This window comes from Rhizobium sp. NXC24 (assembly GCF_002944315.1).
Taxonomy (GTDB): Bacteria; Pseudomonadota; Alphaproteobacteria; order Rhizobiales; family Rhizobiaceae; genus Rhizobium.
Genome location: NZ_CP024313.1, coordinates 230,687 through 287,728, shown reverse-complemented (window position 1 = coordinate 287,728; position 57,042 = coordinate 230,687). Strand labels below are relative to the sequence as shown.

At 55.9% G+C, this 57,042-nt stretch carries 51 protein-coding genes and 12 pseudogenes (2 of these 63 only partly in view); 18 read left to right on the top strand and 45 right to left on the bottom strand.

The genetic code is table 11. The annotated features are described in order from the left end of the window. From NXC24_RS23170 to NXC24_RS23145, 6 genes are all read right to left on the bottom strand, one after another. Positions 1–1,075, bottom strand: partial view of a Glu/Leu/Phe/Val dehydrogenase gene (locus NXC24_RS23170; protein WP_104825941.1) — the 5' portion only. Its footprint begins 281 nt before the window's first position; 1,075 of the gene's 1,356 nt are visible here — the first part of the coding sequence; its start codon is at positions 1,073–1,075; its stop codon lies beyond the left edge, outside the window. A gap of 133 nt (positions 1,076–1,208) precedes the next feature. Then, a complete protein-coding gene (locus tag NXC24_RS23165) occupies positions 1,209–1,706 on the bottom strand; it encodes a UPF0262 family protein (RefSeq protein ID WP_104825777.1) in 498 nt (165 codons plus the stop codon). A gap of 10 nt (positions 1,707–1,716) precedes the next feature. Next, the gene (locus NXC24_RS23160; protein ID WP_104825776.1) at positions 1,717–2,892 is read right to left on the bottom strand and encodes an acetyl-CoA C-acetyltransferase; all 1,176 of its coding nucleotides are present in this window, start codon (positions 2,890–2,892) and stop codon (positions 1,717–1,719) included. Between the two features lie 71 nt (positions 2,893–2,963). Beyond that, complete coding sequence (locus NXC24_RS23155; RefSeq protein ID WP_104825775.1) at positions 2,964–3,593, bottom strand: 3-oxoacid CoA-transferase subunit B; 630 nt, start codon at positions 3,591–3,593, stop codon at positions 2,964–2,966. Positions 3,594–3,608: 15 nt separating this feature from the next. After that, positions 3,609–4,304, bottom strand: coding sequence for a CoA transferase subunit A (locus NXC24_RS23150; protein WP_104825774.1), 696 nt, complete (start codon positions 4,302–4,304; stop codon positions 3,609–3,611). Positions 4,305–4,427: 123 nt separating this feature from the next. Then, positions 4,428–5,453, bottom strand: a complete 1,026-nt coding sequence (locus tag NXC24_RS23145; protein ID WP_104825773.1) for an NAD(P)-dependent oxidoreductase — start codon at positions 5,451–5,453, stop codon at positions 4,428–4,430. A 340-nt stretch (positions 5,454–5,793) separates the two neighbouring features. On the opposite strand from NXC24_RS23145, the gene NXC24_RS23140 reads away from it, so the two are divergent. Beyond that, complete coding sequence (locus NXC24_RS23140) at positions 5,794–6,855, top strand: C45 family peptidase (RefSeq protein ID WP_104825772.1); 1,062 nt, start codon at positions 5,794–5,796, stop codon at positions 6,853–6,855. 254 nt (positions 6,856–7,109) lie between these two features. Here the strand turns inward: NXC24_RS23140 and NXC24_RS23135 are convergent, their stop codons facing one another. The 4 genes from NXC24_RS23135 to pcaB all read right to left on the bottom strand — a co-directional run bounded on the left by NXC24_RS23135 (position 7,110) and on the right by pcaB (position 13,212). Continuing rightward, a complete protein-coding gene (locus tag NXC24_RS23135; protein WP_104825771.1) occupies positions 7,110–8,150 on the bottom strand; it encodes an aryldialkylphosphatase in 1,041 nt (346 codons plus the stop codon). Positions 8,151–8,573: 423 nt separating this feature from the next. Beyond that, positions 8,574–10,052: an aldehyde dehydrogenase gene (locus tag NXC24_RS23130; protein ID WP_104825770.1), complete on the bottom strand. Its 1,479-nt coding sequence runs from the start codon at positions 10,050–10,052 to the stop codon at positions 8,574–8,576. Between the two features lie 25 nt (positions 10,053–10,077). Continuing rightward, positions 10,078–11,466 carry an aspartate aminotransferase family protein gene (locus tag NXC24_RS23125; RefSeq protein WP_104825769.1) on the bottom strand — a complete coding sequence of 463 codons (1,389 nt, stop codon included), beginning with the start codon at positions 11,464–11,466 and terminating at the stop codon, positions 10,078–10,080. Positions 11,467–11,838: 372 nt separating this feature from the next. Continuing rightward, a complete protein-coding gene (gene pcaB, locus NXC24_RS23120; protein ID WP_104825940.1) occupies positions 11,839–13,212 on the bottom strand; it encodes a 3-carboxy-cis,cis-muconate cycloisomerase in 1,374 nt (457 codons plus the stop codon). A gap of 193 nt (positions 13,213–13,405) precedes the next feature. Here pcaB and NXC24_RS23115 point away from each other — a divergent pair, with 193 nt between their 5' ends. Both NXC24_RS23115 and NXC24_RS23110 read left to right on the top strand, forming a co-directional pair. Further along, positions 13,406–14,161 carry an ABC transporter substrate-binding protein gene (locus NXC24_RS23115; RefSeq protein ID WP_104825768.1) on the top strand — a complete coding sequence of 252 codons (756 nt, stop codon included), beginning with the start codon at positions 13,406–13,408 and terminating at the stop codon, positions 14,159–14,161. Between the two features lie 16 nt (positions 14,162–14,177). Next, positions 14,178–14,938 (top strand): IS5 family transposase gene (locus NXC24_RS23110; RefSeq protein WP_104825767.1). Its coding sequence is split into 2 segments (ribosomal slippage): positions 14,178–14,517 and positions 14,517–14,938, totalling 762 coding nucleotides; the frame shifts between segments, so codons are not numbered across the junction. A 31-nt stretch (positions 14,939–14,969) separates the two neighbouring features. On the opposite strand, the pseudogene NXC24_RS23105 reads toward NXC24_RS23110, so the two are convergent. Next, positions 14,970–15,272 (bottom strand): annotated as a pseudogene (locus NXC24_RS23105) (transposase); the annotation flags it as partial. Positions 15,273–15,279: 7 nt separating this feature from the next. Between NXC24_RS23105 and NXC24_RS23100 the strand changes: the two are divergent. The 3 genes from NXC24_RS23100 (at position 15,280) to NXC24_RS23090 (ending at position 17,319) form a co-directional block, all read left to right on the top strand. Next, on the top strand, positions 15,280–15,765 hold the full coding sequence (locus NXC24_RS23100; protein ID WP_104825766.1) for an ATP-binding cassette domain-containing protein: 486 nt from the start codon (positions 15,280–15,282) through the stop codon (positions 15,763–15,765). Positions 15,766–15,775: 10 nt separating this feature from the next. Then, positions 15,776–16,429, top strand: coding sequence for an amino acid ABC transporter permease (locus NXC24_RS23095; RefSeq protein ID WP_104825765.1), 654 nt, complete (start codon positions 15,776–15,778; stop codon positions 16,427–16,429). A gap of 155 nt (positions 16,430–16,584) precedes the next feature. Continuing rightward, positions 16,585–17,319: a GntR family transcriptional regulator gene (locus NXC24_RS23090; RefSeq protein WP_104825764.1), complete on the top strand. Its 735-nt coding sequence runs from the start codon at positions 16,585–16,587 to the stop codon at positions 17,317–17,319. A 183-nt stretch (positions 17,320–17,502) separates the two neighbouring features. Here the strand turns inward: NXC24_RS23090 and NXC24_RS23085 are convergent, their stop codons facing one another. The 12 genes from NXC24_RS23085 to NXC24_RS23030 all read right to left on the bottom strand — a co-directional run bounded on the left by NXC24_RS23085 (position 17,503) and on the right by NXC24_RS23030 (position 29,648). Further along, the gene (locus NXC24_RS23085) at positions 17,503–17,808 is read right to left on the bottom strand and encodes a hypothetical protein (protein ID WP_104825763.1); all 306 of its coding nucleotides are present in this window, start codon (positions 17,806–17,808) and stop codon (positions 17,503–17,505) included. Next, a complete protein-coding gene (locus NXC24_RS23080) occupies positions 17,808–19,373 on the bottom strand; it encodes an IS66 family transposase (RefSeq protein ID WP_104825762.1) in 1,566 nt (521 codons plus the stop codon). The genes NXC24_RS23085 and NXC24_RS23080 overlap by 1 nt, the downstream gene beginning before the upstream one ends. A gap of 70 nt (positions 19,374–19,443) precedes the next feature. Beyond that, positions 19,444–19,791, bottom strand: a complete 348-nt coding sequence (tnpB, locus tag NXC24_RS23075) for an IS66 family insertion sequence element accessory protein TnpB (RefSeq protein WP_104825761.1) — start codon at positions 19,789–19,791, stop codon at positions 19,444–19,446. Further along, entirely contained in the window at positions 19,788–20,150 is a 363-nt protein-coding gene (locus tag NXC24_RS23070; RefSeq protein ID WP_104825760.1) for a transposase, read from the bottom strand. Before NXC24_RS23070 ends, tnpB (NXC24_RS23075) begins: the two co-directional genes overlap by 4 nt. Before the next feature lie 324 nt (positions 20,151–20,474). After that, on the bottom strand, positions 20,475–21,617 hold the full coding sequence (locus NXC24_RS23065; protein ID WP_158704536.1) for an alpha-hydroxy acid oxidase: 1,143 nt from the start codon (positions 21,615–21,617) through the stop codon (positions 20,475–20,477). 147 nt (positions 21,618–21,764) lie between these two features. Then, positions 21,765–22,991 carry a hypothetical protein gene (locus tag NXC24_RS23060; RefSeq protein ID WP_104825758.1) on the bottom strand — a complete coding sequence of 409 codons (1,227 nt, stop codon included), beginning with the start codon at positions 22,989–22,991 and terminating at the stop codon, positions 21,765–21,767. A gap of 318 nt (positions 22,992–23,309) precedes the next feature. Next, positions 23,310–24,146 carry a transporter substrate-binding domain-containing protein gene (locus NXC24_RS23055; protein ID WP_104825757.1) on the bottom strand — a complete coding sequence of 279 codons (837 nt, stop codon included), beginning with the start codon at positions 24,144–24,146 and terminating at the stop codon, positions 23,310–23,312. Positions 24,147–24,848: 702 nt separating this feature from the next. After that, positions 24,849–25,592 (bottom strand): amino acid ABC transporter ATP-binding protein, encoded by a 744-nt coding sequence (locus tag NXC24_RS23050; RefSeq protein ID WP_104825939.1) that lies wholly within the window; start codon positions 25,590–25,592, stop codon positions 24,849–24,851. Between the two features lie 116 nt (positions 25,593–25,708). After that, on the bottom strand, positions 25,709–26,683 hold the full coding sequence (locus NXC24_RS23045) for an amino acid ABC transporter permease (RefSeq protein WP_104825756.1): 975 nt from the start codon (positions 26,681–26,683) through the stop codon (positions 25,709–25,711). 56 nt (positions 26,684–26,739) lie between these two features. Further along, a complete protein-coding gene (locus tag NXC24_RS23040; protein WP_104825755.1) occupies positions 26,740–27,573 on the bottom strand; it encodes a transporter substrate-binding domain-containing protein in 834 nt (277 codons plus the stop codon). A 187-nt stretch (positions 27,574–27,760) separates the two neighbouring features. Then, positions 27,761–28,312 (bottom strand): carboxymuconolactone decarboxylase family protein, encoded by a 552-nt coding sequence (locus tag NXC24_RS23035; RefSeq protein ID WP_245464028.1) that lies wholly within the window; start codon positions 28,310–28,312, stop codon positions 27,761–27,763. Positions 28,313–28,322: 10 nt separating this feature from the next. Continuing rightward, positions 28,323–29,648, bottom strand: coding sequence for an aspartate aminotransferase family protein (locus tag NXC24_RS23030; protein ID WP_104825937.1), 1,326 nt, complete (start codon positions 29,646–29,648; stop codon positions 28,323–28,325). A 228-nt stretch (positions 29,649–29,876) separates the two neighbouring features. On the opposite strand from NXC24_RS23030, the gene NXC24_RS23025 reads away from it, so the two are divergent. Further along, positions 29,877–30,761 carry a MurR/RpiR family transcriptional regulator gene (locus tag NXC24_RS23025; protein WP_104825936.1) on the top strand — a complete coding sequence of 295 codons (885 nt, stop codon included), beginning with the start codon at positions 29,877–29,879 and terminating at the stop codon, positions 30,759–30,761. A gap of 112 nt (positions 30,762–30,873) precedes the next feature. On the opposite strand, the pseudogene NXC24_RS35870 reads toward NXC24_RS23025, so the two are convergent. The 7 genes and pseudogenes from NXC24_RS35870 to NXC24_RS22985 form a co-directional block, all read right to left on the bottom strand. Next, positions 30,874–31,167: pseudogene (locus tag NXC24_RS35870) on the bottom strand (ATP-binding protein); the annotation flags it as partial. A gap of 89 nt (positions 31,168–31,256) precedes the next feature. Then, on the bottom strand, positions 31,257–32,123 hold the full coding sequence (locus NXC24_RS23015; protein WP_158704535.1) for an IS3 family transposase: 867 nt from the start codon (positions 32,121–32,123) through the stop codon (positions 31,257–31,259). After that, positions 32,123–32,545 carry a helix-turn-helix domain-containing protein gene (locus NXC24_RS23010; RefSeq protein WP_104825753.1) on the bottom strand — a complete coding sequence of 141 codons (423 nt, stop codon included), beginning with the start codon at positions 32,543–32,545 and terminating at the stop codon, positions 32,123–32,125. Before NXC24_RS23010 ends, NXC24_RS23015 begins: the two co-directional genes overlap by 1 nt. A gap of 97 nt (positions 32,546–32,642) precedes the next feature. Beyond that, positions 32,643–32,890 (bottom strand): annotated as a pseudogene (locus NXC24_RS23005) (ATP-binding protein); the annotation flags it as partial. Between the two features lie 235 nt (positions 32,891–33,125). Next, positions 33,126–34,466, bottom strand: a complete 1,341-nt coding sequence (locus NXC24_RS22995; RefSeq protein WP_104825935.1) for an LLM class flavin-dependent oxidoreductase — start codon at positions 34,464–34,466, stop codon at positions 33,126–33,128. A 247-nt stretch (positions 34,467–34,713) separates the two neighbouring features. Then, positions 34,714–35,410 (bottom strand): annotated as a pseudogene (locus tag NXC24_RS35865) (transposase); the annotation flags it as partial. A gap of 491 nt (positions 35,411–35,901) precedes the next feature. Further along, positions 35,902–36,669, bottom strand: a complete 768-nt coding sequence (locus NXC24_RS22985) for a CmcI family methyltransferase (RefSeq protein WP_104825750.1) — start codon at positions 36,667–36,669, stop codon at positions 35,902–35,904. A 272-nt stretch (positions 36,670–36,941) separates the two neighbouring features. Here NXC24_RS22985 and NXC24_RS35860 point away from each other — a divergent pair. The 4 genes and pseudogenes from NXC24_RS35860 to NXC24_RS22970 form a co-directional block, all read left to right on the top strand. Further along, positions 36,942–37,122 (top strand): annotated as a pseudogene (locus tag NXC24_RS35860) (IS66 family transposase); the annotation flags it as partial. A 62-nt stretch (positions 37,123–37,184) separates the two neighbouring features. Then, positions 37,185–37,798: pseudogene (locus tag NXC24_RS35855) on the top strand (transposase); the annotation flags it as partial. Positions 37,799–38,505: 707 nt separating this feature from the next. Further along, on the top strand, positions 38,506–39,609 hold the full coding sequence (locus tag NXC24_RS22975) for an Ldh family oxidoreductase (protein ID WP_104825748.1): 1,104 nt from the start codon (positions 38,506–38,508) through the stop codon (positions 39,607–39,609). Positions 39,610–39,797: 188 nt separating this feature from the next. Then, positions 39,798–40,262: pseudogene (locus tag NXC24_RS22970) on the top strand (transposase); the annotation flags it as partial. Between the two features lie 118 nt (positions 40,263–40,380). Here the strand turns inward: NXC24_RS22970 and NXC24_RS35850 are convergent. From NXC24_RS35850 to tnpB (NXC24_RS35845), 3 genes and pseudogenes are all read right to left on the bottom strand, one after another. Beyond that, positions 40,381–40,702: pseudogene (locus tag NXC24_RS35850) on the bottom strand (serine recombinase); the annotation flags it as partial. 59 nt (positions 40,703–40,761) lie between these two features. Further along, positions 40,762–41,304: pseudogene (locus tag NXC24_RS22965) on the bottom strand (IS66 family transposase zinc-finger binding domain-containing protein); the annotation flags it as partial. Positions 41,305–41,351: 47 nt separating this feature from the next. Next, entirely contained in the window at positions 41,352–41,528 is a 177-nt protein-coding gene (tnpB, locus tag NXC24_RS35845; protein WP_281060697.1) for an IS66 family insertion sequence element accessory protein TnpB, read from the bottom strand. A 465-nt stretch (positions 41,529–41,993) separates the two neighbouring features. Between tnpB (NXC24_RS35845) and NXC24_RS22955 the strand changes: the two genes are divergently transcribed. Continuing rightward, a complete protein-coding gene (locus tag NXC24_RS22955) occupies positions 41,994–42,455 on the top strand; it encodes a helix-turn-helix domain-containing protein (protein ID WP_104825746.1) in 462 nt (153 codons plus the stop codon). A gap of 145 nt (positions 42,456–42,600) precedes the next feature. Next, the gene (locus tag NXC24_RS22950) at positions 42,601–44,865 is read left to right on the top strand and encodes a recombinase family protein (RefSeq protein ID WP_245464061.1); all 2,265 of its coding nucleotides are present in this window, start codon (positions 42,601–42,603) and stop codon (positions 44,863–44,865) included. On the opposite strand, the gene tnpB (NXC24_RS22945) is transcribed toward NXC24_RS22950, so the two are convergent. Both tnpB (NXC24_RS22945) and NXC24_RS22940 read right to left on the bottom strand, forming a co-directional pair. Continuing rightward, entirely contained in the window at positions 44,836–45,072 is a 237-nt protein-coding gene (gene tnpB / locus NXC24_RS22945; protein ID WP_281060696.1) for an IS66 family insertion sequence element accessory protein TnpB, read from the bottom strand. The genes NXC24_RS22950 and tnpB (NXC24_RS22945) overlap by 30 nt on opposite strands. Before the next feature lie 11 nt (positions 45,073–45,083). Next, a complete protein-coding gene (locus NXC24_RS22940) occupies positions 45,084–45,512 on the bottom strand; it encodes a transposase (protein ID WP_104825743.1) in 429 nt (142 codons plus the stop codon). A gap of 236 nt (positions 45,513–45,748) precedes the next feature. On the opposite strand from NXC24_RS22940, the gene NXC24_RS22935 reads away from it, so the two are divergent. The 3 genes from NXC24_RS22935 (at position 45,749) to NXC24_RS22925 (ending at position 49,336) form a co-directional block, all read left to right on the top strand. After that, complete coding sequence (locus NXC24_RS22935; protein WP_104825742.1) at positions 45,749–47,023, top strand: acetyl-CoA carboxylase biotin carboxylase subunit family protein; 1,275 nt, start codon at positions 45,749–45,751, stop codon at positions 47,021–47,023. Between the two features lie 157 nt (positions 47,024–47,180). Continuing rightward, positions 47,181–48,029, top strand: coding sequence for a glutamate 5-kinase (proB, locus tag NXC24_RS22930; protein ID WP_104825741.1), 849 nt, complete (start codon positions 47,181–47,183; stop codon positions 48,027–48,029). A gap of 65 nt (positions 48,030–48,094) precedes the next feature. Then, entirely contained in the window at positions 48,095–49,336 is a 1,242-nt protein-coding gene (locus NXC24_RS22925) for an acetyl-CoA carboxylase biotin carboxylase subunit family protein (protein WP_104825934.1), read from the top strand. A 220-nt stretch (positions 49,337–49,556) separates the two neighbouring features. Here NXC24_RS22925 and NXC24_RS22920 read toward each other — a convergent pair whose 3' ends face one another. The 3 genes and pseudogenes from NXC24_RS22920 to NXC24_RS35205 form a co-directional block, all read right to left on the bottom strand. Further along, a complete protein-coding gene (locus NXC24_RS22920; protein WP_104825740.1) occupies positions 49,557–49,898 on the bottom strand; it encodes a hypothetical protein in 342 nt (113 codons plus the stop codon). Further along, positions 49,898–50,125 (bottom strand): annotated as a pseudogene (locus NXC24_RS22915) (transposase domain-containing protein); the annotation flags it as partial. The gene NXC24_RS22920 and the pseudogene NXC24_RS22915, both read right to left, overlap by 1 nt. Beyond that, positions 50,053–50,436: a hypothetical protein gene (locus NXC24_RS35205; RefSeq protein WP_158704530.1), complete on the bottom strand. Its 384-nt coding sequence runs from the start codon at positions 50,434–50,436 to the stop codon at positions 50,053–50,055. The pseudogene NXC24_RS22915 and the gene NXC24_RS35205, both read right to left, overlap by 73 nt. 1 nt (position 50,437) lies before the next feature. Between NXC24_RS35205 and NXC24_RS22905 the strand changes: the two genes are divergently transcribed. Together NXC24_RS22905 and NXC24_RS22900 are read left to right on the top strand one after the other, a co-directional pair. Further along, complete coding sequence (locus NXC24_RS22905) at positions 50,438–50,617, top strand: hypothetical protein (RefSeq protein WP_104825739.1); 180 nt, start codon at positions 50,438–50,440, stop codon at positions 50,615–50,617. Further along, positions 50,604–52,673: a recombinase family protein gene (locus NXC24_RS22900; protein ID WP_104825738.1), complete on the top strand. Its 2,070-nt coding sequence runs from the start codon at positions 50,604–50,606 to the stop codon at positions 52,671–52,673. Before NXC24_RS22905 ends, NXC24_RS22900 begins: the two co-directional genes overlap by 14 nt. A 27-nt stretch (positions 52,674–52,700) precedes the next feature. On the opposite strand, the pseudogene NXC24_RS22895 reads toward NXC24_RS22900, so the two are convergent. From NXC24_RS22895 to NXC24_RS22865, 7 genes and pseudogenes are all read right to left on the bottom strand, one after another. Then, positions 52,701–53,254, bottom strand: a pseudogene (locus NXC24_RS22895) (IS66 family transposase); the annotation flags it as partial. 152 nt (positions 53,255–53,406) lie between these two features. Then, on the bottom strand, positions 53,407–53,937 hold the full coding sequence (locus NXC24_RS22890; protein WP_245464060.1) for a hypothetical protein: 531 nt from the start codon (positions 53,935–53,937) through the stop codon (positions 53,407–53,409). Positions 53,938–54,059: 122 nt separating this feature from the next. Next, positions 54,060–54,919: pseudogene (locus NXC24_RS22885) on the bottom strand (transposase); the annotation flags it as partial. Between the two features lie 63 nt (positions 54,920–54,982). After that, positions 54,983–55,330, bottom strand: coding sequence for an IS66 family insertion sequence element accessory protein TnpB (gene tnpB / locus NXC24_RS22880; RefSeq protein ID WP_104825737.1), 348 nt, complete (start codon positions 55,328–55,330; stop codon positions 54,983–54,985). Beyond that, positions 55,327–55,695, bottom strand: a complete 369-nt coding sequence (locus tag NXC24_RS22875) for a transposase (protein ID WP_104825933.1) — start codon at positions 55,693–55,695, stop codon at positions 55,327–55,329. The genes tnpB (NXC24_RS22880) and NXC24_RS22875 overlap by 4 nt, the downstream gene beginning before the upstream one ends. A 58-nt stretch (positions 55,696–55,753) precedes the next feature. Then, on the bottom strand, positions 55,754–55,984 hold the full coding sequence (locus tag NXC24_RS22870) for a hypothetical protein (protein WP_199773610.1): 231 nt from the start codon (positions 55,982–55,984) through the stop codon (positions 55,754–55,756). A gap of 331 nt (positions 55,985–56,315) precedes the next feature. Continuing rightward, positions 56,316–57,042, bottom strand: partial view of a lysine 2,3-aminomutase gene (locus tag NXC24_RS22865; protein ID WP_104825736.1) — the 3' portion only. The gene runs 425 nt beyond the window's last position; the window shows 727 of its 1,152 coding nt (coding positions 426–1,152); its start codon lies beyond the right edge, outside the window — the gene reads right to left on this strand; it ends in the stop codon at positions 56,316–56,318.

Sequence of the window (57,042 nt, the reverse complement as noted above, 5' to 3'; positions counted from 1 at the left end):
GACCGAAGGGAATATGCGTCAGGTTCTTCACCCACTCGAAGTAACTGACGACGACACCGCCGGCATTGACGTAAAGATCGGGAAGGACGGTAACGCCACGGGTGCGAAGCACCTTGTCAGCCTCGAAGGTGATCGGGCCGTTGGCCGCTTCGACGACCAGGTTCGCTTTGACGCGCTCCGCATTCCCCGCATGGATGGCATTTTCCATCGCCGCCGGAATGAGAATGTCGCACGGCTGCTCGATGCCCGTCATATCACCCGGATACGAGGTGGCGCCTTCAAAGCCAAGGATGCTGCCGGTCTTGATCTGATGCTGCTTCAGCGCCTCAATCGCCAGACCATCGGCATTGGCGACATAGCCGTCGCGTTCGGCGACGAGGGTAACCCGGGCGCCGTCTTCTTCGGAGACGAACTTTGCCGCATGATAGCCGACATTGCCGAAGCCCTGAACGATGACCGCAGCACCCTTCAGATCACGCTTGCCGTTCAACCCGGCGGTTCGCGGATCGCGGAGATAGCTCTGAATCGCGAACTGAACGCCTCGGCCGGTTGCTTCGGTGCGGCCGGCAATACCGCCCTTCGACAGCGGCTTGCCGGTCACGCAGGCCCGCGCATTGATGACATCAGTCGGGTTGGCGCGGCGGAACTCGTCCATCATCCAGGCCATTTCTCGCTCGCCCGTGCCAATGTCGGGCGCCGGAACGTTGACGCCCGGGCCGATCAGGCCACGTTTGTTGAGCTCCTGGGTGAAGCGGCGGGTGATGCGCTCGAGCTCCTGCGGCGTCCATTCGCGCGGGTCGATCTTCAGGGCGCCCTTCGAGCCGCCGAACGGCACATCGACCAGCGAACATTTGAGCGTCATCAGCGCCGCCAGCGCCTCCACCTCTTCGGCGTCGGCATTCGACGCATAGCGAATGCCGCCCTTTACCGGCTCGCAGTGCTCGCTATGGACCGATCGCCAGCCGATGAAGCTATACATGCGGCCGCGCAGGCGAACGCCGAACCGAACCGTATAGGTTGAATTGCACTGCATGATCCGTTCCGACAGGCCATCCGGCAAATCGAGGAATGTCATGGCATGACGGAAGTTTTGGTCAACGCTATCCAGGAAGCCTGCGGAGCTGGTTTCTCCGGCTTGCACGTTGCGTTGTGGTATTGCGTTCACTTAGGGTTCCTCCTTGATGGGAAAGTCTCGGGCCGAAGCTATCTCAGCTCAGCAGAACGCGATGGTCGGCATTGCGCACGAGCAGGGCGTAGATCAGCGTGAACAGCCGGCGCGCGGTGTCGTTGTCGATGTTCACTTTCGCTGACAACCGGCTTTTCAGCAGTTCGGCGGCCTCGTTATGGACGCCGCGCCGACCCATATCGATCGCCTCAAGCCGCTCAGGACCTGGGTGACGGATGGCGTCGTAGTAGCTCTCGCAGATGCGGGTGTAATCCTTGAGCAGTCGGCGGAACGGTGTGAGCGACAGGTAGTGACTGACGACATGCTCGCCCTGATCATCGGCGACATGCAGGGCCAGGCGCCCGTCGGCCGCCGCAATCGTGAGGCGATAAGGCCCGCCATTGTGACCGACCGGAATGAACGTGTTGGATTCCAAGAGGTCGATGACCGCGAGCGCTTGCTCCCGCTCAATTCTCGCGTCCCGGCCAGCGAACGACCGGTCGAGCGATACGTCGCAGAGACGATACTCGGCGGAGGCCATGCTTGCCTCCTCAGAACGTTTCCACGCACATGGCGACACCCATGCCGCCGCCGATGCAGAGGGTTGCCAGACCCTTCTTGGCGCCGCGGCGCTTCATTTCGAACAGAAGCGTATTGAGCACACGGGCGCCGGAGGCACCGATCGGGTGGCCGATGGCGATCGCGCCGCCGTTGACGTTGACGATGCCAGGATCCCAGCCGAGGTCCTTGTTGACCGCGCAGGCCTGGGCCGCGAAAGCCTCGTTGGCCTCGACCAGGTCGACATCGCCGATCGCCCAGCCGGCCTTGGCAAGCGCCTTGCGCGAAGCCGGGATCGGGCCGGTACCCTGCGGATCGACGCCGGCGGTCGCCCAGGAAACGATGCGCGCAAGCGGCTGGATGCCGCGCTTGGATGCCTGTGCTTCAGTCATCAGCAGGGTGGCGGCAGCGCCGTCATTGAGGCCGGAGGCGTTGCCGGGGGTGACGGTGCCTTCCTTGTCGAAGGCCGGACGCAGCTTCGTCATCTGGTCGAGCGTTGCGCCATGGCGGATATATTCGTCCTGGTCGACGGTAACGTCGCCCTTGCGGGACTGGATGACGAAAGGAATGATTTCATCGGCGAAGCGGCCGGCTTTTTGCGCGGCTTCCGCCTTGTTCTGCGACGCGACGGCAAAGCGGTCCTGCTCCTCGCGGGAGAGCTGCCACTGGCGGGCAATGTTCTCGGCGGTGATGCCCATGTGATAACCGTAGAAGGCATCGGTCAGGCCGTCCTTGATCATCGTGTCGATCATCTTGAAGTCGCCCATCTTCACGCCGCCGCGAAGATGCGCGCAATGCGGCGCCATCGACATGGATTCCATGCCGCCGGCGACGATGATATCCGCATCACCGGTTGCAATCTGCTGCATGCCGAGCGCGACGGCACGAAGGCCCGAGCCACAGAGCTGGTTCATGCCCCAGGCGGTCTTTTCCTGTGGGACACCCGCCTTCATCGCTGCCTGGCGCGCCGGATTCTGGCCCTCGCCGGCCTGCAGCACCTGGCCGAGGATCACCTCGTCGACCTCACCCGCTTCGACGCCAGCGCGCTCAAGCACACCCTTGATAACGGCGGCGCCAAGTTCATGCGCCGGCGTGTTGCCGAAGGCGCCGTTGAAGGATCCGACCGCGGTGCGGGCGGCGCTGGCGATGACGATCGATGGGGTGCTCATGCTGGTCTCCTCTATGGTCCTCGCGAAGCCGGTCAAAACCGGCTCCAACTTCTCGGCAAAAGGCTGCAGGCCTAGTTGACGATGGTCGCCTCGGTGGCGCTGCGGATCTCGCCGTCGGTGACGCCCTCGGCAAGCTCGACCAGCTTCAGTCCGCCATCGACGACGTCGAGCACACCGAGATTGGTGATGATCCGATCGACGACGCTTTGTCCGGTCAGCGGCAGGGTGCAGGCCTTCAGCACCTTGGATTCACCGGCTTTGTTGGTGTGGTCCATGACGACCACCACCCGCTTGACGCCGGCGACCAGATCCATAGCCCCGCCCATGCCCTTGACGAGCTTGCCGGGGATCATCCAGTTGGCGAGGTCGCCGTTCTCTGACACTTCCATGGCGCCGAGGATTGCCATGGCGATCTTGCCCCCGCGGATCATCGCGAAGCTCTGCGCTGAATCGAAGAAGGCCGAATGCGGCAACGCCGTCACCGTCTGCTTGCCGGCATTGATCAGATCGGCGTCGATCTCACCCTCGGTCGGAAACGGACCGATGCCGAGCAGGCCGTTTTCCGACTGCAGCGTCACGTGGACGCCGTCAGGGATGTAGTTGGCAACCAGCGTGGGAATACCGATGCCGAGATTGACGTAGGTACCGTCTTGAAGTTCGCGGGCAGCACGCGCCGCCATCTGGTTTCTGTCCCAGGCCATGTGTTTCTCCTGCCCTCAAGCCGCGCGCGTCGTGCGCTGTTCAATGCGTTTCTCGTGTTGGCCCTGGATCAGGCGATGCACATAGATGCCCGGCACGTGGATGTGGTCGGGATCGAGACTGCCGACAGGCACGATCTCCTCGACTTCTGCGACACAGATCTTGCCGCACGTGGCGGCCGGCGGATTGAAGTTGCGGGCCGTCTTGCGGAAGACGAGATTGCCCGATGTGTCCGCCTTCCAGGCCTTGACGATCGACAGGTCCGCGACAATGCCGGTCTCGAGAACATAGGTCTCGCCGTTGAACGACATCGTCTCCTTGCCCTCGGCAACGACGGTACCGACCCCGGTCTTCGTATAGAACCCGGCAATGCCGGCGCCGCCGGCGCGCATCCGCTCTGCCAGCGTTCCTTGCGGATTGAACTCGAGCTCGAGTTCGCCGCTCAGGTACTGACGCATGAACTCGGCGTTCTCGCCAACGTAAGACGAGATCATCTTCCTGATTTGCTTCGTCTTCAGCAGCACGCCGAGGCCGAAGTCGTCGACACCGCAATTGTTCGATGCGATTGTCAGGTCCTTGGTGCCAGCTTTGCGGATCGCATCGATCAGCAGCTCCGGAATGCCGCAGAGGCCAAAACCACCCGCCGCTATGAACATTCCGTCGAACAGCAAACCTTCAAGTGCTGCGCGCGAGTCCTCATAAATCTTCTTCATAATCTCCTCATGAGCGGCTTTGCGCGTTGACGGATCAAGGCATACGCGACTGAACGGCACCATGTTGAGGTGACCACCCCTTTGGGAGGTGGTTACCGGCTTGGAATTCGAAAGCGACTTGGCTTAGTAACCGAGATCGAGGTCCACTTCGCGAGCAATTGGCGCGCCCGCGGCGAATTCGATGATGCTTTCAGTTCCCCATGTGATATCTCTATCCAGGACGTCGTCGGCATTTGCGGCCTGGTCAATGGAGCAAAGTACATTGGGAAGTTTGTGGACTTCCAACCGCGGCAAGAAGCTAATCGGGAATGCTCGACCGTATTCGTACCGGTGCCAGGCATCCGCCGCGTAACCCCGCAAGCGGCCGGAGGTAAGCGCGTCGTGCAACGCCCGTTCCTGGACCAGACTTCCACGCGAAACGTTGATCAAAAAAGCCGTCTGTTTCATTGCCGCCAACTCCGGCTCCCCAAAGAAGTGGCTAGTTTCCCTAGTGCTCGGGGCCGCTAAAACGACGTAATCACATCGGCCAAGCACGGAATGCAGTTCCTCAATTCCATGCATCGAATCCACGTGCTCGACCGGAAGAGATTTGTTTCGTCGCACTCCGAGAACCTGCATATCGAAGCCCTTCGCGTGCTTCGCGATCCGACTCCCAATGCTTCCAACCCCAATTATCCCGATCGTTCGACCATCCAGCATAGCGGATCGATATTCATCGGCGAAAACCGGAAACAATCGACGGCCTTCCTGGCCCGCTTCGTGTTTGAAAATCGTTTTCTTAGCCAACCCCAACACGAACATCATCGCCTGCTCGGCAACTGCCACAGCATTGGCGCCGCGGATATTTGCCAGCTTGATACCGCGGCGCTTGAAATGCGAAAGGGCACCGATATGATCCAGATCGTCGCAGCCTGAGTGCAACCAGCAGAACAGCTTTAGCTTTTCTGCGATTTCCAGAATCCCTTTAGGTAGAGCGAAGCCAATGATAACGTCCGCGTCAACGGCATGAGGCGCCAGATCTGCGTAGGTAGACTCGAACCGTGAGAAGTATTCTCCTTTCGGAGCAACAACCTCTGTTCCAGGCGGAAGTGCTGCCCGCATACGAGCCAGTTCCTCTTCCGTTGCGTACCAGATACATAAAACTTTCATGCTTGCGATCCCCTCATCTGTCGCTCCAAGTTTAGCATTAGCGCCATCCGCCGACCGTCAACGCTAGTTCAGTCCGATGCGTAAACACCTACGATTCAAAGCTTGATTGCTCCTACAGACAGCCAAACATAGCGAAGCCTTCCTGCGTTCACTGCGAGCGCAGTTCAAAGGAGCTTGGGTCCTACGTCAGCGGTCTGGCGGACTGAATCAGCCACGTCTTCGCAAATTTCGAGGTGAAGGATAAACATACTTTAGCTCTTGAGGGAAGAGACGATTGACTCTTTTTCTAATGTTTGAAACAATCGTTGCATCATAGTAGGTTTGAGGCTGAGGTCATACGATGAGAAATTCAATCTCCCGCGTCTACGCCCAAGGTGACGCCTTCTCAATGGGGTTCGCTCTTGGGAAAGCTAGCGGGATTCATTTTGAAGAGCGGACAATGCGAACAGAAGAATTCCAGGCTCTGCAGAGAAGATGGCGCAACTCCGACTATGTGCAGAATTTGGAGTCGGCGGCGCGGGCAGCTTATCCACGCTTCGTACGCGAGATTGAAGGCATCGCCGAAGGTGCAGGTCAGGATTTCCAAACTGTGTTCCTATGGAACTGCCGGGGAGACTTGCAGCTTCCCGATAATGTCTCGACCATTACGAAGAATGTTGCGGCAACGGGCTGCACTTCCATTCTCATTCCCGCCAATGGCAATGAGCCCGCTGCGATCGCTCACAATGAAGACGGTGGTGTAGAGCTGCTCGGCGCTTGCTCTTGGGTTGAAGCCAGGCCCGATGCGGGCCTTGCCTGGAGCAGCTTCATGTACCCCTGTATGCTTCCCGGGCACACCTTCGGCGTAAATGAGGCCGGGGTGGTTCAGACAATCAATAATATCAGAGCCCGGGACCTTAAGCCTGGGGTTCCACGGCAAATAATCTGCCGCGCCGTCCTAGAGGCTGCGGATTTGGATGACGCAGTTAACGTCCTGAAGCGGAAGGATCGTGCTAGCGGGTTCCATCACAATCTTGGTGAGGCAAAAACTGGACGCCTTCTCTCCGTTGAAGCACCGGCCTCTGGCTGCGCCGTCCGCGAACCGACCTCACCCCAAGCTCATGCCAACCATCTGCTTTATTCAGAATTTGACACTCTGGAACAAACGATCAGCCTGTCCTCCCGTAATCGGCAAGAGGCGGCGGCGCGAATGATAACAGAAGGTCTGCTTACTTCCGGTGCCGAGACCGTGCTGTTCGAGGACACTACTCCCATCCATTGTGATAGGGATAGGAGGGATGATTATGCACAGACACTCGCCACATCCGTATTCACGCTCTTCCCTGATAGGGTTGAGTGGCGCATTCACGCGAGCCCGGAACAGCGCAACGCTATCGTCGGGGAAATGCGTCTAACTGGTTAAGTGCCAGATGGCAATGTGACTAAGTCGGTTCGCCTTTACTGAGTGTGTCGCGGTCTCATTTCGGGTTTTCCACGTCACGCTTGCAATTCCACATACTCACCGAATACGGTCGTTTTCTTGTTTTCTTATAGGGCTGGAAACCGCAAGCCGGACTGCGGTTCAGTCACGCGCCGTTTCCAATCGCAATGAACGATGAGCGCTCGCCGGAGAGACGGACCAAAAATGCGATCCGCTTGAGAGCGGTCGACAGAAGCCTAGACGAACGTAAGGAGTCGCTTAGGGTTATCGACAAGAATCGCGTCGATCTCTGATTCGGAAAAGCCGCGTTCTTTCATCAGGGGTACGACATTCTCATAAATATGCCCATAACCGTGGCCGCCGTAACGCGTCAGTCGCGTAAGCTGGCATATGTCATGGCTGATGACGACTCTATTGAGATGCCCGTGGCTGATTAGCGCTCGTATCAACCTCAAGCGTCCAGCATCGTTCGGCGGCTCGATATTGGACCAAGGATAGTAGCCCTGTTCCTGCCCAAAGAGATCGAACTCGATAACGCAACCGGTGTCAGCCAACCGTAGTAACCGGTCCACGTCAAAGATTGTTCGGTCGATATGGCTTAAGATGGTCCGCTCGATGCAGCCACCGTTGGCAACAACGAACTCCGCAATTTCCTGGGGTTGATCTTCTTGCCTACCCGGGTGGATGTTCACCGAAATACCAGTCTCAGCTTGCGCGATTATCGCTCCCTGCAACACTCTACGCTCCAACTGTGTCCATGGCACCTGGCAGCCGATCTCACCGATAATACCTGCCCGTGCCTCAGTGCCCCACGCACCCTCGAGAATTTGCGAGGTTATTTCTTTGGCAAAGCTTTCAACAGATCGATATTCGTTGGTTTGATCTTGGAATGAACCGAGGTAATAGCCGCAGCCCATTACGATTTGGGCGCCGGTCCTCTTGGCGATTTGTATCAACCCGTCCGGGTCAGGTGCTAAACCACCGCAACTCAGTTCGACCACCGTGCGTCCCCCGGCCGCGATCATCTCCTGTACTTCCTGCGACACGATGTCGGCGCTGCGGCAAACGAAGTTTCTAGGCACCTTCAATCGCGTATAGTTGATCTTGAAGCAGTTGCAGAGTTCGATCTCCGGGCCGGGCTCCGCCGCTTTCCAATCACGTGGCCGAGCATCCCAAATTAGGTGCTCGTGCATTAGCGTTCGGCCAAGTTCAATTGGATCTACAAGGCCCGTCACCGTTTGGGCTCGTCCGCGAAGTTGTTCTCGTGTCAGTCGCATCCGGTTTCCTTCGTGGTTCTTTGGCACATGTATCCCTGTTCCGATTTCGATCTGGCTCCAACAAGAGTTGCTTTCTTGTTGCAACCGATTTCGAGACGTGGAATCGACGGTTGTCTTGACGAGGAACTAAGATAGCTCCAGTCAGCTCAGGCACAAATTATAGCAGTTTAAACCCATCTGCAACATATGTCCCCGTTTTTCGGAGGCGCTCCATATGATGCACACCCTGCGTAATGGACCGGCGATCCACTGGCGGAGCGATATTTTGGCGCCCTCCTGGAGGCCGTTGTTCCGGCAAAGCCGCGCGTCAAACGCGCACACAGATCCGGGCGAACCGGGAGGCTGCGTTGCCGCTTGCAAGTGACCAATGTCGCCGAGTTGGGTTTGCCTTCGGCACCCCGCCAGCTCATCACAGCCTGTACCCTAAGTCCGCAATACAAATGGGTCTTGGATCGCTTCGTCAAGTTCGCACCAGACGCTCTTTGTCTGGAGATATTGATCTATAGCCTCTATGCCATTCTGTCGCCCTATGCCGCTCGATTTCATTCCTCCGAACGGTGAATTGAAGGTCATTGCCCGATACATATTTATCCAGACAGTACCTGCCTGTAGACGGCGAGCCATCCTGTGTGCTCGCTGAAGATTGGTCGTCCACACACCCGCCGCTAGGCCGAACTGCGTCCCGTTGGCGATACTGATCGCCTCATCATCGTCGTCGAAGGGAATTATTGACAGAACCGGCCCGAAAACTTCGTTTTGTGCAATGAAGTCTTGGGGTCGCACGTTGGTCAAAATGGTCGGCGAGAAGAAAAACCCATTTGGAAATTCAGCGGGGTTGTTTCGGACGCCCCCGAACGCCAGCGCCGCGCCTTCCTCGACCGCCTTTGCCACCATTCCTTCATTCTTCTGCAACTGGTTCCTGGTCGCGACAGGGCCCATTTGCGTGGTCGGATCAAGTGGATCGCCGATTTTAATTTGCTTCGCCCTGCTCACAAGGATATCGACGACTTGATCGTGAAGGCTCCGATGCACGAGCGCTCTCGATCCAGCAACGCAGGTTTGACCCGCGGCTGCGAAAATTCCTGCCAAAAGACCCGCTTCGGCTTGCTTGAGGTTTGCATCGGGAAACACGATGTTCGCGCTCTTTCCGCCTAGCTCCAACGTGGCATGCGCGAAACGCTTCGCTGTTGCGATAGCAACAGCACGGCCGGCCTCGACCCCGCCTGTAAATGCAATCTTTGCGACACCGGGATGATCGGTGAGCGCCTCTGCAGCTGCCCTTGCGCCCAATACAACATTGATAACGCCGGAGGGTATTCCAGCTTGTTCAGCCAACTTTGCGGCTTCGATTGCCGATGCAGGGGTAACTTCAGACGGCTTCAAGATTACGGTGTTCCCCGCAGCGAGCGCCGGTGCCATCGCCATCATCGCTAGCATTAGCGGTGAATTCCACGGCATGATCACGCCCACAACACCAAGCGGTTCGCGCAGTGTGTAATTCAGGACAGAGGCGCGATCGAGAGGGATGACGCGTCCTTCGACCTTGTCAGCAAGCCCGCCATAGTAGTAAAGCCAATCCATAATACTGCGAGCTTGCAGTACCATTTCATTGGCGAGCTTGCCGTTTTGAGATGTCTCCAACTTGCCGATCCGTTCCGCATTTGCCGCGATCAGATCGCCCCAACGCATCAGCAAACGTCCCCGACGCGTGGGAGATAATGCGTTCCAAACCGAGAGCGCGGTTGTGGCAGCCGCAACTGCCGCATCGACGTCTGGCGCTTGCCCAAGAGCGAAATGGCCTTCGGGCCGCCCAAGGGTCGGGTTTTCGCATTCGAAGTAGTCGCTTGAGAGGCTGGCAACTTCCTGGCCTGCAATCCAATGACCGTTCATATCGTTTTTCATGGCTTCTTCCTCAGGTCCTACAACACTACGCTCGTTCACGACGCTCTGAGCGTACCCACTCACTGACGCGATCGATAACACGACCCATCCTCTCGACGATTAGATCGACCTCATCTGGCGAGATGATAAGGGGCGGGCAAAGCGCGAGGGTATCGCCAATCGCTCGAAAAATTAGGCCCTCTGAATGCGCAATCCGGAAGGCTTCCGCACCGACTTTACCGACGTCTGCGAAGGGGCGCCTGGTGACGGGATCAGCAACTAGTTCCACAGCGGCGATCAGACCCTCACCACGAACTTCGCCCACGAATGGCCGCTCATTGAGCCTGCTTAATCCTTCTTTTAGTTGTGCGCCGCGAGATCTGGCGTTCCCGACAAGGTCCCGCTCCTCGATGATTGCTATATTTTCGAGTGCAACGGCTGTCGCCACAGGATGTCCGGTTGCGGTGAAGCCGTGTCCAAAGGCGCCGATCTTGTGACTGTTGTCAGCTACTACATTATAAATTTCTTCCGACAGCATTACTGCCGCCAGCGGGATATAGGAGGAAGTCAGTTGCTTAGATGTGATTGCAATGTCTGGTTCGAAGTCATAGTGCTCGCATCCAAAACGCGCACCCAGACGGCCGAAACCATTGATCACTTCATCGGCGATCAGCAGAATATCATATTTTTTGCAAAGCTTTTCGACGCCATGCCAGTATCCCGAGGGCGGCGGCAACACACCGCCAGCACCCATTAGTGGCTCCCCAATAAAGGCCGCCACTGTCTCCGGCCCTTCCCGAAATATGACATCCTCTATTTCTCTGAGCAATCGCGCAGTGAAATCCTGTTCAGTCTCCTCCGGAAGCGCGAACCGATAGAAATGGGGGCAAGTGACGTGAATGACCGGAATGCTTGGAAGGTCAAAATCGCGATGGCTGACCGGCAGGCATGTTAAGCTTCCCGCTGCCAGCGTCGTACCGTGGTAAGCCTTGTTCCTCGCAATGATCTTCTTTTTTTCTGGGCGTTCCAAGGCGTTGTTGTAATAGCGAATCAAACGGATGACCGTGTCGGTCGCTTCGGAACCTGAGCTAGTAAAGAACACCCGCGTCAGCTTCGCGGGGGTCCATTCCACAAGCTTCTCAGCCAGCCGAATGGACGGCTCGTGGGACTTGTGAGCGAAGGTGTGATAATAGGGAAGCCGCTGCATTTGACGCATTGCAGCTTCCGAAAGCCGAGGCTCGCTAAATCCGACAGCAACCGACCAAAGGCCTGCTAGGCCCTCGATGTATTTGCGGCCTTCGGTATCGTAGACATAGATTCCCTCCCCTCTAGTTATGACGAGCGGCCCTACTTGCTCATGCGCTCGTGCATCAGTGAAGGGGTGCAACAGCGTCTTTACATCAATTTCTTTAAGTGAGTTCGATCGAGTATTCATCGAATAACCCCTGAAGGTTGGTATCGTGTGTAGATGGTTGTAGGCGCCATGGTCACTTGCGAGACGGGTTCAGCAACCCGAGACGGCGCTCCATGATCGGCGAATTGGCGCTCTTTGTTGGCGGCACGAGGGACGATCCCCGCGAGAGGCGTGGCCATCGTGGACTGAGGAGATACTTTGCTTTTGAGGTTGCTTGCTTGCGCGCCAGCCCGTTTGTAGTTTTGATCCAAACCAGCCTTCGGGCGCCCATTCAAAACCGATCCCGTTAGGAAATTTCTCATGCTGCACCGACGCCACGGTTCTCGGCCGCATCAATCGTTGATATTTCCCAAAATCCGGCGAGCCGACGTCTGTTAACGCCAATTGCCATCCTTAGCCGACCCTCCGCAGATTATCTGACGCAGTAACTGCATCGAGTAATCGGTCGACCATCTCCCCAGCCTGGCCGAGATAATTAACCGGATCACAAAGATCAGTCAGCCTCTCCCGACCTTCGGCCGCCGCAACAATTTCCTTGTTCTCCAAAAGGACATCGAGCAGCGCGCGGCGGCCAATAAATGCTTGGGTGCAAGCTTCATAAACGACGTCATGGGCGACTTGTCGGCCGAGCGCCGGCGCAATCGCCATCATGACAGCCTCTGCCACGATAAGCCCTCCGGACATATCAAGGTTGGACCGCATGCGTTGTTCATCCACGCAGAGGCCGGCGAGCATAAACTTTGCATTTGCAAGGCTTGACGAGGTCAAGAGAAACGACTCGGGAATGGAGAGCCATTCAAGATGCCATGGGCCAGTCGCTCTCTCAAAATCGTGGATCATTCCGTCTAAAATAGACGCGACATGCTGCCTTACACTTTTTGCTGCTGCCAGCATCAATTCGCTTGAAATTGGATTTCGTTTTTGCGGCATAGTGGATGACGCTCCGCGATGTGGCACAAACGGTTCGGCCACCTCGCCGAATTCCGTGGACGCCATAATCATCACGTCGGTCGCTATCTTTCCCAACGAACCGGTGACCAGGCCTAGGAATGATACCGCTTCAGCAATGCCATCTCGAGCCACGTGCCAGGTGATGTCCGGTTGGCCGAGTTGCAATTCTTCACAAAGCAGCTTCTGAACCGAAAGGCCATCCCGGCCAAGAGATGCAAGAGTGCCAGCGGCTCCGGAATACTGCCCGACAAGGACCCTAGGCAAAAGCTGTTCCAGCCGCTGTTCGTGACGATTGATCGAAGACAGCCAAACCGCCGCCTTGAAACCGAAAGTCACTGGCAGCGCGTGCTGAAGATGGGTGCGGCCCGCCAAAGGAACGTCGCGATAGCGGGCCGACATCCCCGCCAAAATTTTGCTAAGTTCGGAGAGATCCTTCTGAACGAGTGACAGAGCCTTCCGCAGTTGCAAGATTGTGGCGGTGTCCATTATGTCCTGGGTAGTGGCACCCCAGTGAACGTATTTACCTGCCTCTCCCGCCGCGGCGGAAAGCTGTCGGACAAGCGGAAGAATTGGATAACCTACGATATCGGTCTCCTTTTTTAGGCGCTCCCAATCGAGTTCAATGTTCTCCGCAGCAGCAGTAATTTGATCTGCAGCTTGTTTTGGAACAAGTCCGATGCGCGCCTGGGCGCGGGCGAGCGCCGCTTCTACAGCAATGTACGAAGCAACCAGCTCCTGGTCTGCGAAGATTTGCCTCATTTCTGATGTGCCAAACATGTCGCGGAACAGAAGTGAATCAAAAACGGTTGACGCCATATTAAACTCCATATGTTCGACTTTATTGATATCTTCGGTGAGGCGCAAAGTCAACCGCAACCGGGCCGATTTACGGCCTTATCCGTCGAGGATCGTAACGTCGCGCAGCATTGCTTGACAAATTTTATAGATCGTACATACCATTTGTTCGTACATAATAACGCAAATCGCTGCAACTAATTGATAGGGAACAATGGTATCCACTAATCAATCTCTTCGGGCGAAAATGATCGCCTGTGTTCTTGGCCTAGCTGTCGCTTCCCAAGCTTCTGCGGCAGAGACCTATCAGGCTGGCGTAGAAGCCTCCTTTCCTCCGTGGTCCTACGTGGAAGGTGGAGAATTCAAAAGCATCGCAGTCGACGCCGTACGGGAGATCGCCAAAGAAAAAGGTTTCAATGTCGAATTCAAGGACCTTCCGTGGACTTCGCTCGTACCCGCGCTGGCATCGAATAAGATCGATGTTCTGGTCACTGGTATGTTCGTTACCAAGGAAAGAAACGAGGTTATCGACTACACCGTGCCGTGGTGGGAAACGAACGACGTTGTTCTCATCAGCACAACCGACAAGAGGACGATTGCGAGCGCACTTTGTTGCGATGCCAAAGTCGGCACTCAATCTGGGTCAGGATGGGAGAGGTGGATTGACGATAACTTCGTAAATGGAGAATTCCCCACCAAAGTCACGATGCAAACATATGATGATCCAATTGCTGCAACTGAGGACCTCCGGACGGGCAGGATCAATTCGATCGTGTTCAGTGCCGACGTCGCGGCAGATCTCATTTCTAAAGGGCTGCCAGTGAAAGAGGTTGGATCGATAACGACGCGCCGCCCATGGGCCATCGCAGCTGGGAAGGACGACCCCAAAAGATTGCTTGCTGTTCTAGGCCGTGGTGACGATTTAACGGATCGGGATTCCCAAGAAGGAGCAAATCAGATTCAACACTGACTTTTGGAGGTCAGTGATGGATTGCGATAAGCTTCGGGACGATCAATGGGAACGGCTCAAGGGTTTCGTGCCGGGCGGCAGGCGAGGCAAGCGCGGTCCCCGGACAAATAACCGGTTGTTTCTCGATGCACTTTTGTGGATGGCCCGCTCCGGCGGCCGCTGGCGTGACCTGCCCGAGTATCTGGGCGACTACCGTTCGGTGAAGCGGCGCTATTATCGCTGGATCGAGATGGGCGTGCTGGACGACATGCTTGCCGCGCTCGCTCGTGAAGCAGATCTCGAATGGCTGATGATCGATTCGACCATCGTCCGTGCTCATCAGCACGCCGCCGGCGCACGCAAAGTCAAAGGGGGGCGGATGCCCAGGGCCTGGGTCGGTCTCGGGGTGGGCTGAGCACCAAGATCCATGCCGCCGGCGATGCGCTCGGTCTGCCGCTTCGCCTGATCGGCACGCCAGGACAGCGCAACGACATCACAGCCGCCCATGATCTCGTCAACGGTCTCGACGCCGCTGCCCTCCTGGCCGACAAGGGCTACGATGCCGGGCACCTCATTGAGAAACTGGAGAAGACGGGAACCGAAATCGTCATCCCGCCCAAACGGGATCGCAAAACGCAGCGAGCTTACGACACCGCACTTTACAAGGAGCGCAACCGCATTGAGCGCTTCTTCAACAAGCTCAAACAGTTCCGTCGCGTGGCAACCCGCTACGACAAATTGCTCGCAAACTTCATGGGGTTCGTCAAACTCGCCGCTATCGCCATATGGCTCAAATAGTTAAATCGTCACCACGCCCTAGGGCCTGTCGTCAGTTGAGCGAAATGAAAGCGGCGACGAGCTGAACGGCTCCGAGAAAGGTGGCGGCGAGCTTGTCGTATCGCGTGGCTATAGCTCTGAACTGTTTGAGATTATTAAAGAAACGTTCGATGAGATTGCGCTCGCAATAAAGCGCGAAGTCTGTTGGTCTGGGCGTCGTACGATTGGCTTTTGGCGGAATCACCGGAGTAATGTGACGTGCTTTGAGATGGTCGATGAGCGCGTCGGCATCATAAGCTTTGTCAGCCAGGAACGCCTGAGGATCAACTTCCTCAAGAAGAGGTTGAGCTCAAGTCGGTTTCGTGTTTCAGGATTTCGCCTTGTTTTCTCACCTCACCGCACTTGAGAACGTCATGCTGGGGCTGACGAAAGTCAAGAAGCTGTCGAGGGTTCATGCACGGGACAGAGCGCGTGAGGAACTTGCCAAAGTCGGCCTCCTGAACCGAGAGGGGCACTATCCGTCTCAACTGTCTGGCGGTCAGGAGCAACGCGCCGGAATTGCACGGGCACTAGCAATGGATCCCTCGGTCATCCTCTTCGATGAACCGACCTCCGCCTTGGATCCTGAGCTGACAAGTGAGGTTTTAGCTGCAATGCGGAACATCGCAATGCAGGGGATTACTATGGTTGTCGTGACCCATGAGATGAAATTTGCAAAAGAGGTCGCGTCGGAGGTCATCTTTATGGATCGAGGGACAGTACTAGAGACAGCGCCCCCGGCTGAATTTTTCGACCCCCCCCGAACGGAACGGTCTCGCCGCTTCCTTCAGCTAAATCCTCTAAGATAAGGGGATTTTCATGGTTGATTTTATCGAAGCATATGCGCCTTCGTTGGTGAAGGCGCTTCCAGCTACACTCGTGATTTGGATACTAGCAGTCGCAGTGGGGGCCGCGGTGGGACTTCTCTTAGCCCTCATACGTGTCTATGCGGCGACGCCGCTTGCGAAAGCAAGTGCCGTGTACGTCGACGTCGTCCGCGGCACACCGATGTTGGTCCAAATGTTCATTCTCTATTTCGGCCTTCCCGAAATTGGAATCGTCTTTTCTCCGTTCGTTGCGGCCACTTTGGCAATAGGCTTGAATTCGGCTGCATATCAGGCCGAATATTTCCGAGCAGGCTTCCTTGCTATACCGTCGAACCAGGTCGCGGCCGCGAGGGCGTTGGGCATGAAAAAGTGGTGTTACGTTCGCCATGTCTCGATCCCGCAGGCAATGCGAATTGCCCTTCCTGCCTGGTCCAATGAATTTGTTGTAGAACTGCAATATTCTTCTCTCGCCTTTACGATCGGTGTGACCGAACTCACGGGCGCTGCGCAGAAGATTTGCTCGACGACGTACCGCTGCGTCGATGCTTATCTACTCGCTGGAGCTTTCTATTTGGTTCTCACAGGTGTGGTGGTGACAGCTTTCAGTGCGATCTCGAAGCGTTTCGCGATAACGCCCGCGCAATAGGATGCCGAAGAGGTAGGGCTTAAGAGACCTCTCGGTAGAGTTTAATGGCCGAGCACGTCCCCCAGTCGTCGCTTTCCAATTCTTCATTATTGACGAGGATGTTGATCCTGCGCCAATAGGAACATACGTGACGGAAATGGGATCGAAAGAAAAGTATGGCGCCTAAGTACGCAGCGGTCGCTCAGGTCCTGGTTAAAGGCATTCAGGAAGGTCGATATCCTGTTGGGTCTGTCCTGCCTAATGAACTAGATCTTGCCAATCAATTTGGCGTGGGCCGCTCGACGGTGCGCGCTGCAATGCGGGAGCTGCAAAGTTCGGGGCTAATCAGTCGCAAAAGAAATGTGGGTACGCGGGTTGAATCCGCGGGACTGGAATCGTTAGAACTTACGTTTTCTCAAGCGATGACCTCCATCCAATCGATTCAACAGTTCGGAGTTGATACGAAACGGCGCATCAAAGACATTCGCGAAGTTGTGGTTGATGAAGCGCTGTCGAGGGAACTCGACTGTAGACCCGGAAGCCGCTGGCTTAAGGTCTCAAGTTTACGTGTCATTTCGCAGCAGAACAAAGATGAGCCCTTTTGCTGGACCGATGTTTATATCAGTTCGGAGGTCAGCCAGGCCGTCGAACCGCGGCTCCGCAACTATGATGAAATCTTCAGTAATTTGATTGAGGAGGTGTCAGGGAGGCGAATAGTGGAAATCCGCCAAGATATATTCGCCACAATTATTTCCCGCGAGGTCGGTGTTGCACTTCATTCAGAGCACGCCCCGGTGGGACTGAAAATACGGCGGAAGTATTTTCTCAGCCCAATGAACCTTGTTCAGATCAGTCTAACTTACCATCCATCCGATCGGTTTCACTACGCCAGTATTCTAAAAAGGACGTGACTCGCAAATTAAACGCTACGGGGCACGAGTGCTACCTAGACTTCCTGACCAGCGCTTTCCGTTGAGTATTTTCGCCCATAATGTCTGAAACCCCGGGTTATCACGAAGTTTGCATAGTGCTTGTATTGGTTCTTGAGCGGTGAGCGTCCGGCGAAGGCATTTCGCTTGGTTGAGAGGCCGATATTATAGGCCGCGCGTCACCTCGTCAGCCATGACGCGCTCGATCATCTGGGGATCGCATCGTTCATCGACGAGGAACTGGCGGATCCCACCGCTCCATGTTCGTATGTCGGCGAGGAGACTTTGGAGCTCATCCACGCCGTTCTCGGTCAGGCCCTTTGTGCCGTATTCGCTGCCGTCGCGGACATAAAGCAATTCGCCCTCGCTGATATTGTCCGAGTTGGCGGTCACCTCCTCGATCAATTCGAGGTTCTCGCCGATCATCTCAGCGACCTGTTTGAGCGTATAAATGAACCTCGAGCGTGCCATCACGCAGCCTCGTACCGGTTTTTCGCCAGCGCCCACTGCCACGGCAGCAATTCCTGGAGCCGATCCTTTGGATGGCTCTGGATCCTGGTCAGGACGTCTGTGAGATAGACCTCCGGATTGTGGCCATGGAGTTTGGCAGTCTCGATGATGGTCAGGATATTGGCGATGCGCTCACCGCCCTTGTCTGACCCGGCGAAGAGCCAATTTTTTCTTCCGATTCCAAGCGGACGCATGGCTCGTTCAGCTATGTTGTTATCGATTTCGACACGGCCATCGTCGATGTAAACGCTCAATGCTGCCCATCGCGACAGCGCGTATCGCATTGCCTCGGCCAGCTTCTGCTTCTGCGGCAACGTCGAAAGCGTCTCTTCTATCCAGCTCTTGAGGTCCGCCAGAATGGGCCTGGCGTGTTGCCGACGCAGTGTACGCCGTTCGTCAGCCGGCATGCCGCGGATACGATCCTCGATATCGTAGAGAGCGCCTATGCGAGACAGCGCCTCCTCGGCTATCGGGGATGGTTTCAGCTTGATGACGTCATGGAATTTGCGGCGCACATGCGCCATGCACGCAGCCTCGACGATCTGATTGCCGTAAAACTTCTTATAGCCTCCATAGCCATCGGCATGCATCACGCCGCTGAAGTTGGCGAGATGGTCGGCCGGATGCGCACCCTTACGGTCAGGGCTATAGTAATAGGCGATGGCGCCGGGAGTGGGATCCTGATAGCCGCTTCCATCGAAGACATTGACCCAGACCCTGCCGGTTTTCGTCTTTCCCCGCCCAGGGTCGAGAACATCAACCGGGGTATCGTCAGTATGTATTCGGTCGACCGCGGCGATATGGGCCCTGATCAGCAAGATAAGCGGGGCAAGCAGGACCGACACGCGGCCTACCCAGTCCGCCATGACGGACCGGGATATATCTATTCCCAGCCGATCATACATCTCGGACAGACGGTAGAGCGGGATATGATCGTCGAACTTGGCGACCATGATGTGAGCGAGCAATCCCGGTCCAGGCTTGCCTCGCTCGATCGGCAAGGTCGGCATTTCGCCAGACACCGTTGTATCGCAGTCCCTGCAGATCATGCGCTTTTCGACATGGCGGACAATTTTCACAGACGCCGGCACATGCTCCATCACCTGGACCACCTTGTCGGCCGCCTTCAAGAAGGACATGCCACCACAGGTCGGACAACTGCAGGGCGCTGCATAGATCAGCTCTTCTGTGGGAAGATCATCCGGCAGCGGCCTGCGTTTGGGTTTACCTGGTGCGTCGTCCAACTCCGGCAAAGGTGTTTTCCCGGAGCGAATTTCCGCTTCCGCTCGCGACGCCTCGATCTCCTCCAGCATCAGCTCGAATTGCTCGATCTTCCGGTCTATCTTTTCCGAAGAAGGACCGTGCTGCCGATGTCGGAGCAGTTCCAACTGCGCGCGCAGAAGACCGATAATGGAGTCGCGCTTGGTGACTTCGGCTTCTTGCTCGCTGAGTTTCGCCGCCTGTTCAGCGACGAGCGCTCGCAATGCAGATAGCTCGTCCTGACTGTCCAACGGCGTTGTTTCCATGCCGGCAAACTAGCCGATTTGCGCCTGGAGCGCTAGCATTTTTCCCAGATTTTCGAGCAGAATAAGGCTCTTAGCCGGTCCGCGCTGGAGCGGAAGTCCACGCAGGTCGGCGCCAATCGATCCCTTCGACAAGCATGGAAAGCTGAGCCTGTGTCAGATGCGCAACGCCTTCTTTCGCCGTCGGCCAGGGAAAATATCCGCGCTCGAGAATTTTGTAGAAAAGGCAAAACCCCTGGCCATCCCACCATAAAAGCTTAATCCGATCCGCGCGTTTGCCGCGGAATCCGAAGATTGCGCCAGAACCCGGCGCTTCCTTTATGACAGCCTCGACCAACGCTGACAGGCCATCAATGCCGCGCCGCATATCCGTCACCCCGCAGGCCAAATAGACCCGCACATTTCCCGAAGGCCCAATCATGCCGCCTCCACGCAGGCGATCAAAGATGCCAACGTCTTTCGTTCAAGGTCGGCTGGAACTTTCAATCCGCGACCGTTTCGTAGCAAGATCTTGATGAACATTGGCGCGGGCGGAGCAGCAGGCTTTTGCTCCAGACCTACTTCGTCCACGAGCTGTACCGGAAGGAACGATGGCAACGCACTAAAGGGGCTGAATGTCTTTCGCCATAAACGGATCTGACCTGGATGGATGTCATGACGGCGAGCCACATCGCCAATGCGGACGCCGGGCCGATCTGCTTCTGCCAATATCTCCAACTTAGCGTCTTTCGACCATCGCCGCCTACGCTCAACGCCGGAAATAATTTCCATGCGAGCCATGCCAACCTCTCAGATCTGGTATTAATGTCAGCACTAATGCTGGTTCTAATGCCAGAACATCGCCTAACTGGCTCGTTCAGCAAAATCCGCTCACCGGACGCTCACCTTGAGCGGTCGGAGAGACAGCGAACAATGCTGCCGAGGAATGAGCCGAATCCGTTTTTATTTTCCTACCATCGCGTCGCCACATCTAGCCGATGGCGGAAGTTTCTGGCCAAAACCTCTTCCCCGAACGGCGTCAGCGCGGCCTATTTTCGTCAGTCCGCGGCAAAACAACGTCCAGGCTCTATTTAGATATCTCCCCGGTAACGAAGGCTAAACAAGCTACGGCATTTCAAGTAGGCCTCTGTCTAATTTACATATGTCCTCGCAACCGCTGAGCGCCATTGCGATGTCCAATTCCCGACGCAATACCCCGATCATTTGACTAGCACCCGACATGCCTCCGACCGCCGTACCATATAGGGACGCGCGACCAATCATGACGGCTTTGGCTCCAACCGCCAGCAGTTTAAGGATATCGCTGCCACGTTGGATGCCGCTATCGGCTAAAACCGTCATTTGCTCGCCAACGGCATCAACAATTCGCGCAAGGACCTCGATCGGCGCTACAGCCGCATCCAGTTGCCGAGCACCATGATTTGACACGACGATCCCGTCCGCGCCGACATTTACCGCCTGAAGAGCGTCGTCGGCACGAAGTATTCCCTTCAGAATTAATCTGCCTTTCCATACTTCGCGCAATTTGCGCACATGATGCCAGTTTAGCCCGGGTTGAAGCCTCAGGCTTTTGGTTGCGGCAAAAAGATTGTTTCTATACGCTTCAGGATAATTTTCAAAACTTGGAATCCGACCAGAGACGAAATAACGCGCGGGCACACCTAGAGCCCAGCGAGGATGGCAGATGACATCCGCGATATTGCGCATGCCAAACCGGAATGGCATGCCAAAACCGTTCCGGACATTGTACTCTCGATTGGCGTTGACGACGGTATCTACCGTCGCAACGAGAACCTTCACACCGCTGTTCCAAGCCCGCTCAAGGAGTTGCCGCCAGAGGTACTCGTCCTCCCACATATACAGTTGAAACCAAGTTTCCCCATCGCTTGCTCCCGCGATTTCTTGGACGGCGTCGATTGCTTCGGTCGCCGCGCAGAATGGGATACCATTGGCGGCAGCAGCTTTCGCTAGTTGTACCTCACCGCGATACCATACGAGCCCAGCGAACGCCGTAGGGGCGATGATGATCGGAGCATCGTATGTCGTGCCGAAAAGCGAAACTTTTTGGTTGCGAGTTGTGCCGCCTCCCAAGACGCGAGGTTTAACCCTTACCGTATCCAGCGCAATTCGGTTATGCCGAAGCCCGACCTCATCCTCTGAACCCCTATCGATGTATTCGAAAATGCCGCGGGGAAGACGGCGCATAGCGAGTTGCCTCGCCTCCCGATAGTTCAGAAAATTCCTCACCTTGACCCCCTGAATAGCATTCGCGACAGGTGCCTCTTGAACAATCCAGTTGATTGGCGGGCGCTTTTCGGCCCCGCCACAATCAAGGGCGGCGGCCGGTGTTTCACCGCCCGCCACCTAAGCGAACATGCAAGATCGAAAAGGCCATTAGCCCTGCGCTACGCAGAAAATCTCAACTGTGTTGACATCCCGCATGCAGGAATGAGGCACCAATGTCAGAGGCGGAAGGACACCGCCGACGCACTCCGTTAGCGTTCTGACAAAATTGATCGTCTCTGCTTCGGTTCCGGTAGAGCTGAAGTAGCACACCATAAGCTTTAGATCAGCAAGTGTGCGGCCGAAAGGCTGCAGGAGGTCCTTGACATAACCCATCGTGAAACGCGTTTGAGGCGCAAGTTGACCCTTGAAGACGCGAATCCCCGTGTTCGTGTGCGGATGGAAAGGTACCTGGCCTCCTAACCAAATAACATCGCGTAGTCTAATCGCCTGCCGGTAGGGTGCGGGTATTGGCCAATCCCATACTCGCTCGGGCCAATGGTCTTCACGCGGAATGTATTTATCGTAACCGTTCCGCCGCTCACGCATGGCGAGAACCTCGATTTTCGTCATCGCACCTTCGGGGTGCACATCCCTAAAGGGAACGGTTGTGGCAACAGGACCGGGATCTCTGAAGTAGCCGAGCCTGGCCTTTGCGAGCGGAACCCAATCTTCTCGCGTGGTCCCAATATGGTAGCCCTCCATCTTGATACAATCCTGGAATGACGCACCAAGCGCTGCCAAGGTCTCCTCATGCTTCTGCATGATAAAGTGAGTTTGCGGTAGCGGTTCGTCGGGGTGGTATGCCCGCCCATCCGGCTCTTCTGCGGCTAGATTTGCCACCGCGATAAACTCACCTGCTCTCAGGCCAGCCGTCACCTCTTTTCCTCCGAAAAGCTCTTTTCGCCCAGAGGGGATGGGTCTCGCTACCGATCGCACATCCGGCCCTGACCGCCAGCCACGCTGCGCGATCGCCTGCAGCTGAATCATCTGACCGTCGAATGGCTGTAAGGGCTCCGCAACAGTGCTGATAGCCGGCATTGGATTGGTATTGAAGAAGCGAGAGAGTGCGGCGATTACATCCCAGTCGTCGCAATCTGCTGTGTAGTGCGCCTTGATCCGAACCACATCGTCCAGAGTACAGGATTCAGCATCGAGCGCGGCAGCTAGGTTTTCCACCGCACCGGCGACTTGCTTTGGTAAGTCGCTCGGATTGCGAATTCGCCCCCCGCTATCGAAATCTCCTGCTCCACCGACAAAGCTCAAAGCCCCCGCGCTGGCGGACAATTGGTGAGCCGACTCGATCGGTAGCTTCCATTCGACACCGTCAATATTCATGTTGCCTCCAATACAATCATATCTGCCTGGCTACGCCAGCCTCACATTGACATGTAGCGCACCCCGTACACCTATGCAACATCCGTTTCAATTTTGTTTTGTTGGTCCATTTGACGCACAATTCGCGGAACGCGCCACGCAAAATCCAGTGAGAAAATGGCTTCGGGAAGAGCGAGTGTGGGAGCGGACAACAACAGTGTGACTTTTTGAAACGTGGAGCGACAACGTGATTCAACCCGGACGTTTCTCAAATCCAAGCTACGAACAGCCGTAGATTACAATCTGCGGCTGTTGAGTAATTGCGAGCGACAGTATGCGCTACTTTTCAATCGATATATCCATCCCAAACCACTTGACTGCGGCCTGCGAAAGCGAGCCGTCTTCCCGCATTTTTTCCACGGCAGCGGCGACTTTCTCGCTGAACTCTTTATCACCTTTCTCAACGACCAGTGATGAAGGCGAATAAAAAGCTGGAGCGTCCAACAGCTTAATTGGATATCCATGATCAATCGCATCTTTAAGATTATTGGTTGTGCTCATGACGGCATCAACACGAGCGCCATCACCAAGCCGCAGGTCATCCAATGCTAGGCTTGTGTTCTCATAAACATTTACCTTTCCTGGGGTGAACTTGAATTCAATTGGTTTTGCATCAAGCCAGTCCGGAACGAGCTTGTGGGCAAGATACTGTTCCTCCTGCGTTCCCGCGGTAACGCCCACAGTCTTTCCTTCGAGGTCCGACAATTTTGTAAGCTTGCTATCTTTATGGACCGCCGCACCGGTCCCCCCGTACTGGTAATATGCAGGGAACTCAAATTTGTCCGTCCGTGACATTCTCGGGGACATGTACGTCGCCAGATCCCACCGATTGCCCCACTTGCCTCCGACGATAAGATCCCATCCAGGGGTGACAAACTTAGCCTGTACGTTCAAGAATTTCGCAACTCCATTTGCAACGTCGATGTCGTATCCCACCAACTCGTGCTTTTCGTTGAGAAACGAATTCTTTCCCCAATTCGTCCCGACTGCGACCGTCAGAGTTTTCGTCGCGAGTATTCGGTCAAGGACGGCGCCGGCGTTGGCGGTGGTCGTTGCCGCAATTGCGGTCAGTATTAGTGACCCTACAAACAATGCTAAATTCACAGGCTTTTTCATGGAACTGTTCCCTTCTTTGGAGGCCTGGATACAACCGGGCCCCAATCGAATGGCCCTATGCCTCGCGGCCACGGTTTATCCAAGCTCAGAGTACATGTTAGCAGGCGCTGATGCAACGTTTGTCTCAGTATCTATATTTTATGTCATTCGCTGCAAAGAAGCAGCGGGTGCTAGCGGTCGCTACATGGACGCAGAATACACTGACGGCGTCACAGCACCGGCGCTGGCTTCGTCGGCCTTAACCAGATATCTCTGAAGTCGCATCCGCGTGTGCCAGCGCGACTTTCACCGCACGAGCTCAATAAAGCCGCCTAGATGACGTAGTGCTGCGGGGACCGGACTTATGCCGCGTCAACGCGCTACCTGGACGTTGGGCTGACGTCTGAGCGAGAATATGAGCCTTGCCGCTCAACCTGGGTGTCGGCCACTGCTGGTCAAACCTCGAATCCGCGCACCAACTCCTCATCTGAGGGTAGGCTCTAAGATCGACCAACGTCCAAGCCCGCATCGCACTCCAGCGTAAAATAGATATCGACCGGAGATTGGAGCAAGGCAACGCTTGGTTGCCCCCGTAGGATTTCTTGAGAAGATAATGCATGCATTCCCTGCTGATAAAGGCCATGAATGCACCTCAAGGTATCGCTCCTCCGGTCCCGGAAATCGGCACCGAAGTTTTATGTCGTTGCCAACAACCGCCATTTCTTAGTGCGATAGGATCTGGCTCAAGAAAAGTTTCGTTCTGGGATGCTGTGGGTTGGTGAAGAACTCATGTGGCGGGCCCTCTTCAACTATCTGACCTGCGTCCATAAAAATGACTCGATCGGCGACGGCGCGAGCAAAACCCATTTCATGCGTGACGCAAACCATCGTCATGCCATCGCGGGCAAGAGCTGTCATCGTCTCAAGGACTTCGGACACCATTTCAGGATCGAGCGCTGAGGTGGGCTCATCGAAAAGCATAACTGCTGGTTCCATGCACAGAGAGCGCGCGATTGCCACGCGCTGTTGCTGCCCCCCCGACAGTTGAGCAGGATACTTGTTTGCCTGCTCAGGAATGCGGACTCGTTCCAGGAACTTCATTGCGGTATTCCGTGCGTCGGCCTCCGGGACACCCTTAATCCACATCGGAGCCGCCATACAGTTCATAAGCACGGTCATGTGCGGGAAAAGATTGAAGTGCTGAAACACCATGCCGACGTTCTTACGGACGTCAGTGACGTTCCGCATTTTGTCGTGCAGTCTGATCCCGTTGACAGTTATGTCTCCCTGCTGATGAGCCTCCAGACGATTGAAGCAGCGGATTAACGTTGATTTCCCAGACCCTGAGGGGCCACAGATTACGATTCGCTCTCCTTTGCGGACGGTAAGATCAATGTCCGTCAATACTCGAAAGGTGCCGTACCACTTGGACACGTTCGTTGCTTCAATGATATTTTCGGCACTCATATCAGCTTGCTTCTGACCTGGTGGTTCTGAGTTCGAGATGGGCTGCGGGTGCAAAACGCCTACTGCCTGTGGCGGAGATGCCCCAACACTGCCAAGCTGTGTCACGTGTTTAACGGTCATCGAAGTTTGCTCCTCGCAAAGTGGCGCTCGAGTCTTGATTGAGCTACCTCAAGGCAGGCAGACATCATCCAGTAGATGACAGCGGCTGTAATGAGCATTTCCATGTGATGAAAAGTCGGCTGGCCAACTGTCCGAGCAAGGAATGTCAATTCCCACACGCCGAGGACCGAAACGAGCGAACTGTCTTTCAGCATCGAAATAAACATGTTCCCCATCGGAGGTATGATGACCGGAAGCGCCTGAGGCAGGATGATCCGGCGCATGGTAAGTGCAAAGCCAAACCCCATGGATCGGGATGCCTCCCATTGGCCCCGATCGATGCTCTGAATACCCGCGCGGAATATTTCAGTCATGTAGGCACCGACGCAAAGCGAAAGCGCCAATATGCCAGAGGGCACAGCGTTCATCACAACGCCCAACTGCGGGAGGCCAAGATAGATCAGATAGATCTGCATCAATAGCGGCAAACCGCGGAAAAATGACGTGTAGAAGCTCGCAATAGCGTAGGCAAAGCCGTTGCTTGAGAGCTTCGCAACCGCGGCGACTATTGCGATAATCGACGCGAAGACCAGTGAAATCGCAGAGACATAAAGCGTAGTCACCACCCCTTGAGTGATCAGGAAGGGTAGGTTCTGCCAGATGAAGGGCATGCTCAAATCAAATGATCTAAAGAAGCCAAGGAAGAGGAGCAGCAGTTCAACCCACACAATACCGATCTGTACACGCAACGGGGCGAGACCGATGAGTACGAGATTCAAGCAAAATCCCACCGCGATAAGGAAAGCGATTGCGAATCGACCGTAGAGGCCACTTTCGAGTGGCTCTCCTATAACCGGGCGCATCAGTTCGCCCATAGAAGTGCCTGTCACATTGACTATCATAAACGCTGCGAGCACGACAAAAAAGATGAAAGCCAAGAAACGCGGATTGTGAACGAGGACTTCGGATTCAACCGTATCTGAATAGAGCATGGCGATTTCCCGAACGACGCGGCTAAGGTCGCCCCCGCCGCGTCGACCTTTCATCCTTAGTTAGCGACAGAGAAGTCCTTGCCATACCATTTGATGGAGAGCTTCGACAGCGTGCCGTCTTCTCTCATGCTCTGTACGGCCGCCGCCACCTGCTCACTGAATTCTTTGTCCCCCTTTTCGATGGCAATCACAGCGGGTGACGAGAATAGAGTACCGACAGCCTTGATCGGATAACCGGATTTAATAGCGTTTGCGGTGTAGGATTCGTCAGTGATCACGCCATCGAGGCGCACGCCGTCGCCGAGGCGAAGGTCGTCCAGAGCGACAGAGGCAGTCTCATATGATTTCACTTCGCCAGGCGTGAATTCATACACGATGGGTTTCGCGCCGACCCAGCCTGGCGTAAACTTATGATTAGCATAATCTAAATCAACGGAACCGCTAGTCGCGCCGATTCGCTTGCCGTCGAGGTCCGAAGGTTTAGTCGCCTTGCTATCCTTGTGAACGACGGCTGCTGATCGCTGATAGAAGTAAGTGACCGAAAGATCGAACTTCTCCGTCCGGGCTGGCGTTGGAGTCATCTGCCCCATGCCGATGTCCCATCGACCTCCCCATTTCCCCGCCGCGATAAGGTCCCAGCCCGGGGTCACCAACTTTAGCTCGGCACCGAGGTGCTTCGCGATTTGCCGGGCAACATCGATGTCGTAACCGACAATCTCCCCCTTATCAAGGAAGTAGGCTGGCGCCCAATCTGTGCCAACCGCAGCCGTCAGTGTCTTCGTTTTGAGCACCCTGTCAAGCACTTCGCCGGCATGAACCGACGTGGCGAACGCGGCTGAAACTGCTGCGAACGAGGCGGCCGCTGCTACCATGATCGTGATCTTGTTCATTTATATTCCCCATTGTTAGCGATCTTTGTTGCAGTCGGCGTCCGGCGGTTCCGCAGGATGCGATCTGCCTCATATTTGTACCCCACTATGCGAAATAGTGCAACATTTGTTTTATAAATGATAATGATGGTGCATTTGTGCCAGCGCACACGTGTGGAAATTTTTCAAGGCCTGCAAAATGGGAGATTTATAGCGGCCGTTTCGCGATTTCCGCTGCAACCTCATCATCCAACGGAGTGTCGAACGTCATCAAGATAAAGCCCAAGACCGTGTAAAACCCCACCGTCGCCATGAGATCAAATACTGCTGATCGCCCGATCGTGGCGCACAATTCACGCTCGATCCCAGGTGGTAATCGGGCTTCATCAAAAAGCGCGTCGACGGCCATGGCAATGAGTGCGTCCTCTCCCTGAGGACATCCACTCATTGCTTGAATTCGCTCATCCCCTATACCCAGCGCACGAGAGCGGCTGACGTGATGAGCCCACTCGTACGAAGATCGCATCCGATGGGCCGTGCGCAAGATGACAAGTTCTGATCGAACGGGACCTAAAGCGCTATCCTTCACGATGTGTTGGCGGAGCGGAGCCCATGCCTTCAGCAAATTGGGATGGTGGGCCATCGTGCGATAGACATTCAGTGCGCCGGCAAAGCCAGCACGCATATCCGCGATCTCGGCTGGCCAGTTCTCATCGCTCACGGGTTGGCAAGAAGATCTTGCCTTGGGAGTAACCTTCATGCGCTAAACCTCAGCTATTAACGGCAGCAACGATTGCAGACGAGAGCCGATCTACGATGAGGTCAATCTGCTCAGACTCAATGATATACGGGGGCGCAAGTAACACGTGGTCACCATTAACACCATCGATGGTACCACCCATCGGATAGCACATCAGTCCCCGTTCCATCGCCTCCCTTTTTACTTTCGAATGGATCTTGCGAGCAGGATCGAAAGGTTGCTTACTGTCCTTGTCCGAGACAAGTTCTATGCCACGAAATAAGCCGCGGCCGCGGATGTCTCCGACGAAGGGAGATTGGCCGAGCGCTGCATCAAGTCCCGCCTGGAGGCGATCGCCCATCTTAATGACGTTTTGCATGACCTCAGGTCGTGTGATGATTTCTACGACTTTGCTCGCTGCCGCAGCTGCAATTGGATGTCCGATATAAGTATGGCCATGCTGAAACAGGCCTGAGCCCTCCGCAAATGCCCGATAGATTTTCTCTGAGAGCATCACTGCGCCAATCGGCTGAAAGCCACCGCCCAAGCTCTTTGCAATCGTCAGCAGATCAGGAATAACCATCTCCTGTTCCAGCGCAAATATCGTTCCAGTGCGACCCATCCCGCACATTACTTCGTCGAGGATGAGGAGAACACCGAATTTATCACAAACGTGCCGCACGCGCTTAAAGTAATCGGCGACCGCTCCCACGGCACCGAGAGTCGCACCGACCACAGGTTCAGCCACGAAGGCCATGACTTTGTCGGCTCCAAGGTCGACAATCTTAGCCTCCAGCTCGGCAGCGAGCCGCTCGGCATAGGCTTCCGGCGTTTCGGTCGGATACATGTCGCGATAGGCATAGCACGGCGAAATATGGTGGGTTTCTGGTAAGATCGGCTTGAACTGTGCGCGGCGCCATTGATTTCCACCCGTCGCCAACGCCCCAATTGTATTTCCATGGTAGCTCTGGCGGCGCGCAATAATATGTCGACGTTGAGGTTGGCCAATTTCGACAAAATACTGACGAGCCATCTTTAGCGCCGCTTCTACAGCTTCGGACCCCCCAGAAACCAAGTACACGTAGTCCAGACCCTTGGGCGCCAACCGAACGAGCTGCTCGGCGAGCTGTTCCGCCACGTCGGTCGTAAAGAACGATGTATGGGCAAAGCTAATGCGGCCCATCTGTTCTTTCATTGCGTCTAACACTTCCGGATGATTGTGTCCGAGGCAGCTTACGGCGGCTCCGCCCGATCCATCGAGGTAGCTGCGCCCTTCGCTGTCCGTGATGTACATTCCTTGTCCTGCTACAGCTGTGGGCAGTTTTGTACCGATTGTTCGATGAAGGATTTTGGTCATATCAATCTCGGCTGGCTGTGGCCGGAAGTCCGGCGTTCTGTTCAATGATTTGCAGATTTTCCGCACCATTGCAACAATTGTTTTAGTATTTCATATGTGATGCATTTGTCTTTATATAATCGGGTAAAATCTCGAGGGGAAACAGGTGCCGACGCCTATGAACGATTTGACATTTCGCAAACCGAGGGCGATGGTTTGGTTGAATTTAGTTAGCTTGTTATGGAGCAAATGTTGCAAAAGGGACCACTGCACACTCAAATAATTGAGCAATTCGACGACATGTCCGAGCAACTGCAGCAGGCGGCGCGCCATATCTTGGAGCATCCTCAAGAAGTGGCACTCGTCTCAATGCGGGAGTTGGCTCGCAACGCCGGCGTGCAGCCCTCCACGATGACGCGGCTCGCAAAATTTCTAGGGTTTTCCGGATACGAAGACTTTCGGGGTCAGCACGCCGACGTCATTAGAGTGAGCGCAGACGGATTTGCTGCGCGCGCTATGCAGAGAGACGAGAGTGCAACTAATGGTGAGGGGCTGGCGCATCGAATGCTACAGAGCTTGTCGGCACAAATCGCTCGACTATGCGAACCTGATACACTGTCTGCCATACATGCCTTGGCCGACCGACTGAATCGGGCCCGGAGAATCTATGTTCTGGGTCTTCGCTCCTGCCATTCGGTGGCATGGCATTTCCACTATGTAATGACGTTGCTAGGTGAAAAAACCGTAAATTTGGATAGCCCAGCGGGAACAGCAGGCGATGCCCTTATCCGTGCCACCAAGGATGATGTTCTTCTTGCCATATCTATCAATCCATACTCGCTTTTTACCTTGGAAATGGCGGAGACAGCGCGTCAGAAAGGGATGGCGGTCTTTGCAATAACCGACAGCGAGGTTTCACCCCTGGTTACCATTGCGGAGCAGGTCATTCTTTGCCCGATTGAGAGCCAAACCTTCTTTCACACATTAGCACCTGCCCTAGCAATATCAGAGGTTTTGTGCGGCCTTTTGGCAAACCATGACCGCAAAGCCGCTGTTGAAGAGCTTAAGCGCGTTGATCGGCACCTTTCTTCGATGAATACGTACGCAATGTCCATTCCTCGACGTAAGATTTGATCTGGGGGTCGATGGTACCCGGTGTGCTGCCCTTGCGGACGGGTAAACGCACATGGTGAATGACACCTATCTTACCAGGGCGCAGCGTGGGGCACGCAACGAAATTACGTCGCTAATTCCATCGTTCCCGATGTAGCAAGGATGAATTTATGAGGCGGTTGATGCTCGCGGGCATCGAGGACCGCCATGTCGGGCGGACCAGCTGCTTTCGCAAGCTCTCGCCAAAGTTCGATGCGGCAGGCTTTGTGGACGAGGCGATCGAGGATACCAGTGATCGATGGGCACCTGACTGGTGACGATTGTGGAACGCTTCTCGTAGCGGTCGCCGATAATTTCGGGAGCATCGCGACGCTGCTCGTCGTGAGCTTCTCAGGCCCCAATCGTCGAGAATGCGGGTTTCGGAAAAGTCCGGACAGGATTTCCGGTAATCTCCGGACACAGTTGGAGTGCACCCCCAGGGTGAGACAAGGAAAATCGCGGACAGTTCGGTTTGTTCTATGCCGCCTTTTCGATGCCGTCGCGACAAGAATGCTTCAGTTCGTATTCCTCTGGAGTGAGATAGTCGAGCGCCGAATGTAGGCGCTGGGTATTGTAAACGGTGTCGATGAAGACGCCGATCCGCTTGCGAGCATCGTCTACGTCCCTATAGGCGAGACCTTGCACCTCTTCCTGCTTAAGGGTTTTCATGAAGCTCTCGGCTTTTGCGTTATCATATGGATTTCCGACGCGGCTCATGCTGGGCTGGATGCCGTAACGATGCAAAAGTTCGGAGTAGACCCCGCAAGCATACTGGACTCCGCGGTCCGAATGGTGAACCAGGCTGCCGGGCTCGGGTTGACGATCAGTGATTGCCATCTCGAGCGCCTCGATGGCAAGGCTTGCCCTGAGATGCGTGTCTAGAGCCCATCCGACCACTTTTCGGCTGAATGCGTCTAGCACCACGGCAAGGAAAGCAAATTCCTCAGCCAGATGCAGGAATGTTATGTCGGCAACCCACAGCTGATCGACGCCATTCAGGATCATGCCCCTGGCGAGGTTCGGCACAACTCTCCATCCATGCTTCGAATCGGTGGTTCTCGGAACGAACGGACGGGAGCGTAAACACAGCAGATTATCTTCGCGCATGATCCGCAAAACGCATTTGTGATTGACTTGCCATCCCTCCCGCCGCAGCAAGGCCGCGATCCGTCGATATCCATAATGAGCATTTCCGAGAACCAGCTTCTGTATGAGATCGCGCAATCCGGTCTCAGCCCGACGAGGGGCTGAATCCAGCCAATGTCGATAATAACTCGCGCGGCTGACGCCGGCGAGCCAGCACATTCTATCGATATTAAATTTGCCCTGCGACAGATCGGCCATCATTTTTTCGATGACTTGGAAGACTCCGTTTCGCCAGGAGCGCTGCTCCGACGATGAGCTTCCTCGAAGTGCTGCAAGGCTTCGCGAAAAAAATCGAGATCCAGCTGCTGCTGGCCGACTTTCTGCTCCAGCTCCCTGACCCGGCGCCTGGCTTTGGTCAGTGCCTTTTCTTGCGATGATGGCACGTTCACAGCACTCTGCAACTGCGGGACCTCGTCAATACTTGATGCCAATCGCGGCGGCCGGCCGCGCCGACGTGACGCCAGATTTCCATGAAGCCTCAGATAATCACGCCAATCATAAAGTCGTTGGCGACTGATACCAACCTCCTTCGCTAACTTACTGACGTTTTCGCCCGCCTCCATGCGTTGCAGAAGCGCGCGCTTTTCGTCCTCACCGATAGATTTTCGCCGTCCGGCCATGCCCAGTTTCCTCTCAATGTGGGGAAACTGTCCGCGATTTTCCTTGTCTCACCCTGGGGGTGCACTCCATAACTGTCCAGCTTTCGCGGAGCGCGCAGTCGAGAATGAGCAGACCGGTTCTTGCGAGCCCCTTGAGGACCTTGGCATATCGGCTGTCGCCGCGCGCGTGCGCAAGGGTGGCGAACAGCCTGGGCAGACGATGATAGGGGACGAAGAAGTTCTCGCGGCATGCATTGTGTCCGAGCGCTTAGGCAGCCAACTCTTGCCGACGCCGGCGGGTCCGATCAGCAGGAGACTATGATGTTGCCTGATTCAGTCACAGCCGAGCTTCACGAACAACGCTTGCCACGGTGGAATATCTCCATGATCCGGGCAGTGGCACGAATATCAACCTGCTGACTGACGAGGCCGTGTGGGACAGAATAGAAGAAGCTCTTGAACTCGACATGATAATCCGATGCTCGAGCGCGTCGTCGGTCAACTCGCCGGCCAATGGCCAGGGCTGCCCGCTTCAGCCTTTCCTGCTCGGTGCTGACGTGCAACGCCGAGCACCAGTTTGTCCCCGCAGATGATCTTCTATTCACGAGCTGATGAATTGATTGGGTGGCCGCTTAAGGCCGAGGTTCTCTCTTAAGGTATATCCCGAAAGATATCCCGACCTGAACTTTCCCCGTCGGCGTAATTCGGGCACTACGAGTTCAACAAAATCATTGAGTCCGCCAGGGACTGTTGATGGCAATACATTGAATCCGTCAGCCGCACGATTATTGAATACATCAACCATTGTATTGACAATTTCGCTCGGAGTTCCAACGACCATCAGATGCCCTCGGCTATCTGACACCGAGCGAATTAGCTGCTTCCAGGTGAATTTCTGGCGTGCGGCCAAGTCGAGAAGCAATTTCTGACGGCTCTGAATAAAATTAGTCTGCGGTAGGGTCTCAGGAACCAATGAGTCAAGATCCACCGAACGAAGATCGATAACAGACCCCAACCAGAGCTGAGCCTGTCCGATTAAAACATCAAGGTGGGTATAGGATTGCAACCTTCGAAGCTTCTCGGCCGCTTCTTGCTTGGTCGCCCCAACGATTGGGAGAATACCCGGCATGACAAGTGTTTGATCTTCATCTCGTCCAAAGCCCCGCGCCTGCTCCTTGAGAGTGGCATAATAGCGTTTACCGTTTTCTAAAGACGGTTCGGCTGTGAACACGACCTCGCCCACCTCTGCAGCAAATGAAATACCCGCCTCGGATGCGCCAGCCTGCACCAATACCGGATAGCCTTGGGGCGGCCTCGCAACGTTAAGTGGGCCTTTGACGCTGAAGTAGTGTCCTTGGTGGTCGAGCAAATGCATTTTTGTGGTGTCAGCATAGACGCCACTTTCTTTATCACGGATGAAAGCATCGTCCTCCCAGCTGTCCCAGAGGCCTTTCGCAACTTCTACGAATTCCCTTGCTCGAGCGTAGCGCACGTCGTGACCAAGAAGTTTTTCTTCACCAAAATTTTGAGCTTCGGAATCACTTGCAGAGGTGACAATGTTCCAAGCTGCGCGTCCTTCCGATAAGTGATCAAGTGAAGCGAACATGCGTGCAATATGGTACGGTTGATTATACGTCGTTGACGCTGTCGCGATTAATCCGATGTCCCGTGTTCTCGCTGAAAGCGCTGACAACAGCGAAATCGGCTCCGATTGATAGTTGCGGCTTATGCGAGCCGCGGCTGCGCGATCATTGATGACACCCTGGTGGTCAGCGAGAAATACAAAGTGAAACGCCGCACGTTCAGCGAGTGCTGCGAGGTGTGCATATCGGTCGATATCAGATCCGGCATTCGTTGGCACGCCGGGGTCGAGCCATGCACCTTCGTGATATCCCGAATGAGAAAGATAGAGTCCGAGCGTCATTTCGTCGCTACGTTGCATGCGGCACCTCCGATTGATGGATACGCCCTTGCGCCAGGTTTTGCTGAGGGCAAAGCATTCGATTGAGGCCATCACTGGACCGCTAGATGAAATATGCGCCTGAATATAGCGTCCAATGAGCCGGATTAATCTTACATGGGAGTTGATAACGACGAACCTACTAAACATGGCAGTTGTCGTATGCCGCGTCTCCTCTCCATTGATTTCCCGGTTAAGTCCAACGCTTTCAGATGACCCAGTGAGCACGTCGGGGACTATCTTCGAATTTGTAGAGGGAGCCGCCACGGACCAGCGCCTCGTCGGGCGATCGATTCTTCGGCTTGGCCTTGATCAGCTTTCTGCGGCCATGCGCCCGACAGAAAGCCAGCTTCAACGGATAGCCATCCGAGCGCTTTGGCATGGCGAGGTCAGAATAGCCACCATAGGAGTCAACTTGGATCGTACCATTAAAGCCAAGGAGGAGTACTGCAGCATTTCGTCATTACGCCGAGGTCGATAATGGAATACCGCGCCCGGCGGCGTAGATCCGTTCTATCAGCAATTTTCACGTAGCACGGCCCAGAATACCCAACCCGTCTTCGTTTCGCCGCGCCCCGGATCCGACACCGGGGCCATGGTGGCGTCGACGTAGAGCCGCAATTTCTCTACCCATGCGCCCCATCCAGTCGGTCGGGACGACGCAATCGAGCGGCACTGCATATCTGGCCATGACTGCGGTCTGCTGGTTCAGCGGCATGTGTTGAGAATGCTTGGAAACAGCGACATGCACCAGTAGCACTTCGATCGGCCAGTTATCCTCCAACAGACAGCCGGTGACCTGGCCTGCACCACGCCTGGATGACCCTTGGGGCAAGTGTATTTCGGACGAGCGGATCGGTACGATCACCTGAGCGTGCCGACATCTGGTCAAGCCGTTCCGTGCGATCCTTGCCGATCCGGACCACGTGGCTTTGGTCTGCACCATCAAAGCCGGCCTGATGGCCACAATGGAAGTCCTCCGGCCACGTTCCGAGTAGATTCGGCAAAGGTTTGGCCCGCGACGATCATGCTGTCCCAAATCGCGCACCACGGCGGCAACCCGATCACCTGAAGGCTTTCTACAATCGCGCCTTCAGATGATTAGGCCTTGCGGGTTTCGACGACGAGTTCGACAACTCGACAACTTCGCATCACCCGACAGATGCATTACCCCGTCCAGCCAAATCTCGAGCTCTTGCCAAAAACCTCCTGGCAGAAACCAATGTTCAAAAACACCCGGAATCGGTGGGAAGGAGACGGGACAAATTCACTCGGCGCTCCGGTCAAATAGAATCTCACAATAGGTCCGCCGGCGAAGCTCACGCGTCCATCGGACCAGATCTGCCTTCACCGCACTCTATAGACGAACTCCGCCTACTTCAAACCAACTGCCGATGAAGCCGGCAGGTTATCAAATCTATAACTTGCAAAGCCACGCGTTTGGAGCGCAAGTGAGATTGGCCCCAAACGCATCTGTGCAATAAGTATCCACAACAAACCCTGAATGCTCGGCCAACTGCAGGCCTTCGTTGATTTCTTTGGTCGCTTCTAAAGGAACATCTTCAATCACATAATAATCGCCTGATACTAAAAGGTGGCTCAGATAGGAAAATATTGCAAACACTTGGACGTGTGCGTCGTCGACTACGAGCCAGGGGTGAGGCAACCCCATCAGCCAGTCTTTGTCTAAGGTTTGAACGTCCATCAGATCAACCTTGTGAAAGCTGAGACGTGGATGCTTCGCATTTGGATGAATGCAATTGATGTGCAAATCGAATGAATGAACTTCGCTAGGCTGCTCGCAAAGCATTGACATATGATCAGCAAACCATAGCGCGCTACCACCTTGGAACGAACCGAATTCGATAATTGTCCTCGGTTGAAGCTCCCAGATAAGTCGTGTGTACAGAGCCAGATCAAAAGGAGTTTTGATGTTTATTAGACCTTTATACGTCAGCGCCAACGCCCCAACTGCGGTGGAGCGCTTTGGAAAAGTCCACGGGTTAATAGACGATCGCCACCCTCGGTCCGATGGCTTTGCAAAGCGATGGGAATGGTCAGCATTCACGACGCTGCTCATCGCCTCATACATTGCTTGGTCAAGAAGCCCCCCAGGCCTTATTTGATCGGGATAATTCTTGTGTGCGGCCTCCCAAAAAGCTTGGTATCCGGAAGCGAGTTTCATAAGACGATCTCCATACAGCACCTATCATTAGCCCTTAGAGACGGCCAGATTGGTCCGTCATCCCAGGCCCCAACTAAATCATTGAGTTCAAGTTGGACAACTACCAAGTCAAATAGGGGCTGAAGTTCGGCCTGTCGCCCGCAGGCGAAGCAATAACCCGACGGGCACGCGTGAGCGGGAAGTCGTAGCACCGTAATATTACCAACGAGCGCCGAACCATACCCACCCGGCGGTGTCACGAACCAAAGCCACTGACCGGAAACATGGGGCCTCCCCGTCTACGCAAGGGTTTTGCCGCACAACTAAAGCGCATCGGGGAAGTCATCGAACCGGAAACTCCGCCTGGTTGAGAATGCTGGAAAAGGGTCTGGTCGGCGAAAACCGCTGCGAACGTTTGGACTCGTGCCGCCGGAATTTAGGGTCGTCGTGCCGCGCCCTATCAAATACGCGTTCCAAGCCCGCCGACGGAACGGCTGCTCGCCGATATCGCCGTGCCCAAATAAAGGTCTTCCCCTAATGACATTCGCGGATTGTTGCGCAACTTCGGTCTGAAAATCGGATTGGTCGGCAAGATCAAATTCGAGGAGCGGATCAATGAGCTCGTCAAAGACAGGCCTGATCTGCGCGAAATTATGCAGCCATTGTTGACTGCACGCAAACTGCTGCGCGACGCATTCACCAAGCTGCACAAGAAGGTTTTGGATTTGGTCCGCGAGGATGAAGTTTGTCGTCGATTGACGACGATCCCTGGTGCCGGCCCCGTGGTCGCTCTCACCTATAAGGCAACCATCGATATTCCTGCGCGGTTTGCATATGCAAAGGCGGTGGGTTCTGTGCTCGGGCTGACTCCGAAACTGAACGAGTCTGGTGAAAGCAAACGGGTCGGGCGAGTATCTTGTTTGCGGTGACGCGATGATGCGATCCCTGCTGTACGAGCAGCACAAGTCCTCCTTGTAAACGTTAAGAAATGGCCGTTGCTAAAAGCGTGGCGATGAATATCGCCAGACGCCGCGGGAGGCGAAAGGCGGTTGTAGCGTTGGCTCGACGACATGCGGAGAGCATGCATCACATGTGGAGTGACAGAACCGAATTCTGCTGGACACGGGAGAGCTTGCCTGTTGCTGCGTAATTAGCAACCGGGGTAACGAGAAAAAAGGAACAAGAAGATTCCGCCGCCGGTGGAAAGATGTCCTTCGCAGGACGATGGATGGGGTGAGTTCGCGTGGTTGTCTTGGTACGGTCGTTATTGCGATCAGGTCGCCGATTAGATTGTTCCACCTCATTCTTCTGGTCCCATAGTGGGAGGGCCATGCAGGCCGATCCCGGAGAGAAGCCCGATACTGCGAAGCCATCAATCACCATAGCTACGGACAGTCACAAGGTGCTTGACCTCACCACGCCGAATAGAGAAGACAACTCCCCATAGTGTGTCTGGTGGGAGACGCTGTCGTTGGAGACTCGACAAAAGCCCCGGCCAATTTTCTGCGTCATAGCGCGGTCAGAGATTCTGCGAACGGACCGTCTTGCATGATCAAAAAGACGCCGAGCAAAGTTATACTTGAGCTGAACAATTGGATTGCCATCCCCGCAAGCCTTATGGGCGGGTTGCGGGGAACAAATATTGACCGATTTTGAAGACTGTTGCCATCCCCGCTCGACGACGGCTCTCATCGTGCAACGCATGTGAAGCTTTCTAAACTGCTCTCCAGAATAGCGTGCGCCCTTGCATGAACTGAGCGCCGGCCTGTGCCTGATTGCAACACACACGGTTGGCAAGCAATTTGCGTGGCGCGTTGCGCCGGCCCCTTTGGCCGATGACAAATAGAGGAAATTTTCATGAGTTCAACTCAAGAACGTCGGCGGGGCAAACCTGATGGAAAGCGGCCTTCTTTAATCGTGACGGCCGACCGTCTCACTCGCATCTGTATCGCGCTACTAAAAGCTGGCGGTGCTTCGGAGGATGAGGCGCATGCGGTCGCCACAGGCTGTGTTAACGCGAATTTGGCAGGTCATGACTCCCACGGAATCATTGCCATCCCAGGCTATCTCAACAGCATGAAGGCGGGAGATATAGTGCCAGGCGCGGAGTGGAAAATCGTGCGAGAATCCGCCACCACCGCTGTTATTGATGGCAACTGGGGCTTCGGATTTCATGTCAACGCTAATGCGATGGCGCTCGCGATCGAAAAAGCTAAGAACGCGAACGTGGCGGCCTGCACAGTCTTCAGGCAAAGCCACGTGGGACGGCTGGCCGCCTATGTCTCGATGGCGGCAACAGCCGGCATGATCGGAGTTGCGATGGCTGATTCTGGTAACTTGCGTAAATACGTGGCGCCGTTCGGCGGTCGTGAAGCGCGACTTGGCACCAACCCGATCTCGATCGCGGTACCTTCCAATCTCGATGCGCCGTTTCTGCTCGACATGGCAACCTCGGCGGCGGCCGCCGGCAAGCTTCAACTGGCTGTCGCGCGGGGTGAGAAAATTCCTAAAGGCTGGTTGGTGGATGTGAAGGGACGCACCACAACCGATCCTCGCGAATACAGCAAAGGTGGCGTATTGCTGCCGCTTGGCGGAGCCGAAGGCTATAAGGGCAGCGGGCTCGCGGCAATTGTGGAAGTATTATCGGGGATATTATCAAGCTCTGGTTTCGCAATCCAGCCGAGCGGCCGTGAGAATTTTGGTTGTTTTATGGCCGTATTCAATGTGGCAGCCTTTCGACCGCTTAATGAAGTCAAAAAAGAAGTCTCCGACTTCGCGCAGTACCTGAAGTCAGCGGCGCCGTCGGAAGGCTCACCCGGCGTGTTCTACCCCGGCGAGATCGGACACCTGCGCGCGCAGGAACGCATGAGAAGTGGCATTGAAGTCGAAAACGCAACCTGGGAGAAACTGCGCGCACTTGCACGCGGATACGGACTTGCCGACGAACTTGATCTCGCCTGAAAAAAATGAGGTCGTGGTGTTGGTCGTCGGCTCGCATACGCAAGCTTCCGTATGAGCTCAGTTTCTCTTTGCTCGCGGATGTAAAGCTTGATGTTGAGGGACACTTCGAAAATGTGTCGTCTTCGATCAGTAAATAAAATAATCGGGAATTAGCGTCTGTGGACGGACGCCGGGTGGCGCGGCAGACGGCCGATGCCTATGGTGCCTACAACGACCTTTATCGTGCTGATCGCAGTCCTGCACCGATCAAGAGCGCGCTCTACTGGAGCCATGCGCGGCGCAGGTTCTTCGAACTGGCCGATATCGCTGGCAATGTGCGCAAGGGCAAACCTGCCCACGAAATATCGCCCGGCGTGCTTGAGACCGTCGCCTGCATCGACCCGCTCTTCGACATCGAGCGCGGCATAAACGGGAAGTCCGCAAGCAACGGTTTGCTGCCCGCGAGCAGCATGCTCGTTCGCTAGTCGAAGAACTGCACGACTGGCTCATGGCCCAGCGTTCTCAGATGTCAAAGCACAATCCCCTCGCCAAGGCGATCAACTACATGTTCGAGAAGGAGGGTCGCTGGGAAGCCTTCACCCGGTTCCTCGACGACGGCAGGCTTTGCATCCCGAACAATGCGGGCCGAGCGCGCCCCGCGCGGGATAGCAATGTGCTGTTCATTATACACCCCCTCTTCAAGTATCTGTAAATTGGAATTTGAATTTCCGGCGGCGACTGACTCGGGCGTCCTTTCCGCCTCATCGCAGTTGTGACGCCGGGATCGCGAAGATCCGCTGATTTGTAGGCGTGAATTCCACGCACGCGCCGGATCGAGCCGACGCGTTTTGCTGTCCAGGTCTTGCCTTGAGCAGTCGGTAGTCCCATCCGATTGAAGGTCGCAGCGATGTGCTCATCAGACCAACGTCTCGCCATACTCTCTATGACTGCCAAAGGCGTCGTCGGACATGGCACGTTCGTGTTCACCGGATTGTGGTTTGCGCAAGCGGAGGGTGGAATGTCGCCCACCCTTCCAATGGATCGTTAGCACGATCGGGCTGTCGGCCTCATCGAGGTTGACGGGAATGTCGTTTATGAGCGCGCGCAGCGTGCGCATCGACAACACGTTGGAAGACGACCAGGCTACGCCGAGACCTACGGCAAGGCCCCAGCCTGGCTGATGCAGCCGCACCCCCGGCAAGTAAACTTATCCCGGACGGTCTGGACCACCTTGAAGCGGCGTGGGATCTCCTCCAGCGTCTCGGTAGTATCCTCGCCCAGCTTCCACAGCCGTTCGCTACCGCAATGGGTGTAGGCGCCAGGAGCTTCGATGACGACACGTTCCCGCTCGATATTGTCCGGCCAGGGTTTGCGCACCGGCCGCTTGCGAGTGAAGGCCCGAACGGTCTGGCTTTTGGCAGAGGCCGCTTCGGATGCAAGCTCGTCCTCGGTCGAGTCGGCGACCAGCTCTTCGAGCTGCAATTCCATCTGGTCGATCAGCCGCTGGGTGCGCTCCCGGCTCGGACCGTGTTTGTCGCGTTCCAACTTGGCGATCAGCAATTGCAGATGGGCGTTGAGCGCCTCGATGCTGGAAAGCTCTGCCTTGGCTTTGGTGGTCGCTTCGGCCTCCGCCTGCAACCGCGCCTCGCGTTCCGCCAGCAGCGCGGTGTGGGCGCTGGCAAGATCGTCCGGAAGGGAAAGCGGTGGCAATGACATGCAAATTTTAGAGCATATTTCCTGAACAAATTCAATGATGAAGGCGCTCAAACCCGTGTCGGACGCCAGGTTTCCTGCGGCGCCCGCCAGTCAATTCCCGACAGCAAATAAGAAAGCTGTGCGGCCGAGATCGCGACGGCGCCGCCTCCAACATTGGGCCAGATAAACCGCCCGCGCTCCAATTTTTTGTACCTCACAACAGAATGCAGCCACTGCCAACGCAGATACGCAGTTAGTGCGGGTAACGCATCCGTTTCATCCTTTATTCCCACGGCAGTTGCCGTGCGTCGGCAAGCGCTACAACCGGCATGGTGAGCGCCTTTTGCTGCAGACCGAGGACGCCACTGTTTGGTCGGTTCCTCCGCAATGGACTGATCTTGTGAGCTTGGATCCTGAGGTCGTCATGAGCAACGGACGATCGCTCTTGCGGGTGGTCGACTTAATGGAGTTGCCACTCTGGTGAAGCGCCTTTCGAGCAAATCGGGGCCGCGCTGACGTGCGGAAGTGTAAGGATAAATATGCCGCATTTGTAAAGTGGATTATGCCGCAAGAGGTCGCTTTTATGAGAGGTTACGCCTGCAAATATGAGGTATTTCGTCAAATAGACCATAAGCATCGTCTTGACGAGGTAGCAAAATGCGTCATAATTAGCATTACGCTAACGCCGCTTCATGTCCTCGGAGCCATTGATGTCTGCGAAGTACGACAGCAAGCGCACAAAGACGGATGTCCTCATCGAAGAGGGCACGTTCAATCCCACCCCCGAGAAGGTGCGCGATCCAAAGTTTCGGGGCAGCGAGTTCTTCGATCCGCACGACGCCGTGCAGGTCAAATACGAGATGCTGCGTCGCGTCTCCATCGACAAGGTGTCGGTGACGGAGGCCTCCGACGATTACGGTGTTTCCAGGCCAACCTACTACCAGGCCAAGGTGAACTTCGACATGGCCGGGATTGCCGGATTGGTGCCGACAAAGCCGGGCCCCCGCGGTCCCCACAAGATCGACGACAAAGTCCTGGCATTTCTGCAGGCGCAGCTCGCCCCAGGAGAACCCGTTCGCGCCCGGGAACTGGCCAAGCTGCTCCGCCAGGAACTCGATATCGAGCTTCATCCCAGATCGATCGAGCGGGTTCTAAAAAAAAGCAGCAGGTAAACATTGCCGCGACGGTGGCATGCCCGATCCAACCGTCGACCATCGCGTCCCAGTACGAGGTATTGCGCAAGGCTGCTTTCGGCGCAGCGCTGCCGCTTATGGCCCGTAGCGGCCTGATGCTCTTTCTGCGCCGGGGCATGTGGGGATGGGCTCAGGCGCTGACAGCAACAGCAAGCACCCCGCGAGAGCAGATTTACCAATCGTCAATTGCTTGGCCGCTGCACGGCGGGCACAGCGCCGTTGTTCACGTCCTTGCGACAATCGCCATGAGCATCAACGATCGGAGATCACCATGAATGTACATCTCAAAGTCCAGCCTCATCACCTCGAACGCGGCGCCTACCTGTACATCCGCCAGTCTTCAATGCGGCAAGTCGTTGAGAACGTCGAGAGCGCCAGGCGGCAATATGCGCTTCGGGGACGCGCTGTCGCCCTCGGCTGGCGCGACGAGCAGATTATCGTCATCGACAACGATCAAGGAGAGTCCGGTGCATCGGCGGCGTGGCGCGAAGGGTTTCAGCGGCTGGTCAGCGATGTCGGCATGGGGCATGCCGGGATCGTCATGGGCCTGGAGGTCTCCCGTCTGGCGCGCAACAATGCCGACTGGCAGCGTCTGCTGGAGATCTGCGCCCTTGCCGACACCCTGATCCTCGACGAGGACGGCGTCTATGATCCGGCAAGTTTCAACGACCGGCTCCTGCTCGGCCTGAAGGGAACAATGAGTGAGGCCGAGCTGCATGTGATCAAAGCCCGGCTACGCGGCGGCATTCTCAATAAGGTGCGGCGCGGCGAGTTTCGTTGCCTCCTGCCGACCGGGCTGGTCTATGACCATTTCGGCAATGTGACTCTTGATCCAGACATGCAAGTCAGAGAAACGATCATTCATTTCTTTGAGATGTTCTCTCGCCTCGGGTCCGCCTCCCAGACCGTCAAGGTCTTTCGCAATGAAGGCCTATTGTTTCCATCGCGCCTACACAACGGCGGCACGCTGTTTCGGCCGCTGACCGCATCGACGGCGATGCGTGTCCTGAACAATCCGCGCTACGCTGGCGCCTATACCTATGGCCGACGACAGTTTCGACGCACCATCGACGGCAAAAAGACTCTGCGTGCGCGCGACATTGATGACTGGCCGGCCTGCATTCCCGATGCTCATCCCGGCTATATCAGCTGGGAGCGACATCAGGAGAATCTGAAGATCCTCAAGGCGAATGGCCGTGGATTTGAAGCGGCACGAGCTTCAATCCCAAGGGAGGGACCGGCACTGCTGCAAGGCCGGGCCGTGTGTGGGCAGTGCGGCAGTCATCTTAGGGTTCGCTATGCGGCGCGGCGTGGCCGGCAGGAAGCCTGGTACATTTGTAATCGTGCCCGCATTTATCGTGGGGAGCCTATGTGTCAGTCGATCGCCGGGCCTCCCGTCGATGAAGCCATCGGTATGCTGATTGCCGAGCAGATGACGCCGGCGGCCGTCGAACTCGTTCTCGAAGTCCGCAAGGAGATCCAAGCCCGGCATGAAGAAGCAGACCGGCTGCGCTGTCGCGCAATCGAACGCGCCCAAACGGAAGCCGAGCTCGCTCAGCGCCGCTTCATGCTTGTCGATCCTAGTAACCGCCTCGTCGCCGACACGCTCGAAGGTGAATGGAACGAGAAGCTTCGCACGCTGGCCAGTGCCCGCGAAGAGCGCGAACGTGGCCGAGAGCACGATCAATTCATCCTCGATAAAGCTGTCCACGAACGGTTAGTCGCGATGACGGCCGACTTCAACCAGCTCTGGAAAGATCCGGATACCCCAAGCCGCGAACGCAAGCGATTGCTGGCCCACATCATTGAGGATGTCACTCTCTTAAAGTTGCCAGCGGAAGGAACCACCAAGCTTCACGTTCGCTTCAAGGGCGGCAAAATCCAGACGCTCACCACCATGAACCCAAAATCCTCTCCTCAGCAGATCAAGACAAAGCCCAGTATCATTGAACTGGTCGATAGGCTTCTCGACGATTACATTTATCCCGAGATCGCCGAGATTCTAAACGAGCAGGGACATCGCCCAGGTGGAACCGCACGTCGCGGCTGCCAGGACGCCCGCTTTACACCCCTCAAAGTCGCCTATCTCATCCACGAATATAAGCTGCGATCACGATATGATCGACTGCGACAGCGGGGAATGCTGACAAGACAGGAAGCGGCAGCGCATCTCAATATCAGCGAGCAAACCGTCGCCAGATGGGCCAAATTTGGCCTCATCACCAGACATGCCTATAACGGGCACTATAGCCTGTACGAAATCGCCGATGGAGACCTGCCGCAAAAGCAATGCAGCCGATGGAATCCACTCGAAGATCGCGCTGCTGCGTATCGACAAATGCAAACCGAGCCAAGAACATCAACTGGCGAGGAAAGAGGTGTAGTATAAACGCCGATCGTTCGTGAACAGGCAGGCGCCTTGGCCGTCATGCCAAATTAGTTTTACCAGATCACCTCGTCGACCCCTGAAGCAGAACAGATGACCGCCCAGAGGGTCATGCTTCAACACCTCCTGCACCCGAAGGGCCAGCGAAGGAAAGCCGCACCGCATGTCTGTATGTCCCGTCGCCAGCCACACCTTGACCCCCGTTCCCATCGAAAACGGGTTCATCGCAACGTCTCCAGACCACAAATGAGCCGCAGCAGGACGTCCACGTCGACATCCCGACCGACGATCACACGCCGGCCGTTCGCACTCACCACCTCCATGCGACCGGGCGCGGTGACAGAAGGCGGCACAGCGACAGTCGCCGCAGGTGGCGTATTCGCAACATCAGGCTCGGCAACTACGATCGCTGGAACAAATCCGTTCGCCGAGCGCGGGACAAGCCGTCCTTCCCGCGCGGCCCTGCGCCAGGCATTCAACTGCCAGCGCGTGATCCCATGACGCTGCGCCGTGGCCGTCACCTGTCGCGGGCTGTTATAACTCTCAGCCACGATCGCCAGCTTCGCTTCATCCGTGAAACGCCGACGACGCCCGCTATCGACAATCTCCATCCGGCTGAAATGCCCGGTGAGATCATTCGTCAAGTCCATGTGTGAAGCACCGTCTATATTGCCGTCTATATAGACAGAGCATCCACACTCTCACTCACTGCACAATGCGGCCCAACTCGGATGCGTACTCTTTAAACAAAATTTACAAGATCTTTGCGAGCGCAAATCGCTCACACTGATACGATCATGTCAGTCTGAGATTTGGCGCAGCTGGCAACGTCAATACCCATTTATGCTCAGACTGCCGCACATTCCTATTGGAAGGTCAATAGTCAATGAGAAGAAAAGCCCTCATTCTGATCGAAGGTAACGGACACGGTACTGGTCTACAATACGTCCAAGCGGCCCAATGCCTCGGGCTTGTTCCAATTACCCTCTCTGCGGATCCAACTCAGTACGACTATGTTGCCGCGGAAGGCATGGAGGCAGCCAGGGTCGATACAAACAATCTCCATGCGCTGATCCAGGAATGCTCGCGATTGCGTGAAACCTTCGAAATTGGCGGCATCACGAGCGCTGAGGAAAAGGTCTATGCGATGGTCGGCAAGCTATGCCAACATTTCGATCTGGCCGGGCCAAACTCTGACTCAATTGAACGATGCTGCGACAAATTCAATCAACGTCAACTCCTCGCCGAAGCCGGCGTTCCGATACCTGCTTATCGTTTGGCAACGAATGCGGCAGAGGTCGAAAACGCTGCCGCGGAAATTGGCCTTCCCGTAGTCCTCAAGCCAGCCGTTGGCGGCATTGGCGGCATCGGCGTTCGAATGTGCCGCAACGCCGACGAATTGGCCGAACATGCAACGCATTTGTTGGACGGGGGGCACATATGGCGGTCTTCTCCGAGGATATTAGTAGAGGAATTCGTTCAAGGCCCATTCTATGAAGCGGACACGATGGGTAATGAAGTCATTGGAATTAGTACCGCCGATTTCGATTGCCTTCCGTATTTTCTATTTCGGGAAAGCATCTTTCCCGCGTTGCTGACTGATGACGAGCAAGAGCGAATCAAAAGTTTGTCGCTGAGCTGCTTGCAGGCTCTCAGCCTAGGCTGGGGCCCCACGAATATTGAATTGCGGTGGACGACGCGTGGTCCAGTCGTTATCGAGGTTAATCCGCGCATCGCGGGCGGAACCTCGCCTCGGCGGATCCAGCTGGCTTACGGAGTCGATCTAGTTACTGAGCACATCAAACTTGCCGTTGGCGCGAAATGGGACTTGCGAAGAAAGTATTTGCAGACTGCGGCTGTACGATACCTTCTTCCTGATCGCGACGGCATCCTCGATTGGATTAGTGGCGATAGTCGGGCGGCGGCCGTGCCGGGTGTGGTCGAAGTTAAATTGTTTGCTGAACCCAAGATGCCGATAGTTAGGAAAGGCGACTACCGAGACCGCATCGGCTATGTGATCGCCGCTTCACCGAGCTTTGCTGAAACCAAGGCAATACTTCAACATTCAGTCGATTTGATCGATTGGTCGATCATACCATTTCGTGGTCGGAACGAACGAGCTACGCTTTTGCCCCCACCAGCACCCAGTAGTTCTAGATAAGGGACGATCGTCGGCCACCATTAGTGCCAGCAGTAGCGCAAAAGAGGCACTGGTCGACGATGTTGGCAGTTTTGGTTTCTGTGATCGCAAGTGGGCAGATAGTTGAGTCAAGAAAAGATTGGATAGGCGTACGTTTTTTCTAAAGGAGGAACACTCAATGACAGCAATAGCGAGCGTGGTGCTGTCGGCTCGCCGGCTAATCGTGAAGATTGGCTCTGCACTAATTGCTGATGGAGAGACGGGCGACATTCGCGGCCCCTGGCTTGAAACGATGATTGAAGATGTCGTCCGATTTTTCGCACGTGGGCAGCAGGTGATCATCGTCACCTCCGGTGCTGTCGCGATTGGATCACGTCACTTCAAACAAGTGGACAGTCCTCTGCGAAATGAGGAGAGACAAGCGGCGGCAGCGATCGGTCAGGTTCGCCTCATGCTTGCGTTTGAACAGAGCTTGAAACATCATGGGTATGGCCTAGGGCAATTGCTATTGACAGACGAAGATTTAAGCAATCCGCATCGCGCCCTCAACGTGCGGTCCGCTGTCCAGAAACTCCTCAAAGTTGGAGCTGTACCCATTGTCAACGAGAACGACCCCGTCGCGACGGCCTGGACCCGTGTTGGCGATAATGATCGGCTAGCCGCAGGAGTCGCACAGCTGGTGCAGGCAGACATTCTCATTCTGCTTTCCAACGTGGATGGGCTCTTCACGGAAGACCCGCACGACAACCCGTTGGCCCATCTGATCACCAAAGTGCGATGCATCACCCCCGAGATAGAGGCCATGGCGGGTCATACCACCTCTCGCAATAGTTCAGGTGGAATGCTGACAAAGTTGATGGCAGCAAAGATTGCCATGGAGGCTGGGTGCGACATGATCATTGCGAAGGGAAGCAACTCTTACCCACTTGCCGCCGTCGAGAATGGTGGGCCATCAACATGGTTTGTTCCGTTCGCAAGAGACCGGACCAACCGCAACATGTGTGCGAACAATCTCCCAGAGCCTTAACAGATGTTTCTCCTCGCCGCGCGAGACATGACGTCAGGGTCCACATAACGTCAGGGTCAATGTCAATGGCAACAAGAGCACTCATCCTGGTTGAAGGTCATAGGGCTAATGGTCCGCTGTACATCCAAGCGGCCCATCATCTCGGTCTTCACCCCATTACCTTGTCGGCTGATCCTGCTCAGTACGACTATCTTATGGCGGAAAGCATTGACGCTGTTCGTGTCGACACAGGTAATCTTGATGCATTGATCCGTGAATGTACCCGGCGAAAAACAACGCATGACATAGTTGGCATTACCGGTTTTACCGGCCTCGAAGAGTCGCTGTACGTAACAGTTGCCAATCTCTGCCGGCACTTCGATCTACCGGGACCGAGCCCCTCATCGATTGAAGCCTGCTGTGACAAATTCACGCAACGTCATATCCTGGCGAATGCTGGCATTCCAGTACCTGCTTATCGCTTGGCAACAGAGGTTGCGGACGTAGAAATCGCTGCCGCTGAAATTGGCCTGCCGGTGATTATCAAACCAGCCGTAGGCAGCGGCAGCAGCGGTGTCCGTCTGTGCCGCAATCTCGATGAGTTGGCCGAACACACGGCTTATCTGCTGGGTGGGGGGCACAGTTGGACGTCGGCTCCGAGGATACTGGTCGAAGAATTCGCACAAGGCCCATACTACAGTGCCGATACAATGGGTAATAAGGTCGTTGCGATTGGCACAGCTAATTTCATGAGTCTGCCGAATTTCGTGGTCAGTAAGTGCATCTTCCCGGCGCCGCTAAGCGATGACGAGTATGAACGTCTCGCCGAACTTTCACTAAGCTGTTTGCGAACTCTCAGCCTTTACTGGGGCCCAGCGAACATCGAATTCCGATGGACCAAGCGTGGTCCAGTCGTTATTGAGGTCAATCCGCGCCTGCCAGGTTGGACCACTCCGCGATTAATTCACTTGGCTTATGGTGTCGATCTCATCACCGAGCACATCAAGCTTATGATCGGGACAGAATGTGATTTGCGCCCACGGTATTTGCACACTGCTGCAGTGCAGAACCTGGTTCCTGATCGCGATGGGATTCTAGATTGGATCGATGGCGGCAGTCAGGCTGCTGCTGTGCCGGGCATCTCCGAGGTCAAATTCTATGTCAAAGCCAATACTCCTATCGTTAGGAGAGGTGATTACCTAGACTCGATCGGACACGTCATTGCGGCTTCGCCCACCCACACTCGGACCGATGCCATACTTCAGCGCGCCGTCGATCTAATCGGTTGGTCGATTACATCGGGTATAACATCAGACGAACGGAAGTAGCCAGGGATGACCTGGCGATAAACGGTGCCGTCGCGCGACAGCGCTCACGAGGCACCGCCGTGGTAGCTCAGCAATGATCCGCGCCTTCTCTCGTCGTCCATGCACGCGATGCTTCGCTCCGGTAAGCTCTTCAACACTTCAACAAGGCGAGAGCCGCTACCTATATCGGATTTCGACGGCAACCTTCTCTGGCTTGCCATTTGCATCGCGGGCCTCAACCTCATGCACTCCGCTGATCTCGACCGTAAGCGGCCGATTGTTGCCGCAGAGATTTCGCTTTGATGCGGGCTATGGCATCTGGATCTGAGAGGAAGTCGAAGTCGTCGAGGAAGTCATTCCAGGCTTCGGGCGAACGGCGAGCAGCGGAAAGCATCTGCGTCAGCTCGTCGATGCCGTCATCGGTCAGAGCGGTGATTGAATCATCGTCACCGTGTATAACGCTGATGATACTCCCATAGGTCAGATTGTCGGAATTGCTGACGATCGCTTCCAGGAGTTCCAGGTCTTCGCCGAGCATTTCGGCGACATGGCTGAGGGTGAAGACGTGGGTGATGGTGGCCATCAGGCGGCCTCAGCGCAAGTCACGGCAACAGGCGCCGAATTCCATGGGAGCAGTTCGTCGAGACGATTGATCTTATGATCGTGAATGCGGTCGAGCACGTCAGCCAGATAGGCCTGCGGATCGACGCCATTCATTTTGGCCGTCTCGATGATCATCATGGCACGAGCCAGGGTTTCTGCCCCCGTGTCGGCTCCTGCGAAGAGCCAATTGCGTCTTCCAACTCCAATGCCCCGTTGATTCTGCCCATGTCGGCGATGAAGTTGAGGTTCTTTATCGCTGGCATCCTTATTTTGGCCAGCGGGTTTCCATTCGCCGTGTTGAAGAACGAGCGACAGGGCGGTTTTTGAAGGTTCTGGGGCCGGCAGGTGTCGTCATCGCGATCCCAGGGTGGATGATCGATCCCGTGGTCTGCCGCGGCATGACCATGGGAACGCCACGCGTCGATCTTGCGACGCTGAGCGAACTGAACAGGCTGGTCTCCGGCGGCACCAAAGCGGCACCCTTCCGAAGTGGACGTAGAATCACTCAGGAGGACCATGATGAGATCCCGCAATACGCTGGTGCCGGCGTCGGGCCGGCAGCTCGACCTGATATTCAAATTCCGGATGCTCGACGGACTGAGCGACAAGGATCGCAAGAAGGCGATTTCAACGCTGGCTTGCCTGCTGATGCAGGCCGCAGGCCTCGTCGTCGAGGAGCTCATCGATGAGCAGCACTGATTTGATTCCGACAGCGCTGCTCGCGCGCAAAGCCATAGTCTACGTGCGGCAATCCTCGCAATCGCAGGTCATGACAAATCTGGAAAGCCAGCGACGGCAGTATGATCTTGTTGACGTTGCGCGACAACACGGCTTCAGTAACATCGAGACCATCGACGACGACCTCGGGCGCTCTGCCAGCGGGACTGTCGCGCGCCCTGGTTTCGACCGTCTTGTCGCCCTTTTATGCGCTGGCCAAGTTGGTGCCGTATTATGCTTCGATGCTTCACGGCTTGCGCGCAACGGTCGGGACTGGCATCACCTGCTCGAACTATGCGGCCTGGTCGAAGCCCGCGTCATTGACCATGACGGCGTCTACAATCCGTGTCGCCCCAACGATCGGCTGCTGCTGGGAATGAAGGGCAGTATCGGCGAGTTCGAACTGGGCGTGCTGAGAGCCCGGATGCTTGATGCCGCCAGATCGAAGGCGCGCCGTGGCGAACTGCGACTTTCCGTTCCGTTTGGGTACATTTGGCATCGAGAGGCAGGGCTCGGGCTTGATCCGGATTTGCGGCTGCAGGACGTGATCCGGTCCATCTTCGCACGCTTCCGTGAGCTTGGAAGCGCACGCCAGGTGCTATTGTCGATGACACGGGACAATATCCACTTCCCGCGGCCGTCGGACGAAGGTCGCATGACCAGCTTTGTCTGGACGCCAGTCCGTTACCGCAATGTCATCGGCATCCTGAAGAACCCCTTCTATGCCGGCGTCTACGTCTATGGAAAGAGCGAGAAGCGGACAGCCATCGTCGATGGGAGGGCGCGGCGCAGCTACGGACACGGCAAGCCGGCCGGCACCTGGGAAGTGATGATCCCGGACCATCACGAAGGTTACATCAGCTGGGACGAGTACGAGCGCAACCAACAGCAATTGGCGCTCAACAATTATGGCCGCTCGGGCGGGACTAAATCGGGCCGCGGCGGCAAAGCCTTGTTGTCGGGTCTCCTGACTTGCGGACGGTGTGGACGGCGACTGAGCGTTGCCTATACGCGAAATCCACAGAATCATGTCTATCGCTGCTATAAACAGAACCTGATGATGGGCTTGCCCCGTTGCATGACGTTCGGCGGCCCGAAGGTCGATGCGGCGGTTGCGCGCGAGTTGTTGCGCGCGGTAGAACCATTAGCGATCGAGGCGACTTTTGAAGCAGAGCGGATGCACCGAGAGCGACAGGAAGAACAGCACCACATTCACGATCTGGAACTGCGGCAGGCCCGCTACGAGGCAAGCCTCGCCGAGCGCCGCTATGCGGCCTGCGATCCAGACAACCGCCTGATTACTGCACAGCTAGAGAAGAATTGGGAAACGGCGCTACGCCACGTCCGTGATCTGGAAGTGTGCAAGCCTGCAGATAGTCCTTCAACCATTGAAGTTGACACAGGCACTTTCGCAAACCTCGCCGACAATCTGCAGGCGGCCTGGGAGTCGCCGGATGTCACCATGCGCGTGCGCCAGCAACTGCTGCGTACATTGATCGCCGACATTGTTGTCGATGTTGACGATGAAGTGCGCGATGTTGTGCTGACCATCCACTGGAAAGGCGGTCAGCACTCGGAACTGAGAGTGCGCAAGCCTCAGAGCGGTGAACACGGTTGCGCCACAACGGAAGATGCTTTGGCAGTGATGCGGAGCATGGCAGGACGCTGGTCCGATGAACATACCGCCGCGTCGCTCAATCGAATGGGTATGCCCACGGGTCAAGGAAAAACCTGGACCGCACACCGTGTCGCTTCCGTAAGGCGGGTCCGGGCCATTCACGCGTACAAATCAGCCGATAAAGAGGGCGAATGGCTTACTATGACAGAGGCGGCGGCGATTTTGGGCGTGACGAACCACAGAATACGCCACCTTATCAAGACGAACGTGTTGTCTGCCGAGCAGGTGGTTCCCGGCGCGCCGTATCAAATCCGGGCCAGCGACCTGGCTTCTGCGACGGTCCAAGCTGCGATAGCCCGAAAAGGACGCCCGTGTCGCGTTGCTGACCCGGATACGCTTCCAATGTTTACAGACACTTAGAGAAGGAGTGCACAATGACTCAGGTCCGCCTATCGGACGCAGTGCTCGCTCAGCGGCATTGTTGTCGATGGCGACACGACCGTCTTGCAGGAACAGGCAGAACGAGGACCATTTGCTCAAACCGTACCGGAAGGCTGCCGCCGATCGCCCTTGCCAGGAATGCGAGTCAGTTGAGCCTCTGCCCAGATGCGGAATGCTTCGACCTTTGGCTTGCTTTGCTTTTGACGCGCGGCAAGGCGGACGTCGGCAGGCTGGCCCGCAATGTCGCGTTCGATGTCGTAAAGCGCGCCGATACGATTGAGAGCCCCGCGCGCGATCTCGGATTTGTTTGAGGTCCAGATATCGTGGAAGTCACGTCGCCAATGCGCCCAGCAGGATGCCTCTCGGAAGCGAGATCTTCCATCCGCGCCAGGTTCATAGAGCTTGCCGTACCCTTTGTAGCCGTCCGCCTGAAGTATGCCGCTTGTTTGTCGCAAATGATGGTGGACGTGGTCTTCCTTCCAGTCCGGAGCAAAATAGTAGACCGCACCTGGCGGAGCCGCGCCCGCCCAGGGACGTTGATCACGGACATACGTCCAGATCGTACGTGGGGCAGATTTGGTGGCGGTGCCGGTTCATTGGGCAACGGTGGTGGCGCAGCCGAGCCGAAGCGGCCCCAAGTGCTCAAGACCGAGCGAGAATGATCGCCGACAGGGGCGGAACCGGTTGGTCGACGTTGCCGATACCAAGCCGATCACCGAGTGATCCCTGCCGGCAAGGCTGCCAGTACCGTCTTTCCATCCGGCGTCACCCAGCATTCGCGACGGTAATGCACGAGCTCCGCCTTGAGCACCAGATCGCGAACATAGACGCTTTTGTACCCCTTGAAGCGTGAGCCAGCCGGGGCATTGATGCGCAGGATCTCCTGCCGGCTCACCCGTTTCACATCCAACTTTGCGCCGCGTGGCTTCTTCTTATTCGTCGGCTTATTGCCGAGTGCAGCGTCCGTTGCCTTGTCCATTCCGGATGAGCGAAACGGTGGCCGCGGCGGCAGGTTCTTCAATCGCGCAATCTCGTCGCGCAGCAGCTGGTTCTCGACCTTCAGCCGGGTATTCTCCAGCCGAAGGGCGGCGTTTTCCTCGCGCAGCTGGATGTTGTCGGCCTCAAGCTTCGCGAGCCGGGCTTCCGCCTGCTGCGACCGCTCCAACAGACCGGACGCAAGACTGCGCAACGCATTCAGCGACAGCGTGTCGGCATGCTCGGAAGAGGGGAGCCGTTTCGTCATGACAGAATCGAATCATGATTTGCCCCGCCAGGAGAATCCCCAGGCTATCAATCAAGTCTCAAAACGCTGGGTTATGCACACTTCTATGCTCGCTTGCCGAAACACTGCCACCGATTTTGCCCCACGTACGTCCACATCCTGCCCTTTTTCACGCCTTTGCCTAAACCCTTGTCTCGTAACGAGCGATCCAGCCCCGGATCGGAGTGTCGTCGGCATGAAGGAGGTTGCTTCCCATGATCGCGGCCTCGATCCGCTCGATCAGCGGCTGGAGCACCTGCATGGCGCGACCGCACCAATCGACCAGCGTGCTGTCGGGAATATCGACGCCCATGCGGGCGAAGATCTCGTTCAAGCGATACAATGGCAGGTGGTCATCAAACTTCGAGACCAGGATGTAGGCCAGAAGACCGGCGCCCGCCATGCTGCCCGGTATCGGACGGCTGGGGGCGGACAACTGCACCATCTTTTCGCAGCAGCGGCAGGATTTCTTCAATCGCGCGACCTCGATGACCTTCATCTGCGCGGCGATCATGTCGAGGATTTCGCTGGCATCCTCACCGACAAGACGCAGTTCACCGCCGCAGTCAGGGCAGCAATTGCCGGGATCGAATTCCCAGCGCTCGCGCACTGCCTTGTCCGACACTCGCGGACGTCGGCGCATGATCTTTTCCGGCGCGTTTGCCGAAGGCACGGCAGGCGCGGGTTCATCGACCTCTTTGATCGGTGTCGTATTGCTCTCGGCCGCTCCGATCAAAAGATCCTCAAGCACCAGTTCCAACTGTTCGATCTCGCGCTCGATCTTTTCCGAGGACTGGCCGAAGACCTGCTTCTTCAGCTTGGCGATGCGCAACCGCAGGCTCTGGACCAGTTGGTCGTGCGCACGCAAAGTCGCCGACATCTTCGCGTTTTCCGCCTGCAAGGCAGCGATCATTGCCTTTAGAAAGGCGGGATCGTCCGGAAGATTTTCGGTGGCATTCGGCATGCATCTGACTACCACGAGTCAGGAACAATAGCCATAAAAACACGTAGATTCAGAGACATAAAATTATCCGACGCGAGCCGGAGGCGCTCCCCAGTCGGGACGACGCCAGTCGATCCCCTCCCATAGCATCGCCATTTGTGCGGATGTCAGCCGGGCCGTCCCGTCGGCCGCCGAAGGCCATGGAAACCGTCCCTTCTGCAAAATTTTGTAATACAGGCAAAAGCCCTGGCCATCAAAATAAAGAAGCTTCAAACGGTCGCCACGTCTGCCTCGAAAGGCGAAGACGGCGCCACCTGTCGGCTTCTGGCGCAATACATCCTGCGCAAGCGCAGCCAAACCCTCTATTCCTTTGCGCATGTCCGTGGCTCCACAGGCAAGATAGACCCGAACGCCGGTCCCTGGCCCAATCATGCCGCTTCTACCGCCCGGATAAGCCGTGTCAGCGTGGCGCCGTCCAAAGTACTGTCGAAACGAAGGCTGCGACCGCAGCCCAATTGCAACTCGATCATCCCAGTCGAATGCTGACGGTCTCCACAGATTTCGGTTTGCACAGCATTCATGTCCACGGGAACAAACACCGCATTCGCAGAAGACGACAAAAGTCCCTTCTTCTTCAGCTCACTGCGCCAGGGGTAAATTTGCTGCCGCGTCACATCATGTCGCTGCGCAACCTCAGTAATCGTCGCCCCGTCGATCCCAACCGACATCACAATCTCGAGCTTCTGTTCGTCGCGCCACAGACGCCGACGTTCCTGCCCAAGAATCTCGACACGCATCACATACCTCGCCCAAGACACGTCGCTAGCGACGTCGTTAAGCACGTGTCTCAGGCCATCACGAAGCTATCCGGCAGGCGGCAACAATCGGACGGTTACTCTCGACCTCGTTCATCTCAGCGACAATCGTGCGCTTGCCGTCGTCCGCCAGTCGGTCGACGCAAGTCCTCACCAGGAAATGGGTGCCGAGCTCATGGGCCGTGCAGAAAAGTTCATAGATGTCGCTTTCGCGGTCACCGACATGGATACAGCGCGCGGCATCACCGAACAGCGCAATCGACTCCCGCATATTCTGTAGCCAGCGGAAGCTCCTTGTTCAATCGGTAACCGCGTCAGGTTGACTTTTTTCTTCAGCGCAGCGGTCAAGTGTGCTACTAATGAAAGGAGTAGCAATTTGCACGTTTACATAACATCCGAGCAGTTACAGTGAAGAGCGCAGATAGATCCGCGCTCCAACGAAATGCCGGATAGCGCTTTTCTACTCATCATAAGCGGTCCAGCCTGGCATGGAGTCACGACGCCGTGTATGCCACCGCCCGTACGCAGCAGCCACCGTCTGGTCAACAGTCAACCCGTGGGAAAACGGGCTCTCTTGCAAACCCGCGTTGCGCGCCTGCCTTTCAACCTCCTACTCCAGGCAAATCGTCCAACCAGCAAGCGCTTTCGATGTAAGGCCGAGAAAAGATCTTACCGATCTTTTCGGGAGCCTTGTTCTGATGATATCGCATATACAAGCGGTCATCGGCGCCGAGATCGAGGATTTCGATCTTTCCAGTGTAATGCGACATGATATATTTGAATGTCTTTTGAATACCGCTTAGACGTTGATTGATGCCCTGCACAATCTCTAATCCGCGGCGAAGTGAAACCTGAAAGTGCGATGCGCCTTTCACTGGTCTACCTTGAAAGAGGTAATATGGGCGGACACCCATCTGATGGCATTTGCCAAAGGTCTCAGCTAAGATCGCAGGATCATCGTTGACTTTCGCCAGAAGCACGGACTGATTAAGAAACTCCACGCCTTGCGTACGCAAGGAGCAGATGTTGCGCTCCGCATTCGCCGAGATTTCACCGACGTGGTCAAAATGTGTGACGATAAGTGCAGCCTTACCTGCGTCCTGGATTCGTCTGAACAAGGTCATTAAGGTGGGATCCTCGAACCTCTTGGGCGCGTACGCGAATGCCTTTGTGCCAAACCGAATAGAATTCAAATGCGGAAACGGCAGCAGATGATCAAGAATCTCATGGAGCCTGCGGGTGCTGAGCACGAACGGGTCGCCTCCCGATATCAGTACGTTCGACATCTCGGGATGATTTCCGACGTACCTAGCAATTTGCCCTAAGTCA

Coding starts and splice junctions, on each gene's coding strand:
- NXC24_RS35205 (WP_158704530.1), bottom strand. CDS start 50,436: ATGGTCCTCCTGAGTGATTCTACGTCCACTTCGGAAGGGTGCCGCTTT.
- NXC24_RS22955 (WP_104825746.1), top strand. CDS start 41,994: ATGTCTGCGAAGTACGACAGCAAGCGCACAAAGACGGATGTCCTCATC.
- NXC24_RS23155 (WP_104825775.1), bottom strand. CDS start 3,593: ATGGCCTGGGACAGAAACCAGATGGCGGCGCGTGCTGCCCGCGAACTT.
- NXC24_RS23115 (WP_104825768.1), top strand. CDS start 13,406: ATGGTATCCACTAATCAATCTCTTCGGGCGAAAATGATCGCCTGTGTT.
- tnpB (WP_281060696.1), bottom strand. CDS start 45,072: ATGGGAACGGGGGTCAAGGTGTGGCTGGCGACGGGACATACAGACATG.
- NXC24_RS23160 (WP_104825776.1), bottom strand. CDS start 2,892: ATGAGCACCCCATCGATCGTCATCGCCAGCGCCGCCCGCACCGCGGTC.
- NXC24_RS22985 (WP_104825750.1), bottom strand. CDS start 36,669: ATGAAACTCGCTTCCGGATACCAAGCTTTTTGGGAGGCCGCACACAAG.
- NXC24_RS23090 (WP_104825764.1), top strand. CDS start 16,585: ATGGCGCCTAAGTACGCAGCGGTCGCTCAGGTCCTGGTTAAAGGCATT.
- NXC24_RS23130 (WP_104825770.1), bottom strand. CDS start 10,052: ATGAAAAACGATATGAACGGTCATTGGATTGCAGGCCAGGAAGTTGCC.
- NXC24_RS23080 (WP_104825762.1), bottom strand. CDS start 19,373: ATGGAAACAACGCCGTTGGACAGTCAGGACGAGCTATCTGCATTGCGA.
- NXC24_RS22940 (WP_104825743.1), bottom strand. CDS start 45,512: ATGGACTTGACGAATGATCTCACCGGGCATTTCAGCCGGATGGAGATT.
- NXC24_RS23015 (WP_158704535.1), bottom strand. CDS start 32,123: ATGGCCGATCTGTCGCAGGGCAAATTTAATATCGATAGAATGTGCTGG.
- NXC24_RS22890 (WP_245464060.1), bottom strand. CDS start 53,937: ATGACGAAACGGCTCCCCTCTTCCGAGCATGCCGACACGCTGTCGCTG.
- NXC24_RS23045 (WP_104825756.1), bottom strand. CDS start 26,683: ATGCTCTATTCAGATACGGTTGAATCCGAAGTCCTCGTTCACAATCCG.
- tnpB (WP_104825761.1), bottom strand. CDS start 19,791: ATGATTGGGCCTTCGGGAAATGTGCGGGTCTATTTGGCCTGCGGGGTG.
- NXC24_RS22905 (WP_104825739.1), top strand. CDS start 50,438: ATGAGATCCCGCAATACGCTGGTGCCGGCGTCGGGCCGGCAGCTCGAC.
- NXC24_RS23125 (WP_104825769.1), bottom strand. CDS start 11,466: ATGAATACTCGATCGAACTCACTTAAAGAAATTGATGTAAAGACGCTG.
- NXC24_RS22900 (WP_104825738.1), top strand. CDS start 50,604: ATGAGCAGCACTGATTTGATTCCGACAGCGCTGCTCGCGCGCAAAGCC.
- NXC24_RS23010 (WP_104825753.1), bottom strand. CDS start 32,545: ATGGCCGGACGGCGAAAATCTATCGGTGAGGACGAAAAGCGCGCGCTT.
- NXC24_RS22995 (WP_104825935.1), bottom strand. CDS start 34,466: ATGCAACGTAGCGACGAAATGACGCTCGGACTCTATCTTTCTCATTCG.
- NXC24_RS23030 (WP_104825937.1), bottom strand. CDS start 29,648: ATGACCAAAATCCTTCATCGAACAATCGGTACAAAACTGCCCACAGCT.
- NXC24_RS23060 (WP_104825758.1), bottom strand. CDS start 22,991: ATGAATATTGACGGTGTCGAATGGAAGCTACCGATCGAGTCGGCTCAC.
- NXC24_RS23135 (WP_104825771.1), bottom strand. CDS start 8,150: ATGCGACTGACACGAGAACAACTTCGCGGACGAGCCCAAACGGTGACG.
- pcaB (WP_104825940.1), bottom strand. CDS start 13,212: ATGGCGTCAACCGTTTTTGATTCACTTCTGTTCCGCGACATGTTTGGC.
- NXC24_RS23095 (WP_104825765.1), top strand. CDS start 15,776: ATGGTTGATTTTATCGAAGCATATGCGCCTTCGTTGGTGAAGGCGCTT.
- NXC24_RS22925 (WP_104825934.1), top strand. CDS start 48,095: ATGGCAACAAGAGCACTCATCCTGGTTGAAGGTCATAGGGCTAATGGT.
- NXC24_RS22870 (WP_199773610.1), bottom strand. CDS start 55,984: ATGCGGGAGTCGATTGCGCTGTTCGGTGATGCCGCGCGCTGTATCCAT.
- NXC24_RS23140 (WP_104825772.1), top strand. CDS start 5,794: ATGAGAAATTCAATCTCCCGCGTCTACGCCCAAGGTGACGCCTTCTCA.
- NXC24_RS23040 (WP_104825755.1), bottom strand. CDS start 27,573: ATGAACAAGATCACGATCATGGTAGCAGCGGCCGCCTCGTTCGCAGCA.
- NXC24_RS23050 (WP_104825939.1), bottom strand. CDS start 25,592: ATGAGTGCCGAAAATATCATTGAAGCAACGAACGTGTCCAAGTGGTAC.
- NXC24_RS23085 (WP_104825763.1), bottom strand. CDS start 17,808: ATGGCACGCTCGAGGTTCATTTATACGCTCAAACAGGTCGCTGAGATG.
- NXC24_RS23165 (WP_104825777.1), bottom strand. CDS start 1,706: ATGGCCTCCGCCGAGTATCGTCTCTGCGACGTATCGCTCGACCGGTCG.
- NXC24_RS23070 (WP_104825760.1), bottom strand. CDS start 20,150: ATGGCTCGCATGGAAATTATTTCCGGCGTTGAGCGTAGGCGGCGATGG.
- proB (WP_104825741.1), top strand. CDS start 47,181: ATGACAGCAATAGCGAGCGTGGTGCTGTCGGCTCGCCGGCTAATCGTG.
- NXC24_RS23150 (WP_104825774.1), bottom strand. CDS start 4,304: ATGAAGAAGATTTATGAGGACTCGCGCGCAGCACTTGAAGGTTTGCTG.
- NXC24_RS22950 (WP_245464061.1), top strand. CDS start 42,601: ATGGGCTCAGGCGCTGACAGCAACAGCAAGCACCCCGCGAGAGCAGAT.
- tnpB (WP_104825737.1), bottom strand. CDS start 55,330: ATGATTGGGCCAGGGACCGGCGTTCGGGTCTATCTTGCCTGTGGAGCC.
- NXC24_RS23025 (WP_104825936.1), top strand. CDS start 29,877: ATGTTGCAAAAGGGACCACTGCACACTCAAATAATTGAGCAATTCGAC.
- NXC24_RS22920 (WP_104825740.1), bottom strand. CDS start 49,898: ATGGCCACCATCACCCACGTCTTCACCCTCAGCCATGTCGCCGAAATG.
- NXC24_RS23055 (WP_104825757.1), bottom strand. CDS start 24,146: ATGAAAAAGCCTGTGAATTTAGCATTGTTTGTAGGGTCACTAATACTG.
- NXC24_RS23035 (WP_245464028.1), bottom strand. CDS start 28,312: ATGAAGGTTACTCCCAAGGCAAGATCTTCTTGCCAACCCGTGAGCGAT.
- NXC24_RS22975 (WP_104825748.1), top strand. CDS start 38,506: ATGAGTTCAACTCAAGAACGTCGGCGGGGCAAACCTGATGGAAAGCGG.
- NXC24_RS22875 (WP_104825933.1), bottom strand. CDS start 55,695: ATGCGTGTCGAGATTCTTGGGCAGGAACGTCGGCGTCTGTGGCGCGAC.
- NXC24_RS23145 (WP_104825773.1), bottom strand. CDS start 5,453: ATGAAAGTTTTATGTATCTGGTACGCAACGGAAGAGGAACTGGCTCGT.
- NXC24_RS22935 (WP_104825742.1), top strand. CDS start 45,749: ATGAGAAGAAAAGCCCTCATTCTGATCGAAGGTAACGGACACGGTACT.